The organism is Cognaticolwellia aestuarii, from assembly GCF_002000025.1.
Lineage (GTDB): Bacteria > Pseudomonadota > Gammaproteobacteria > Enterobacterales > Alteromonadaceae > Cognaticolwellia > Cognaticolwellia aestuarii.
The window spans coordinates 288,358-346,028 of sequence record NZ_MUZV01000002.1; the positions used below are offsets into that span (position 1 = coordinate 288,358).

A 57,671-nucleotide genomic window follows, 5' to 3' on the forward strand; every position below is an offset into this window, starting at 1 on the left:
TAACCAACAGCTTGTACTTGATGTACTTGAGCGTTTTCCGGCACTTGTTCCACGTTACCAGCGCCTTGCGAAGGCCTTTGTTAGTAGCCGCGCCGATCATTCAAAACGTCCGAAAGCCGAGCAATTAATGGAGCAGGCGATCAACCAAGCGATTTTGTCGCCGGGCTCAGTTAAAGAATTTCCCACGGTAAACTATGCACCACAAGCCGTATATTTGTGGTTATATCCATCAGCACACGTTGATCCCCAAGTATTACCCGAATTTGATGATAGCGATGAAGCACTTGAAGCCGCTGAACTCAGCAAAGCAAAAAAAAGTGATACCAGTCGCAAAAAAGCTGAACGTGTTGACTCCGGCGACGAAAAAGATGGCATGATGATCTTTCGCCTTGAGACGATGTTTTCGTGGAGCGAATTCTCTAAATTAGATCGAGGCACAGATGATAGTGATGACGATGATGAAGATAATCAACGCATCGCAGAAGACTTAGATAAAATAACCGTCGCCAAGCAACAAAGTCAGAAAAGTGCTCGTATAAAAATTGATATGGATTTACCGTCAGCATCCGAAGATGATTTACCTTTAGGTGATGGTATTAAACTGCCAGAATGGAATTATAAGAAACAATGCCTTGAAGCGGACCGCTGTCTTTTACAACCTATGTTACCTAAAGACAGCATTGCACAAAAATTACCGTTGAAATTACAAAGAACAGCGAAGGTAATACAGGCTCAGTTTGAACAATTGCGCAGTGTACGTTATTGGCTCAAAGGCGAGCAGCAAGGTGAAGAGTTAGATCTAGCGGCCTGGCTTGATTTTCATATAGAGTCAAAAATATCACCGACTAAAGAAAAAGGGCACTATCGCAGTTTTCGAGGTAATAATCGTGATATATCTACGTTATTACTTGCTGACTTATCGATGTCGACTGATGCTTATTTAGATGACAATAGCCGTGTTATTGATGTGGTACAAGACTCAATGTTACTGTTTGGAGAAGCACTTAATAGTGTGGGTGACAGTTTTGCCATGTATGGCTTTTCATCAGTAAAACGAACCAATGTGCGTTTTACGCTGCTAAAAAACTTCAATGAAAAATATGATGACACTATACGTGGTCGTGTTCGCTCTATTCGTCCTGGTTTTTATACCCGAATGGGAGCTGCTATTCGCCAAGCAACAAAGGTGTTAGTTGAACAACGTAGCACACAAAAACTGTTGCTAATATTAACCGACGGTAAGCCTAATGATATTGACCATTATGAAGGCCGGTTTGGCATTGAAGATACTCATCAAGCCATTAAAGAAGCCAATAAACTCGGCATTAAGCCTTTTTGTATAACCATTGACCAAGAAGCGCAAAGCTACTTACCTTATTTGTTTGGTAGCAATGGCTATACGGTGATTTTAAGACCTGATCAGCTGCCGGTACGTTTGCCGCAGCTTTACCATCAACTAACCAGTCAATAATGGCGTAGTTGAATAAGCGTTACATTATAATTTTAGGGGGCATTATGTCTCACGAACAAGTTTCTTGTTTGTTTTGCCAAGTAAAAAATGACAGTAAACTCGAGCATTGTACTAATTGTGGTATGGCGTTAACCAAACATCATCCTGAAGGAAAAGCACGTTTAAGCTTTTTTGTGAAAGCCTTTTGGGGCATTGTTATTTTCTGCGTGTTAATGATGTATTACTTACCGCGATAGCGATGAATAACAACAGATAACCGTTTATTTATCTGTCTGTTAATTCGCTGAGTTTTTATGCGAGATAATTAAGCGTAAAAAACAGCCTTCATCCCAAAAACATCAAGCTCATCTGAATGCAATAGATAAGCTTATAAGCATTACTATGAGGCATTTTCTCGCTTGTTTTCAGCTAATGTTGCCGCTAAATGCTCAGTGGCTTGTTCGGTAAAAATCAGTGACGTAGAGACTTCTTTGAGGTAATCATCTGCTATTTTTTGCTGTGTTAATCTCATGTGTAATTCGCTGATAACTTTTGCTTCATAAATAAAACAGGCAATGGGCATTTTTTTGTGTAGTGCAGGCAATAAAGCCGATTTTTTGACTTTTTCTTGCAGTGCTAACACCTCTAAAATAGAGTTAGGAAAATTCCAATACTTGGCAATAAAGTAAGTCAATTTTTTCGAATTTTTGGCCATCATATTTTTAAACAGCGCTGAGTTTGGCTGGCAATCAGGGTGAACAACCGCAAAAGCATCTATCAGTAATTGATAAATGATCAGATCACCTAAGTTAGCAATTAAACCAATAAAATAAGCTTGGGCAGCATGTGCTTTTAATGAAGACTTCGCCACCAATGTTTTTGCGGTAACACCGGTACATAAACTGTGTTGCCAGATTTTTTGGCCATATTGTCGAAAGTAAATACTCGGGTGTGGTACTAAGCGACTGACAAAGCCGTTGATCACACCTTCTGATAAACCATGAACACCGAGTACCATAAAAGCCGATTTTAAGTCGTTAATTTCTTTACTTTGACGATTGTAATAAGAAGAGTTGGCAAGCTCGATGACCTTAGCGGCAATAGCTGGCTCTTGTTGAATCAGTTTGATTAATTCATTTGCATCAAAATCATCATTATTTAATTGTTCCATTATTTTTGTTAAAGATAATGGCAAGGTGGGTAACGAGTCTAAAATCAACTTTGGACTTTTTAACAAGCTTTCTACTTTTGCCGTAATAAGTACTGACAACTCGTCATTATGAGAAGAGTCTACCGTTGGAGATGGTCCTAACAGGTAGTCATAAAAGTCTTGTTGATATTGTTCTTCAAATGAACGAATTATCGCTTGATTAACTGTTGTCTCGACTGGCTTATAGTCAATGCTTACTTGCTTATGTTCTACTTCTTCTTCAGCATTAGCGGCTTTCCTGCTCTCTTCGAAATAGTATAAGTTGGCGGTACTTTTGGCTGACTTTTTAAAAATTTTACTGAATAATTTTTTGAACATAAATATAAAAATATTCTTAAGTTAAGGTAACGCTCATTAAATTATTGATAATGAGCTCTGTATATTAAATCATCCATGCTATCGCTAAGCTTACCTTATTTTAATTAATCGACAGCATTATTTTTATCGGTATGAGCAGTTTTTAGCCATTATTGTGATCTGGTTAATAAAATACTCTTTCATTTTATGGGTAACAGCGCAATAAAGCTGCATAGCATCAGCTCAGTAACGATTAGCGCTAAAAACGATAAGTTCAACTTTCATTGCTACTTTACTCGCATTTTGTTGTTGGTTTGGTTTAGGTTTTTGTTGTCGGTAATTTTGAGGCGTGTAAAATACCGCCATTATTTATTTCTTCTTCAATTAGTAAACTTATCTATGTTCGAATTAAAATATCAAACCCCTAAAGCATGGGCCGAGGTCGTTCTTAGTGACTTCGATGCCTTTTTAACCGATCATGCGGCTGCAGAGAAAAAAGCCTCAGGTATGGCGATGTCGATGATTTCTCATTACCCAGATCGAAAATCTGTGGTTAAAGCGATGGCTGATTTAGCCATTGAAGAGCTTATTCATTTTAAACAAGTATTAAAGTTAATTTATGCACGTGGTGGACAATTAGGTGCCGATGAAAAAGACCCTTACATTAACCAAATTCGTAAAGTTTTTCGCAATGGTAGTGATGTGTTTTTTATGGACCGATTAATCGTAGCTGGCGTGATTGAAGCTCGCGGTCATGAACGATTTTCTTTAGTGGCACAAGCATTACCCGAAGGCAAAGATAAAGACTTTTATCAAAGTATTGCTAAATCAGAAGAAAAACATAAAAACTTATTTATTGAATTAGCTTACGAGTATTTTGATAAGGCTGAGGTGGATCAGCGTTTAGAAGAAGTATTAGAAATAGAAGCTGATATTTGTATGGCATTACCGTTTAGAGCGGCTTTACATTAATTTGAGTTTTTACCATGAGCCATGCTATGCAACAAGCAAGAGCGACTTGTGCTAAATATTTAGCACATTATGCTGAGCCGGAAACACAATCGTTAGCGCTGTTTCCACAGCATTTGAATTATCAGCATGTACTGGTGATCCCTGCATTTGAAGAAACAGCCGTATTTGTTGAACGTTTTGTGCATTCTATACTTGCACAGCAGAGCTGTTTGTTGATTGTGGTGATTAACCAACCTGATAATAAGCTTGGCCTTGAGCATCAACAGGCACAACTGAACTTGCGTGACGCAATTGTTCAACAAGGCAGGGTAACTTGGCAGCAAGATAATCTAGCGTTAGTTGACTTATCTCATGAAAATCAACAGGTAAAGACTAAATCTGCGGTGTTAATTGTTGATCGTTTTCATCATGCTATCCCTGCTGAACAAGGGGTTGGTTTGGCAAGAAAAATTGGCGCTGACTTAGCGGTTAGTTTGTTTAATACCGGCGCAATTGCTAGCCCTTGGATTCACTCAAGTGACGCCGATGCGTATTTACCCGATAATTACTTTTCGGCGCATACCAAGGATAAAATAGCAAAAAATGCTGTAGCAACGTGCTGTAATTTTTATCATTACAGTGAGCAACAGGCGATTCATCAAGCCAATAAACGCTATGAAAATGCTTTACGTTACTATGTTGCTGGCTTGGTATATGCGCAATCGCCTTATGCCTATTTTACTATTGGTAGCACGTTATCGTTTGATATGTTGGCCTATTGCCAGGCGCGTGGCTTTCCTAAACGAAGTGCCGGTGAAGATTTTTATTTATTGAATAAACTCGCTAAATTAGGCGATGTAGTGTATTTGCCTGAGGTGATCATTAAGCTTGATGCGAGACCTTCACAGCGTGTGCCTTTTGGCACAGGGCCAGCAGTACAAAACATTATTAACCTAACTGAGCAAGGGCAAGAATATGTTTACTATCATCCGCAAGTGTTTATTGAGTTAAAAACCTGTTTACAGGCTTTTTCTACATTATGGCAGCACCGGTTACAGCCCGAACTTTGGTTTACAGGTTTATCTGAGTTAACTCAGCAAGCCCTGAAAAACATTGGTTTACCGACGTTTGTTAGTAAGCAAAAATCCGCCAAAGAAGTGCAATTTAACAAGCAATTAACGGTATGGTTTGATAGTTTTAAAACCTTAAAGTTTATTCATGCCTTACGTGAATTAGGCATAGAGAGCATTGCACTTGAACAAGCAATCGCCGAAGCACCGTTTCGTTAAGTGCATCGACAGCTGAGTTTTTAGCTTAATAAGTCAAGTTTTTACTAAAGGTGATTATTGACGTTGTTAACCACATAAAACAGACAGTCTGAGCGCACAATGTCACTTTGATTTGACGCCATAAAAATTTTTATGCTGGTGGCACAAACCAACTTGTTGTCATCCACTCTAAAGTAATTTTCGATGACATTAACCCCTTGGTCATTGAGCATTTCTAGGTTTTCTAAGCCATTATCATCTAGCCAACCTAGTAATAGTCCTTCACAGCAGCCACCGTAATTGAACTGCTCAATGTTCTTTCTAAGGGTTACACCACTATAGCTTTCATCATGTTCACTAAATGAAAGCTTTCGTTGATCTTTAATTACTAATCGCAAGGGCTTATAAAGAATTTGTACGGCTTTATCTTGTGGTAAAGTGCAGCAACACTCACATTGGGCAAATTGTTTAATACCATTGTATGCAGCTTCGTGTGACTGGTCATCTGCGCTGCCACCACATTCGATTGTTACCACAGGGCAAGAAAAGTCTAATTCCATCATTGCGCCAATGCTAATATCAGACAGAATCAAGGTGTCGCAAAAATAAGAAGCAAGTGATAAAACATTTGGACTGATCAAGGTACTAACAGCAAACGCTGGACCATTACCAGACGTATTATGCAAATCGATAATTGATCTTGGGTTAACTTCTCTTATTGCTGCCTCTATTAACTTTGCCCGCTGAATATAACCGTCAATATATTTGTTTTCGCCATCTTTACTGTTTCTTATTGCCTGTTCGTTAAAACAACGATTCAAGTCAACACCATCCGGTAAGTATCGGTGACTAAATAAATGCTGATGTGTAGCAGCTTCAACCGATGAAATAATAATACGAATGTTTGTTTTAGGTCGAGGTAATGAGTTTTCCGTGGTTAGCCATCGATGTACAGCAATTAACCCTGAAGGTTCATTACCATGCAATAATGTTGATATAACGCGCCATTCATTGGTATTCTCGCCTGTGATATCTATAACGGTAAGGCCAATTAGCGATAGCAAAAACTGTTGGTAGTCGGCATGTAATGTACGACTACATGGGTCAACTAAATAGTTTATTTCGCTAAAATCTATATCCATAACTTACCCCAAAACGCGCGTAATATTCGCGCATATTTATTTACCTTTAGTTGCAAAAGACACTGCAGCATTTAAAAAAGCTATAAGCTAATAGCCAATGTTTATTTCTGAACAGGTGTATTGGATCACACCGTTTTGCTAGCATGACATAAAGTTTTATTGTCGGTCGTTGACTAAGGTCAAATAAGCGCACGTTTTATCCGGGAATTTCCATTCAATTACGCTTTTCTTGATTTCAACTTTGCTTTTAAAACCATAGTGTTTGCTCAATTACTGGCTTTAGTGATCTATCGCACATTTCATCACGTTTTTAGTTTGCTAAAGCTGAACTTAAATGAGATAAATTTTGTTGTTTGCATGCTGTTTTGCCATCATATTAAGGTTATTTTCTTGGTATTGGGGTGAAAATTACTTATGCTGATAGTCTTATACTCTGGCAACTAAGCCGGTAAATTATGACTAAGGCAGTACCTTCTGAGATAGCTGGCTATTACTGTGGAGATATCAATATATGCAAACGGCAGTTGCCAATATTTTGGCTCAAATTGAATCGGTAGTGATTGGTAAGCCACACCAAGTGAAGTTAGCCTTGAGCTGTTTACTTGCTAAAGGTCACATTTTAATTGAAGACTTACCAGGGATGGGGAAAACAACACTGGCAAACACTCTGGCTTTAACCTTAGGTTTGTCATATCAACGTATTCAATTTACCTCTGATTTAATGCCAGCCGATGTTATTGGTATTGCAATTTTTGATGATGTGACGAAGTCATTTCTTTTGCACCCAGGGGCTATATTCAACCAAGTAGTTCTTGCTGATGAAGTAAACCGAGCAAGCCCTAAAACCCAAAGTGCGTTACTAGAAGCCATGGAAGAAGGGCGGGTCAGTGTTGATGGTGTTACACATCAGCTGCCTGAGCCTTTTTTTGTTATTGCCACACAAAATCCTATGTCGCATGCTGGCACATACCCGCTGCCTGAATCACAACTAGACCGTTTTATGATGCGGCTTTCATTAGGTTTTCCTAACATAGACGCAGAACGAAAAATATTACAGGCAACAAGCTCCCACCGTGATACAACTGATATTAAAGCATTTTTAACGGTTGAGCAGTTACGTGAAATACAGCTGCATATCAGTCAGATTACTGTAGCGCCGGCAATTATCGATTATGTTATTGCACTGTGTAGAGTAAGTAGGCAGGCAGAATCACAAGCAAAAGCATTATCACCACGCGCAGGAAAAGCTTTGTTAGCTGCAGCTAAATCATGGGCATTTATGGAAAATCGTGATTATGTTATTCCTGATGATATTCAAGCGGTATTTTCGCCGGTTTGTGAACATAGATTAGCACCACAGCAACATCATATTTTTGATGAAGCTAATGAGTTGTCTCAGCACATACTGTCGCAAGTTGATCCTATCAATCCACTACCTTAGGACAATACAGCTCAGTCGATTTATTAAGTTTTGCATGTGAATAAAAGGAGCACTGTTTGACCAATAAAGCAAAAAAAAGTGCTTTTTCGGCGCTAATAACACCACTGCAAGCGTTTATTAACAAGCGAGTTAACGTGTGGCTATCACGACGTATTCCTCAAGGCGCACTGCAACAAATAAATTATCGTAATATTTTTATTATGCCAACACGTTTTGGTGCTTGTTTTGTTTTATTTATGTTGCTGTTATTTCTACTCGGCACAAATTATCAAAATAATGTCATCATTTTACTCAGCTATTTGCTTGTGAGTTTTTTTATTGTTGTGTTGCACCACAGTTTTTTCAATCTTGCTGGTTTACAATTTCACGCAAGTCATTCATTGCAGGGCTTTGTTGGTTCATCATTGTACTTTCCTCTGGTGGTTAGGAGTAAAAAAAACCGTTTCAGTATCCGCTTTTCTTTTGAACAGTCAGCCAACATAGCAAGCAATAAGAGCCATAACACTGAGCGTGAAAGCAAATTGCTAGGCGTAACCTTTGAGCAACTCGTGGTAGGTGAAAATCAAGTTAGGGTGCCTTATCAAGTAGAAAAACGCGGCCACTATCCGCTTGGCCGAATGTTAATTATCAGTGAGTACGGCTTTGGCTTATTTAAAACCTGGACTCGGCTCGACTTTGCACAACATATTACAGCGTATCCAAAGCCGATTGCGTTTGCTTGGTCTGAGCTAGGTCAACACGCGAGCAGTGAAGCATTAAATGATAATGTCGCGAGTTATCAAGATAGTTTTCAATCTGGTCAAGATGAGTTTCATCAACTGCGTCATTATCAGCTTGGTGAGCCCTTTAGTCGCGTAGCATGGAAACAAGTAGCCCGAGGACAAGGCTGGTTAACCAAGCAATATCAACAAGCGTTATCGGCTAAATTACAGCTTGATCTTGAGCACTTACCTGCCGGCAATATTGAGCAACGCTTAAGTTGGTTAAGTTATGTGATTAAAGACTGTAATGAGCAGCAAATTGCTTTTTCATTGAAGTTGCCAAACCAAAGTATTGAATATCAACATAGTGCACAGCACACCTTAAAATGCTTAGCAGCATTAGCATATTATTAATTTGGATATTGACGCTGTTTGGCTATCAAAAGTTAATAAAAATAGTTACCAGAAAGAGTAAACGAATTAATGAATTTTTGCTAAATGTTGAGTTAGGTCGGTGATGAACGGGAGGGGTATGAGTAACGCTAAAAGTAAAAATAGTAATAAGCACAGTAGTAAGTCGATCATACTAAACAGTAAACTATTTTTTGCTTTATTAGTGTTACAACTTCTTAACCTTTTGACCTTAGTTACCCAGTTTCATTGGTTGTATATACTATTTGCGAGTATCGCTTTAGCAACACAATTTGTTGTGCATGTTAAGGCCATGCGACAAGCCTTGTTAAACGCGTCTATAAATCAAACTTCCTGTTATTATTCTGCGCCATCAATATTGCCCTCTTGGGCTATTTTATTATTAGCGATAGCGGGCAGTGTGGCTATTGCTATAGCTGGGCGCGAGCTAGGGTTATTGCTAAGCATGATTCATTTATTATGTTTTGCATATAGTTTAAAAGTGTTTGAAATAACGAAACGTAAAGATCTATATCAAGTAGTGGTTTTAGGCGTTTTTGTTGCTACGTCATCATTGATTTTTGTGCAATCTATTTACTTTTCATTAGCGGTAATTGTGTTGGTTTTTGCTAATTTTATTATCTTACTGCGCTTTTTTGCGCCGTCTATGTTGCTGTTAACACAAATTAAATTGCTCATTAAGCTGAGTTTATATGCTATTCCTTTTGCCGTTGTACTCTTTGTTGCTTTTCCGAAGTTAAGTCCTTTGTGGCAGGTACCTAAGGCAAAAGCAGCGAAAGTTGGGCTTTCTGATCAGGTTAAAATTGGTGATATCGCGCAGTTAGCTTTGTCAAATGAGCTAGCCTTTCGAGTAAGTTTTGAAAATAGCAGCCCTGCGCATGCGCAATTGTATTGGCGAGCATTAGTGTTAGATGACTTTGATGGTATAACTTGGCAGCAGGCAGCACAAAGTAACAGGCTAAGACAACAGCAGGGTAATAATTTGGCCCACTTAAGCAATGCCAGCAACGTAGAAAATATTGTATTGCGTGGCGAAGGCATCGCATATCAGGTGATTGCGGAGCCTAGCTTTCAGTCGTGGTTATTTGCACTCGACTTTGCAACCAGTGAACAAGCCAATATCGGCCAGCGCAGTGATTTTGCTTTGTTCTATCATGGCATTATTAGCCAGACCATAAGCTATCAAGTTACCAGTTACCCCGAGACAATACTCGCACCTGAGTTAACGCCTAGCATGCGGTCGTTGAATTTGTCTTTAAATAGCCAATCTAACCCCAAGTTAACAGCAAAAGCTCAACAGCTACGACAACGTTATAGTGATGATAGGGCGTTAATTAATCAGCTGTTAACTGATTTTAATCAAAACAACTATTACTACACTTTGCAACCACCTAGTATACAAAACAACAGTTTAGATGAATTTTATTTTCAAACTCGGGCTGGATTTTGTGAACATTATGCTAGTGCCTTTACATACCTTATGCGTGCTGCTGGCATACCATCTCGCATGGTTGTTGGTTATTTAGGGGGAGAATTTAACCCAAATGGCAATTATTTAAGTGTCTATCAGCGCAATGCGCATGCTTGGACAGAAGTATGGTTGCCTGAGCAAGGTTGGCAGCGAGTCGATCCAACAGCTGCTGTTGATCCTGAGCGGGTAGAAAGAGGCTTTTCAAGTGACTTAATGCAGCAATATGCTGACTTATCATCAGGAATGTTTTCCATGCAGCCGTTAAAAACGATGCAGTGGTATAAACAACTTAAAATGCAAATTGAAGCCATTGATTATCAGTGGACTCGCTGGGTAATTGGTTACACAGGGCAAAAGCAATCTCAGCTGATGAAACAATTATTAACGCGCTTAACACAAGGCAAAGTTATGGAATATTTTTTGCTATGCTTGGCTAGTGTTGTCTTGCTAATAATCGCTTATAAAGTATCGGCCGTTAGAGGTAAAAAACATCATGAAATTAAACAGCTATATTTGAAAACATTAGCGTTAATGTCGCAACATAATGTGGTGAAAGAGCACGCGATGACCGGCGAAAAATTTACGGCATTTATTGGTGAAAATCGTCCTGAATTATTAGTAGACTTTGCTGTTATATCGGATTGTTTTCAAAAATATTCTTATCAAAATAGCAGCGATGAGCATAATAAGTCATCATTGAATCATGATTTGAGCATATTAAAATACCACTACCGACGTTTACGTTGGCATTTGTGGTTAGCAAAATTAGGCATAAAGTAATTGATGCTGGTGAGTCTGGCTATGTAAAGATTTATCGGTAAGATAAGCACTTGCTGAGCGTATTGCTGAGCGCATTGCTTAGCGAGTTACTGAGTATTCATTATTTAAAGGCAACCATAACTAAAAGTGGCTTTCTGCTTTGCGCTCAGTTCATATATTCCGCTAACCCGTTATATCCTTCTACCCTGGATAACTGCCGCATACTACATTGATAGTTAACGAGAATAACCATGCGCTTCGATTAAATTTTGCCTGTTGGCTACTCTCGAACTAGATACATGAATGAGAAACCGATATAGGGACATTAATGAGAAATATTTGCATTTATTATGCTAAGTTTATACCTTAGTAGGGTAAATCGTTGGCATAACTATAACGCTATTATGCTAATTCCCATTTTTCTAATTAATTTAGATCATTCAGGAGATTCGATGACCAACAAAGATAAAAATTTATTACAACGTGGTTTAGAGAACATTCAGCCACCACTTTCCAGTTTTATTCGTGCCCAAACCACCTCCAGTTTATTTCTTCTACTATCAACACTCGTCGCCTTGTGGTGGGCAAACTCAATTTATTCAGCAACATATGTTAATTTAGTCCATACGCCAATTGGTATGTTTTTTGGCGATTTTGAATTTAAAGCCTCACTTAAGCACATTATAAATGATGGCTTGATGGTGATATTCTTTTTCTTACTCGGTCTTGAGATCAAACGCGAAGTGCTCGTTGGCGATCTTGCAGAGCCTGAAAATCGTCGTATGCTGATTTTTTGTGCTTTGGGCGGTATGATTTTTCCAGCACTGATTTATTCGTTGTTTAACTACTCTTTAGATTCACAAATCGGCTGGGGCATTCCTATGGCCACCGATACCGCGTTTGCACTGGGTGTGCTTACCATCGTCAGGAAACATATTCCTGCTAGCTTGTTGGCTTTTATTGTTGGCCTCGCCATCGTTGATGATATTGGTGCCATATTAGTTATTGCGATATTTTACACCGAGCAAATATCGCTAGGCTACTTGTCTGGGGCTTTTGCGCTGATTGCCTTTTTAGCTGTGGCAAACTATGCGGGCGTAAGACAACCGCTATTTTATATTATTGTCAGCTTGGTGACATGGTTGCTGATGCTTAATTCGGGGGTGCATGCAACAGTAGCAGGTGTGGCAATTGCTTTAACTGTTCCGGCTAGACCTAAATTAGCCGCAGATAAATTACTCAACAAAGCTAAGTCAAAAATAAACTCGTTGCAGAAAAGTGCTGAAACCGTTGATGTTTTGGCAAATAAGCAAGATCATGAAAAGGTGCTTGAAGTACGTGATGTCGCAGAGCGAGCGAGTACGCCACTACGACGCTGGGAAGATGCTTTAGAATTGCCAGTTTCTTTGTTTATTTTACCATTGTTTGCTTTGATAAATGCCGGTGTGGTGGTCAACTTGAGTTCTTTAACTGACAGTGTTCAAGATCCTGTTGGTTTAGGCATTATTTCAGGTTTGGTACTGGGTAAGTTTATTGGCATCACAAGTGCTTGTTGGTTAAGCCTAAAGTTTAAACTTGGCAGCTTGCCTGAACGTGTTAATTTTCAACATGTGATAGGTGCATCATTGATAACGGGCATTGGTTTTACTATGTCGACTTTTATCGCCACATTAGGCTTTGCAGGACAAGCCGAGCAATTACAATATGCTAAAACAGCTATTTTAATTGCCTCGGTTATTGCTGCGGTACTCGGCACGTTATATTTGAAAATTATTTCGTCTAAATAAAACCTAAACTATTAGGCTAAGCACTAAAGTGGCCAACACCTCATGTATCGAGCTACGTCTTTACTTGAGGTGTTTATTGAGCATGATAAGACTACAAACCACCCACAGTGATTAAAATACTGTAATCAAAACAAAATTTAGCCGTGAAACTCAACAGACTCTAGTGTTCTTGTGCTTGATGTGGTTAAATTTAACCATAAGAAAAATGGCTAAAAAGGTGCGCATTTGTTCTATCTTTATCCTGCTAATAAAATGGAAAATTTATTAGTTCTGCTTGATAAAATTCAGCAGCTTTCCCCACTTCCTGTTTTCGCTCAAGATACTGTTATCGTACAAAATGCTGGTATGCAACATTGGTTGAATATGTCGCTTGCTGAGCAACGCGGTATCAGTATGAATATGCGCTATGCGCTGCCATCACAGTTTTTATGGAATTTAATTCGAAACTTAGCCAGCGATGAAGATGTCCCTGAGCAATCGCCTTATTCGCGTGAAGTTCTCGCTTGGCGAATTGACACCTTACTGGCCTCAAGTGAAGTTACCAGTGACGAGTGCTTTCAAGTCGCAACTCAATATTGGCAAGCCAATAGCGCTGACAACGACGGCGAAAATAGCAGTTACAGTGATGCTGAGCAGTTAAAGCGTTATCAATTAGCTTGTCAGTTAGCTGATTTATATGAACAATATTTAATATTCCGTCCTGAGTGGATCCACGATTGGCATCAAGGTGTATTTAACGCTTTTGACCAAGCTGACAATACAAGTTCAGCAGGTTTAACAAGCGCTTCGAGCTCAAATATGAGTGGGCAGAGCCTTGAAAGTAATGCGGTTTGGCAAGGTAAATTGTGGTATTTACTGGTGCGTGAACAACCCTATGATCCTCGTGAGTTAGTTGCGTTAGCAATAAAGAATTTAAGCAATACTGAAAAACTAAAAGCGCAAATATTGCCACAACGTTTATCGTTTTTCGGTATTAATGCCATGGCACCGCTTTGGCTTGAATTTATCAATGCGCTTAGCCAGCAAATTGATGTGCACTTTTTTCATTTAAATCCCTGTTACGCTTATTGGGGGGACGTGGTGACAGAAAAAAATGCCATTGAAGCTTGGCTTAAAGGCACCGACTTTTCTCACCAAGAAAGTGCTGATTTAGCCGATGTAAACCTGCAAGTTGGCAACCCGTTGTTAGCTAACTTAGGCCAGCAAGGGCGTGAGTTTATGGCGCTGTTGTACCAATACAGTACCATTAATATTGACGTCTTTGAGTCAGCCGTTGCTGACATGGCCGACTTAGCCACTGAGCAAGTAAACAATGAGAAAGCAAACAGTGAGCAAGCAAGCAGTGAGCAAGCCCAACCAAGTCTTGATGAACGCAAGCAAGCGAGTGTTTTAGCCTGTGTGCAAGAAGATATTTTATCGCTCTTGGATGCCCGTCACCGTACGCCCAATATGTATCAAGAGGCGCCAAAAGTAGACGGCTCAGTTTTGATCACCAGTGCCCATAGTGCGCTGCGTGAAGTACAAGGTTTACACGATTGGTTATTACACCAATTTAATCAAGATAAAAGCTTAACGCCAAAAGATGTACTCGTGATGTGTCCGCAAGTAGAGCAATACGCACCCTACGTTAATGCCGTGTTTACTCGAGGTTGGCAAGATATTGCTGATGAAGTGCCGCCATTGCCATGCTCAATTGCCGATCGTATTAGTAAAGACGCTGAGCCCTTAGTGGCAGCATTCTCACAATTATTAACCTTGCCTGATAGTCGCTTTCAAGTGTCAAGTTTAATTGCCTTATTGCGTTTGCCTGCTATGCAAGCTCGCTTTGCTATTAACCTTGATGATATTGAAAAAATTACGCATTGGCTTGAATTATCAGCAGTACATTGGGGCCTAGATAAGGCCCATAAACAACAAGTTTTATCTCAAAGCTCAGCCACAACGTTTGATGACGCCACTGACAGTTTTACTTGGCAGCAAGGGTTAAGTCGCTTGATGCGTGGTTTTGCTTTTGCCGATCACAATGTTATTTATCAAAACCAACTGCTGCTACCAACAATTGAAGGTAGCGACAGTGAATTGCTTGGTAAGTTAATGTTAATTATTGAGCAACTACAACTGACCGCTGCCAAAATGTCCAAAGCACGCAGTGCGACGCAATGGCAGCAATTTTTGTTTGAGCTTTTAACGCAACTGTTTGATGACGAAAATGATAATGGTTTGGCTATTGTCCGCTCGGCTATCGAATCTTTAGTGGAATATTGTCAGCACGCGGGCTACCACACTGATATTAGTTTAGCGGTTATTCGCGATTTTCTTAATAATCACTTTAGTCAGCCCGATCCAGGTCGCCAATTTATGATTGGCCAAGTGACATTTTGCTCTATGCTGCCTATGCGTAGTATTCCGTTTAAAATTATTGCGGTTTTAGGCTTAAATGATGGTGAATTTCCGCGTCAACGCCAACCGCTGAGTTTTGATTTAATGACCACAACTCCGGCGCAACTTGGCGATAGATCACGCCGTGGCGATGATCGGTACTTATTTTTAGAGGCGATAATTTCAGCTCGCCAAGCTTTATATTTAAGTTTTCAAGGTAAAAACATTAAGAATAATAAAGATCGTCAGCCTTCGTTAGTATTGAAAGAGTTGATGGAGTACCTGGCGCGAGGCTATGGCTGGCATTTGCTTGGGTTAAACAGTGACAGTGAAGTTAATACATTAAGCCAAGTTAGGCAGTTGCCGATGCAAGCGTTTAGTGAACAAAACTATTTAGGGCAATTTGCCAGCTTTGATGCCAACTGGCTAAATTTACGCCGAGAAAATCCAGCACCAGCGACAGCAATAAAGCCTGATGATACAGACATAAATGAGCAGACTGGCCTAGATAAACCATTTGATGCAGAAACTAGTGAAGTGATTCGTGAAGCGCACTTGGTCGCTAGTGAACTTATTCGTTTTTATCAACATCCAGGGCGTTATTATGCGCAAAAGGCACTTTATTTGTATTTAGATAATACCAACACCTTGATCAATGATGTCGAACCTTTTGTCCCTAATCATCTTGATAGTTACCTGCTCAGACAAGACTTGCTTAGTTATTATTTAGCACCAACACAAAGTAAGCAAAGTTGTCAGGAGTTATTGCTCAGTGCCAAACTTTCGGGCAGTTTGCCGGATCTACCCAGTACCGATGAGCTAATAAAAGGCTGGCAACAAGACAGCGAAAACTTTAGTCAGTTTATTATTACTGAGCTGGCGCAAGGTGAAGACTTAATACTGACTCCGATCGATTGCAGTGTTACGCTGAATTTAGCGCACTTTCTCAGCAATAATCTTGCTGGCAGCTCAGAAAATACCTCATCAACAGCGCTGGGGGTATTCTCAGCAGACGAGTTGGCTATATTAACCGCCGTGTTGCCTCAACGCTTAACGTTAAGTACTAAACTAACCTTAGTGGCTAACAAAGCGGTGTTTTATCGCAGTAGCAGTGCCAAAGCTAAAGATTTATTTACCTTATATTTGCATCAATTGATTATTCAAGTCGCGCAAACTGATGCGGCAACTCATGAGTTATTTGCTGCTATCACGGCAACGCATGGTTATTACTTTGACACTAAAAGTCAGAAACCGAGTCAATTTTATTTTAGTGAACTTGTTGATGCAAAAACACAATTGTTATGCTTAGTGGCGAGTTACTTTTTAGGCCAACATCAGCCGTTGTTACTTAACGGAGATCTTGCTGAAAAAGTACGAAAGAGTAAAGTGTTTGAGCAAGCACAGTTTGAACAGTTTTGGACTGACAGTAATAGCTTTCAAGCCTTTGGTGATGAGCCTTACATACAGTATTTTTGGCGAAAATGCCCCGACTTTGACGACATATCGCCGCGATTACTCGCATTGTATCAACCTATGTTCGATGCTTTGCAGACCGTTAAAGTAACGGCCAAGTCGGGAGCATTGTCATGAGTACAGCCATGAGCACAGCCATGAAAAATTTAAATGCTAATACCATTGCATTGCAAGGCAAACATTTAATTGAAGCCAGTGCCGGTACCGGTAAAACACACAACATTACCCGTATATTTCTTCGGCTGTTATTAGAGCGCGAATTACCGATAGAACAAATTTTGGTGATGACCTTTACCAAAGACGCCACTGAAGAAATTCGCGGTCGTATTGATGATTTTATTCGAGAAAGTTTGCACAGTTGGGACAGTTTAGTGGTTGAAGACGACTACTTTAAAACCTTAAGTAACAATCTGTTAGGTAAAGGTATCGGCGCGAGTGAAGTAAAAGCCAGATTAACCCAGGCCTTACTTTATATCGATGAAGCCGCCATTTTTACCATTCATGGCTTTTGTAAGCGTGTGTTAAATCAATACGCCTTTGCCAGCGGTATCAGCTTTAATGCGCTGATGGAAACAGACACCCAAGACATTACGTTAGAAGCCTGCCAAGATTGGTATCGTGTGTTAGCCTTAACCAATGAAAATAATAATCAAGACTTTCGGTTAGTGGCTGAGTTTTGGTCTGAGCCGAATAGCTTTATTAACCAATTCTCCAAGGCTTTAACGACAGAAAATGCCCTGCATGTGCAAGATCCTGAAAATATTAGCGTTGAATTTAAAGGTTTAGTTGAACAAGCGATTGCCAGTTTACAGGCAAATAATACCTTGTTAACTGAAGCACTGATCGAGGTTAAAAAGGGCACTGAACGAGAAAAACGTCAACAAGAATTAGCCCAATTATTGACTTGGCTAGCTGCACTTTCGGCTGATGTTGAAGGTCAACACGGTAAGATGCCCGACGCATTTATTGATGGTCGCCGCTTTGGTCGCTCTAAACTGAAAGCTGAATTAGTTGAAGCTTTTGCTAGCGTTAATCAAGTTAAAAAACAGCATCCGGAGTTGGCAAAGCAACTGAACCGCGCCAAAGCCTTGTTAGTTGTCAGAGCAGGTATTTATCATATTAGGGCAGAAATCACCCGTAAAAAACTACAAGCCAATGTCATGGGCTTTGATGACTTGATCAGTACTTTACATCACTGCTTAGCGAATGAACCTAATCAAGAATTAGCCAATAGTATTTTTTCACAATTTCCCGTGGCGTTAATTGATGAATTTCAAGATACCGACCCACAACAATTCTCTATTTTAAAAGCAATTTATTATCATCAAGCCAACGCTGCGCTTTATATGATTGGCGATCCTAAACAAGCGATTTATGGCTTTCGTGGTGGTGACATATTTGCCTACCTGTCAGCACGTAACGACTGTGATTATCAATGGCTGATGGATACTAATTGGCGCTCAAGTGCTGCTATGGTAACCGGATATAATCGCTTGTTTTATGGTAACGACTTATCGGCTGATGCAGTTGATGTGTTTGGCTATCAAATTCCTTATTTACCGGTGAAAGCCTCGCCTAATGCCCATGAAAAGCTGTTTGCAGATAGCGAGTTTAATGCGCTGCAATTTATTCATTTTAATGTTGAACAAGAAGGCAGTAGTAAAGACGGTAAAGCCAAAGCGGTAAAGCAAAGTTACCGCGGGAATATGGCCAGCTGGTGTGCCAATGAAATAGTTCGATTGTTGGCGAGCCAAAATGCCAATATTGGCAGTGGTGATATTGCGCTATTAGTACGCGATGGCACTGAAGCTGCGGCAATAAAACAGGCATTAAATGAATGCGGTTTAGCCAGCGTGTTTATGAGTAACCGGGCAAACTTATTGCAAAGTGATGAAACCAAACATTTATTACAAGTGCTGCAAGGCATACTGTTTCTTGAAAATGATCGCTTATATACCGCGGCATTAGCTAGCCCGTTAATGGGCTTTGATCGTGAAAAATTATTACAATTACAGCATGATGAACCGCAGTGGCAAAAATTAAAAATTAGTTTTGAGAAACTGCGTAATGAATGGCAATTCAAAGGCTTTATCAGTATGGCGTTGCAGTTAATGCATCAACATTTTCATATTGATGTCGGCGATAATGCTGATAGTTATGGTGCCAACAATAATGCCGATCGCATGTTAACTAACCTGTTACATTTGTTTGAATTACTTCAAGGGGCAAGCCAACGTCATCGTCAGCCACAAGAGTTGCTATTTTGGTTTGAACAACAAAGCCAAATTGATAACCCTGAAGTTGAAGCCGAACTACGCTTAGAAAGTGATGAAAACCTGATCCGTATTATCACTCAACATGGCTCGAAAGGCATGGAATATCCAGTGGTTTTTGTGCCTTTTGCTACCCGCCATAAAGATCCGCTTAAATTTGGTAACCGTAATGTCAGTTTTATCGAATATCATGATGAAAATGGCGTGTTACAGCATAGCTTAGATGGCAGCGTAGCAGCGCGAGCGACGATGGCTGAAGAAGCCTATGCAGAAGCTATTCGTTTACTTTATGTGGCGGTAACTCGTGCGGAGAAACGTTGTTATATTCTCAGCACGGGCTTTGAACATTTTGAAAAATCGCCTTTAGGCAAAACCTTAAAATGGACTGCTGATAGTGATATAGCGACAAGTTTACAACAATTGGTACAAGACAATCCGAGTGAAATAGCACTTACCGTGTTAGATAATTATTTGTCTGATGAATCGACTGACAATCAGTTAGATCATCAGTTAGCTAATCAGCACGAAAATAAGGTTAGCTCCGACCTTGCCAGCACGGAGAAGCCGCAGCCAGCGGTGGCGCGTTTTAACGGTAAAATTGAACGTGATTGGTGGCTAAGCTCATTTTCTGCCTTAAGTAAAAACTTACGTCACAATGGTGTTTCTGCGCCGGATAGAGATAATCAAGATGGTGTATTGGCAGCTGGAGATAACGAACTAGAATCTAGCCTTAACCCACATTTAAATCCGCTTAACAACAATAACAGTCAAGAATTGCGTTTTACCTTAACCAAAGGTGCACAAACCGGTAATTTATTACATGACATTTTAGAGCAAACAGATTTTTCAGCCCCTGATTGGCAAAAAAGTTGCCATTGGCCACTGGTTAAATACGGTGTTATCGATGCAACTGCAGATACCGTTAAACAAGTGAATGATGATGCGAAAGGTGTTAGTGCATTAAGCTCACAAGAACATAGTGAAGCACGATTGATACAATGGTTAGAAGCCATATTACATACGCCTTTAACTGACAGTCGTGATTTGTCACTAGCACAACTTAAGCCGTCAGATACCTTACGTGAAACTGAATTCTATTACCCGATGCGTTCAGCCAGTAGTAGTCAATTAACCAAACTGCTGACCGAACATAGAAATACCCGTAAAGACAATGCCCTTAATAGCGTCAGCTCAAGTCGGCATGGGCATAGAGTCCATTTACCTTCTTATCAGCAGTTAAAAGGTATGATGCATGGTTTCATCGATTTAATTTTTCATGCCGACGGTAAATATTATGTTTGTGATTACAAGTCTAGCCATTTGGGGGATCAGTACAGTGATTACAATGATTCAGCTATGCGACATAATATTGAGAAAAGTCACTACGATTTACAATATCTTATTTACGCCTTGGCATTACATCGACATTTAAAATATGCCTTAGCCGATTACGATCCTAAGCAACATTTTGGTGGTATTTATTATCTTTATTTACGTGGTATGAGTGATCAAGCTGAGCATCATGGTTGTGGGGTTTATTATCGTCAAATAACCTTGGCAGAATTAGAACAGTTAGATGATATTTTTGCCGGAGAAAGTGCCCATGCCTGAACTTGCCAATAAGCTCAATCACTCAACAATGGAAATTTATAGTTCATTTAATCAAGCAGCAAGTCATCTAGTGGGTTTAATGGCCGTTGACTATTTTTTTGCTAAAGAAATCAGCCAAAGTATAGCCTTTACGGCGCCAAGTACTTCAGCCAGCGCATGTTTTAGTGAAAAGCTACAAGCTGATCAACAACAATGGTTTCATTTACTTATCGCCTTAAGTGCGAGTTTAAGAGAGGGACATAGCTGCTTGCCGTTGGTGGAAGTCGCAGGTAAACGACTTTTTAGTGACGGCACAAATTTAGACCACAGTGGCAGCATTAATACTCATATAAGCCAAGCGACTAAAGAGCATGTTACTGGATTTTTATTTAGTGATATTCAGTCGCTAAGGGCATTATTAGCACAATTGCCGTTAATAGAAAGCGAGCAACAGCCCATAGTACTCAGCCACGGGCGGCTTTATTTACGCCGTTACTATCAATTTGAGCAAGAATTAAAACAAGTTGTCGCCGCGCGTAGAATGATATCTTCTCAGGTTACTGCTGATAACGCCCATAATGGCAAAATTGATGCTGAGCAGGTAAAAAATATTATCGCGGCATTATTTCCCGAGTTGGCAACTCAGCAAGAAGCGGGTAATAGTGAAATTGATTGGCAAGCCGTGGCGGTAGCCAATGCCATGAATAAAGATTTTGCTATTATTGCCGGGGGCCCAGGCACAGGTAAAACCTATACTGTGACAAAATTACTTGCGGCTTTAGTGATGCTTGCGGGTGTTCATGTCAATAGAGAGGTAAGTGAAGAAAGCACGCTACCGCGCATAGCGTTAGTTGCACCAACCGGCAAGGCAGCACAGCGTTTATCTGAGTCGATCACCGATGCAGTCAAAGGCTTTCGCGGTAAAATTGACGATAAGGTGTTAGACCTTATTCCTGAGCAGGCGCAAACCCTTCATCGATTGTTGGGGGTTATTCCTGAACAGGTTAACTTTCGTCATCATCAAGAAAACTTACTGGCCATTGATACTTTACTGATTGATGAAGTTTCCATGGTTGATTTACCCATGATGACGCGTATCTTTCGTGCCTTGCCTGCAAGCACAAAAGTGATTTTACTCGGTGATGCTGATCAATTGCCTTCGGTTGCTGTTGGCAGTGTTTTAGCCGATTTTGCGCCACGACCTCATCCAGGCTATAGCCCTGATAATTATCACTATCTCGCACAAGTCACCGGTTACCAAACCCTGACTCAAGATAATAAATCGATTAACGACAATGGCCAATACAGTAACGCTGACTGCGTAACTTTTTTAATGAAAAGTCGCCGCTTTGATGGTGAAGGGGCTATTGGGCGCATGGCTAATTATGTTATTAAAGGCCAACACCAAGCAAGCTGGCAATTATTGCAGCAGAGCGAGACGGCAGGTGATGAGAAGCAACTAAGCTTGTTATCGGGTGATATTGACACTTGGTTAACACCACTTGTTGAGCAATATTACTTACCGTTAAGCCAATGCGACAATATTGAAGAGGCTTTTGCTTTATTGGCAAAATTTCGAATTTTATCGTCAACTCGAAAAGGGCCACAAGGGGTTGAATATCTGAACACGCGGGTGATTGATATTTTGCGTGATAAAGATGCGATTGCAACTAATCGTTTTGACTCCAATTATGTTTTATATCCGAGTCAACCTATCATGATCAGCGAAAATGACTACCGTTTAGGGGTTTTTAATGGTGATATTGGCTTATTGTGGCGTAATAGCCAAGGACACTTAATGGCAGTTTTTGAGAACGCCAATGGCGATTATGACTGGATATTACCTTCACGATTACCGAAGTTTGACACTGTTTATGCCATGACCATCCATAAAACCCAAGGCAGCGAATTCAATCATGTTGCTATGGTATTGCCTGAGCAAAAAGACAATAAGTTATTGTCGCGAGAATTACTATATACTGGCATCACGCGAGCAAAGCTGCAATTGAGTATCGCGAGTAACCAACAAGTTTGGCAAACTGGTGTTAGTCAGCAAGTAAAACGCCATTCTGGCTTAGCAACAGATGCTATTTAAGTGCATAAAATCACCACTATTGATAACCTTTAAGAAGTAAATGAAGACATGAAGTTAAAAGACATTGAAAAATCTGTATATCGCAAACATCTAAATATTATCATTGTAAGCTTTATCACAAGTTTACTTATTCTGGCTTTGGCCTACGGACAAGGCTTGATCATGCTATTTGCTGACAGCACGTTCAATAGCCCAGAGCCATCAGTATTAGTTGCGGGCGAAGTTTCGGGTACAGTGACTGAAGAAGCGGCAAATGGCGCAACGACAGCAGAGAGTAATTTTCGCTACAATTTTCTTGGCGTATTATTGGCATTACTAACTTGTGTATTTGCTTTACATCGATTACGAACCAGTACATTTTTTAGTGAAGTGTATTATGTTTGGCAAGTAAAGCAGCAACAAAATTTAATCTATCGTAAACTGAAAAAAATCAAAGCAGCAGCTGATAATGAAGATGTTAATGCCTTGATAATTTTGCAATTTTATTATGCTAGTTTAAATCAAATATACTTACTTGATGATAATACACTAACAATTTCTAAACTAAATAAAGATATCAGCGAATTAAATACTCGCATAGAAAATAAAAATTTAACTATATCAACCGATCAGTTTGATAAATCAATGCTGTCTGATTACTAAAACACCACTACAAGGAAATACACTATGATAGGTTACGTAACGTTAGGCACAAATGATTTAGCGCGTGCAGTGGCATTTTATGACGAGTTGTTTGCCACTATAGGGGCAGGGCGTTTTTTAGAAACTGAACAGTTTATAGCTTGGTCAAGAGACCCAGAGCAACCGGGTTTAGCTGTTACTAAACCTTTTAATGGGCAGCCTGCTAGTGTTGGTAATGGTGTTATGGTTGCCATTCAACTTAACTCTACAGCAGAGGTGGATGCTTTCTATCAAAAAGCACTTGAGTTAGGGGCAACATGTGAAGGCCCCGCAGGCCCTCGCGCCGAAATGGCAGGTTTTTATGCAGGCTACTTTCGAGATTTAGATGGTAATAAGCTTAACGGCTTTTATTTAGACATGCCCGCGTAAAGTTATTCGATTATTAAGTGTTGGCCTGAGCTTTAACGTTTAAGGGCTAATACTTACAGGGCCTAATACTTAAAGGACCTGATACATAAGTTTTGTTATTAATGGTAAAAAGGATCACTCTCTGCCAATGAAAAAATTGAAAAATGAAGCCGAACTGTTAAAAAAAGCCATTGTTATTGGTGAAGGCTACGCTAAAAATAGAGGTTACAAAGGTTTTTCAGCCACTAATGCTGCGAAAGAAAAAATTGAAAGCTTATATCGTTTGTTGGTAAATGATAAACTTATTCAACCGTTACCAAAAGATGGTGAAGATTTAGCAAGTATGAAGCACAAATTAGCTTTATGGATTGCCAAACAGTTACCAGCTGATCATCCATTACTTAAATAGCCTGAGCGAAATAACCCTTACTGGCTCGTGTGTTAATTCAATCAGCTTACTAAGCTGATTGAATTTTATAATCAGGCATTCATATTAAAATTAATCATCAAAATAAGTAAACCCGCACTATGAATCGTAAAAAGAAAATCAATCAAGTTTTAAAAGCTAAAGTTAAGAAAATGAATGCTAAGCAGCAAAAAAGTAATAAGCCTAAGTATATATCTAAGGCAGAACGAGCGGCTATGGCGGCAAAAGAAGCGCAAGCGGTTCACTCATCTGATGATGAAAGTGCAAAGCCGACAGAGTAAAAGTACTTTCTGTATTAAGTCAATAAACTCACTAAGCCATTCAAGTTATCCAAGCTATTCAAGCTAAGCAAAGCAAACAAAATATGAATGATTTACCGTAGGACAATTTATGCCAAACCATACAACATCAGTAAAAAAAGTCGTTATTTTTGGTAATTCAGCCTCGGGTAAGTCTAGTTTAGCAAAAAAGCTAGCAAAGCAAGAGCAGCTTGCGCATTTGGATTTAGACACCTTAGCTTGGTTACCTGCTGCTTCAGCTACATCGCTACCGCAACGTCAACAACTTGATGTTTCAATGACAGAAATTAAGACTTTTATTGAGCAACATAACGCTTGGGTGATAGAAGGTTGCTACAGTGATTTATTAGCACCGATATTGACAAATTGTAGCGAAATTATATTTCTTAATTTACCGATTGAGTCTTGTATCGATAATGCGAAAAATCGACCGTGGGAAGCTCATAAGTATGAGAGTAAGGCAGCACAAGATGCTAACTTGGCGATGTTAATTGACTGGATTGCACAATACGATCAACGTACTGATAGTTTCTCTAAAGCCGCGCATCAAGAGCTTTATGACAGCTTTAGTGGCAATAAACAGCAGTTCTTCAGCAATCAAAATGCTAGTCGTTAATTGATATCAGTTAATTGATAGCGGTTGATTCCGCAATAGGTAAGCTATTGGTAAATCAATCGAGTAAGATAAAGTTATCAAGTGACCGCTAGCAAATCCCCCCTAGAAAGCCCCTAGTTAACCTGAACTGCTGGCTAAGCTGCACTTGCTCAATCCCGCTTTTAAGCCATTATCTGCGTTAAAACGTCGATTAATAGCGCGTTATTGATCAACGTTTTGCCTCGGAAATGGCACAAAATGAAGCATTGATGGTGTCTATTAGTGAGGTTGTTCACTTTGCTATCGCATTTACTTTGCCACCTAAGCTTTCGATTCACCTGCATATCAAGCACTCATTATCCAGAGTTCAGGTTAGCTAGGTAAACTCAGCAGAGAAAATTGCTAGCGAATCTATCAAATAGCTATGTACGGTAGTGTGATGGCACATAGCTTATTGCATGATAAATTCATTGCTACTGCAATGTGCTGACCGGTTGGGCGATGGTCATGATACTTTGACCTTTTTTTATTGCCGGTCCCTTTAGCCCATAAAGCGCAAAGCCATCGCTAGGGGCTATAACATTACCTAAGGTTTGACCAAAGTAATCTTTTAGTACGCCAAGCACATCACCTTTTTTTATATATTGTCCGCCTAGACCTTTTGGAAACCATAACCCTGAGTGCGTAACAGGCACCGATCGGGTGCCTTCAAAGTAATCGACATTTTCACGACTAGGCGCGGCGATGCTTTTTGTAACACCTAATATGCTCAGGCTATTATTAAGCCCTGTGTACATGGCATTAATGTGTTGTGTCGCTGTCGAACCATTTTCACCTATTTCAACTAATATAGTAGGGATTTTTTCTGCTACTCCTTGTCTGTTGAGCGAACGCTTTGTATCGATTTGTTGTTGGGTATTCATCTTGTATCTTACAATGTTTGGAAAATTAAACCCTTTTGCTACAGATAAAGCTAAAGGATAATTACTCGCTAATGGCCCGCCATAAACACCAACAAAAGCTGATAGCCACTCGCCACCATCGCCACTGTGTAGATCAATTAAAAAATCGGCTTTTGCTACCACATTTTTTGAAATAGCCCAGGCGATGCGTTCAGTTTGGCTACCATGTTTTTTACCTGGGAAGCTGCGATTAAGGTTTTTGCGATCATAGGGGTTTACGTAAATAGAGCGTTCCTCAAAGGCCGGAACATGCGCAACCCTAACAATAATAACACTGCCGCTCATTTGTCTAGGATTAAGCGCAGCAATCCATTTGTTAACCGCGATGATCGACGTGTATTCGTATCCGTGAACGCCCGCAACAACCGCTAAAACAGGCCCTGGCTTGGCGCCATGCACTACAGTTACCGGAATAAAACTTGCGGGGTCGTTCGCTCCTTGGGCTATTTCTAAAGTGATATTTTTCAGAGTACCAGGCGAAATAACCGTATTTGAAAAGTTTAATAGTTCATCATGTTTTGCAAAATCCTCTGCGAAACTTGTATGAGCGGATAACAAGCACATAGTAATAAACCAGCGCTTTATAAACGTAGCAACATAGCTTACCTTTACATAAAACAATTCTCATTCTCACTTTTATTTAGATTAAGTTTACTTATTATTTGTTATGTTATAACATTTTAAATAAGTAATAAACGTTAACCTCCTGATAATTTTTGATACCCGTTCAAAAACAGTAGTTTCTTCAACATATGAATAGAGAAGTAAATGCAAAAAGATATGATTGTTGCGTCATCACTGTGTGTACGCTTTGCCCAACAAACTGTGTTAGATAAAGTTAATTTTAACGTCGGACAAGGTGAGGTATTTGCACTTTTAGGCGGTAATGGTGCAGGAAAATCAACTACCTTGAAAACATTTCTAGGTACCATTGCGCCGCTATCAGGCACTGCTACGGTTATGGGGATGTCGGTATCAAAAGACATTGACTCAATTCGCCAAAAAGTGGCTTATTTACCTGAGTCAGTAATGCTATACGGGCATTTAACTGGCATTGAAAATATAAAGTACTTTTTATCACTTGCTGATATTGAAAAATCCGCGCCTGATATCGAACAAGCCTTAATGCGTGTAGCACTACAAAAAAGTGCTTGGTGCAGACCTATGTCGAACTACTCAAAAGGCATGCGTCAAAAAACTGCAATTGCCTTAGCCTTGCTTCGCGAAGCGCCGGTTTTGTTTCTGGATGAGCCCACCTCAGGCCTAGACCCTAATGCTATTGACGAGTTTAACCGCTTAATTGCAACGTTAGCCGCAGATGGAGCAACTGTGTTTATGGTAACGCATGATGTGTACGGGGCCTGCCAAGTAGCACACCGAATTGGCTTGCTCGATAATGGCAAAATTGTTGGCATGTTTGAGCGTAAAGACCAGGCACATATTGATACTGAAGAAGTACACGCTGCCTTTTCTGCGAGAAGCCAGCAATGAGTGTTATTCAACAAGTCACCCGAGACGAGTGGCGCTTTTGGCATCGAACCAAGCTTGCCGCCACCATTATTATTATAGGTACCTTATTAACCCTTGTTTCTGGCGTTGTTAACACCCTTGAAATGCAGCATGCAAGTCATGAGCGTGAACATTTACAGCAAAGTGCACAAGCACAGTTTTTAGAGCAGCCAGACCGCCATCCGCATCGCATGGTGCATTATGGTCATTATGTTTTTCGTACACCTTCAGCACTTAGTATTATTGAACCTGGCGTAGACGCCTTCACCGGCACGTCAATCTTTCTTGAAGGTCATAAACAAAATACTGCGATGTTTGCTGATCAACGCCAAGCATCCGGCATGACAAGGTTTAGTAGTTTAACGCCTAGTTTTTTACTACAAGTACTTGTGCCGTTGTTTATTATTTTAATTGGTTACGCCAGCGTTACGCGAGAAAAAGAAGCCGGCACCCTGAATATCATGATCACTCAAGGGATTAATGTATGGCATTTATTGCTAGGTAAATATTTTGCCCTAGTCAGTAGTGGGCTTTTGATGCTACTACCGCTAATTGTTGCGGCTGTTTGGGCTAGCATAAATGGTGAGTCAGCACTGATCACGAGCAGTTTTGTTGCTGGATATATTCTGTATATTTTAGTTTGGTGCGGCATTGTATTAGCGGTTTCAGCGGTAAACCAAAAAAACAGTGCTAGCTTTGCCATTCTGGTGAGCTTATGGATTGTCTTATGTATTTTACTGCCTCGAATTGGTAGTTCTAGTGCTGCGGCGATCGCCCCGTCACCAAGTAAACTAGAAGCCGACTTTGCCGTAAAAGCTGAGCTGCGTAAGCTTGGCGACGGACACGATGCTAGCGACCCGGCATTTGAGCAACTAAAGAAAAACTTACTAACAAAATATAATGTTGATAAGGTGGAAGACTTACCGATTAATTTCCGTGGAACTGTCGCGCAATATTCAGAAAACAAACTCACTGAAATACTGAACCAATTTGCAGAAAAACGTATGCAAGAAGAGCTTGAACAGGCTTATATTGCTCGACAATTTGGTTGGTTAACCCCGACAACCGCTATTCGTTCTTTCTCAATGTTAATTGCCGGTACAAGTTTAGAAACTCATCATAGATTTTTGCGTGAAGCTGAAAAGTTACGCTTCGACTTTGTGCAATCACTTAACAAAGTACATCAAGACAACCTCAGTTATGAAGCTGACGCTAATCGTAATAAGAATGCTGATGCAACGAAAGCCGCACGCGTTGATGCTGCTAATTGGCAAGTATTGTCTGAGTTTTCATTTAAGCCCGATACAGCACAAACAAGATTGTTGCGAAGCGCCATATACGCGCTTCAGTTACTTTTTTGGTGTGGTTTGATTGTGCTTTTATTAAGATTTGCCGTTAGGAGAATTAGCTGATGTCAGTATTTTCAAATATTAACAGAGAAGCGCGTTTTCTCGTTAAACAGCGTTACTTTTTCGCGCTATTAACTATCGTATTGTTGCTATCTGTATTTTCAGTTTGGTCTGGGATTAGCGAAACCAATACGCAATTAAGCACTATTGAAAGACTGCAACAAAAAGATGCCATAGATAGAGCTAATGTACTGGCGAAACAATCAGATTATGGTAGTGCCGCTTATTACAGTTTTCATTTAACGTATTCAGCGCCTTCAGCAATGGCTTTTGCAGCGATGGGACAACGCGATATCTACCCTTGGAAGCATCGAATTCGCATGCTGGCTTTAGAAGGGCAAATTTACGAAACCGATTCCGATAACCCAGAGTTGTCGTTTTTGGGGCGCTTTGACTTTGCTTTTTTGATCAGTGTGCTATTGCCGCTGTTCGTTATTTTACTGTTGCATGACCTTCGCTCTGCAGAGCGTGAAGCTGGTCGTTATGATTTACTTATTGCGACTGCGAGCAAGCAACAACGTCTTTGGCTTTCAAGAGCTAGCGTATTATGCGCGGCCTTAGCAATTGCTTTACTCTTACCATTTGTTATCGGCGCGATAATTATGCAGGCACCGCTTGTGTCTACCCTGCAGGTTATTGCGGTTACACTCGGCCATATTCTATTTTGGATGCTACTAACGCTTTGGTTTACGGCCAGTAAGGTCGCTGTTAAGCAGAGCTCAGCCCAAATTGCCTCAGTGTTACTCGCGGTTTGGCTTGGCGTAGCCGTATTGGTGCCGGTTGTAAGCGATATCGCTATTGATGAAATGGTGCAAAGCCCCAATGGTGGTGAAATCGTATTAACACAACGTGAAGGGGTTAATGATGCTTGGGATTTACCGTTTGCTGACACCTGGGCTCCTTTTATTGCAACCCATCCGCAATGGAAAAACAACACTGAAATGAGTTCACAATTTGAATGGAAGTGGTATTACGCCTTTCAACAAGTTGGCGACCAAAAAGCGGCAGCGCTGTCAACAGCATATCGCGATGCAACTTTGGAAAAAAACAATTTAGCTCAGCGTTTTGCCTATATTTCTCCCCCGATGTTGGCGCAAAAGCTTTTATCGTCGATAGCAGAAACAGATACATTGGCTGCCATGAAATACGAGCAAAAAGTGCGAGATTATCATCAGGCCTTGCGTCTATTTTACTACCCATTACTGTTTGGCGCTGCTGAACTCAATGAAGCACAAAATAATAAAACAAAGGTGAAAAAAGTAGCGTTTGATGCCAAGGCATTGTCAAAATTACCGAGCTTTTCAACTTTTAAAAATACTATACATACCGCTAAGGAAAACATTTAGCATGAAACACGTTGTTAACAAAAATCGCCTGAAACCATTAAGTCTTTTTATATCAACTGCCTTAGCATTACCGGCGGTAGTTCACGCCGCTGACAATGCCTCAGCAGTTCAAGATAACCTTGAAGTTATTGAAGTACACGCATTACGCCAGGCTTATCGTGGCAATGTACCAGCGAAAGATCTTCCTCAAGCTATCGCAACGTTATCGTTTGAAACCTTAGCGCTTAACGGTATTACCGACCTACAAGACTCTTTAGAACTTGTTAGTGGCGTAGCCCGACAAAACGATTTTGGCGGACTTTGGGATATGTTTGCTATTCGCGGCTTTGCCGGTGATGAAAACCTGCCTTCAGCATACTTAATCAATGGTTTTAGTGCAGGCCGTGGCTTTAGCGGTAATCGCGATATATCAAACGTTGAGCGTATCGAGGTTTTAAAAGGCCCAAGTTCCGCGCTGTATGGCCGTGGTGAACCCGGTGGTACGGTTAATATTACCACCAAAAAGCCACAATTTGAGCAAGAAGGTTATTTCAAGTTAACGGCTGGTAGCTTTGATACTTATCGTGCTGAGGCTGATTATACCAACGCTTTATCAGATGATTTAGCATTTCGTATTAATGGTGCCTATGAAGATGCCCAGAGTTATCGCGATACGGTTGAAAAGAAAAAAACCATTTTGACACCGTCATTTTTATATAAGGTTAACGATGACACATTGATCAGTTACGAGCTTGAATATCTAGACCAAGAAGCAGATATGGATCGTGGCGTAGTATTTGTTGAAGGTAAAAAGTTCTCAGATTCAAATTTTTATGGTGAGCCAGCAGATGGGCCCGTTGAAATAGAAGCTACCGGCCATCAACTTCAACTTCAACATGAACTTTCAAACGACTGGTTATTAACTGCAGGCCTAAGCTATCGTGCATCTTCTTTTGAAGGCAGTGTGTCAGAGCCACGTTGGTACGATGCACAAAGTGATACGGTTGTGCGTCAACGCCGTTACCGAGAATTTGACGCAGAAGATCTATCAGCTAGATTTGAGTTAAGTGGTTCAACCGAGTTATTTGGCTTACAACACAACTTGCTTATTGGCGCTGATGCTTATCAATATGAATTAGACCGTCTTATTTTACGTTATCGCCATAGCGGCGCTGATGGTGACGGTGCTGACGCTTTTGCCATCGATTACGACAACCCAGTTTATCGCAATAACTTACCTGAAATGGGGCCTAATACTTCAGATCTAGAAGAGCAAAGTGGTCAAGGAATATATTTTCAAGATCAAATCGACTTAACGACTAACTTAAAAGCCATGTTTGGTATGCGTTACGACAGTTTTGATCAAGACATTACCTACCGTTTAGACAACGACCGTAAAACCAGTACGTCTAAGTCATACTTTAATCCACGTTTTGGTTTGGTTTATGCGCTTTCTGATGAAGCCCGTATTTATACTAGCTACTCAGAAGGTGCACGTCCAAACTCAGGTACAAATGCTAATGGCAACGGTCATGATCCTGAAGAAAGTAAATCTTATGAAGTTGGTTTGAAATGGGATTTTGCAGAACAAGGTTTTAAAGGTACGGCGGCAATATTTAGCACTGAAAAAACTAACATTCTTGCCAGTAGCCCGAACGGTGATGGCACAACTGAAGCGTTAGGTGAAGCAGAAAGTACAGGACTTGAGTTTGATGTTTCTTATGCCTTGACTGCCGATACTGTATTATCAATGTCATACGCTTATATTGATGCGAAAAACGCCAAAGAGATAAAACTGTGGGATTATTATGTGATAGAAGACGGTGCACGCTTAGGTAATGTACCTGAGCACAGCGGTAGCTTAATGCTACGCCAGTTTACTGAGTTTGCAGGCTATCAAGGTAGCGCAGGCGTTGTTGTACAATATGTTGGTACTCAACTTGGTGACTTTTTGGAGCAAGACTTTGAATTGCCAAACTATACTTTAGTTAATTTATTTGCCAACGTAGCACTGACTGATGAATTAGACTTAAATGTAAATATTGATAACTTACTTAATGAAGAATACTACGCTAACTCTTATTTTGAAGCGTGGACTATGCCTGGTGCACCACGTTCAATTAAAGCCAGTGTTAAATACTCTTTTTAAGTTAAGCTTGATTAGCCTAAGCTTTATTTGTATGGCGATTTTTATGAGCACTTAATATACCAGCACTTGATATAAACGCTTGATATCAAGTGCTCTAAAAATAACGTACATAAGTCAATGGCGGGATAAGGCAATAGCTGGCACGAAACACAGCTAACACTGTCATCATGGTTGCTATGGATATAAAACTACCATTTTATATGATGTGAGCAAAGGCGAGAAAAAGTACTTCCTCGCCTTTTTTATTCCAGCATGATGAGGTTTTTTGTGGTGATGATGCGGTGTTCATATGTTAAATCTCAAGCGACTTTCTTTTGATAAACCACCAATTGCCATATTGGCACTATTTTATCTGCAGTATTGGTGATTTGTAGCGCTTGCGTATTTTTCTTTCATGTCATCAACAACTAACAATACTCGTTTAACGTGTAACTTTAAGCTTAATGTAGCAATGGCTGCCAAGGTCTGTTATAAACTTGACAACTTAAAGCGATATGTTGCTTCTTACAATATAAAAGTATTTACAGTGATTACATTATTATAAACCACTCAAGGATGACGTTTGATTTGAAGCATTTATCTTTCCTAACATTGTATATCGTTTGTTTATGTATACTCCCCACCAGTAACGCCACTTTGGGTCTGGCTGTAGATGAAAGCGACGCATGGAAATATCTCTACTTACTTTGCTTCTGCGGATTGATACTTATCCCCATTTTAGCGGTATTTTTTGTCTTAAAAAGTAGGCATATGGCATTAGAATACCAAGAAAGATTGCAGAAAAAACTGAATATATCGCTAATTATTCTTGTTGTCTTGATGCTCTTAGCGGAGCTATCTTTGATGCCAAGCACGAATATTAGAGTCGATCTGTTATTGGTTATCCCTGCTTTGGTGTTACATGGCATTACTTTTTTCATGTTCACATTTAATATTAAAAGCATCAGTAAAGCTGATGATAAAACGTCGAGAAAATAGCTGTGATCTCTTGCGAGTCTGTATGTACAGATTTAGTCATTGTTAGGTTTACTATAGGGTTTGTTGAATAACATGTTTTCAAAATTTTTAGCGATGGATACTACGTACCCGACTCAATTACGGGATTTTCCCGAGTGGCATAAAGGCATTAAACATTATGGCTTTTGGGCTATTGAAGTATCATCGAAGGCCTGTCACGATGAAATAGATAAGCATAAGGCATATTTTGCTGATAAATTACATGCTAACTATTCACGTCAGCCTCACGTTACTTTGGCTGCATCAGGCTTAATGTCTGATATGCATTTCAATCAATCCTTAATCAGCAAACAAGTTAAGCAACTAAAAGAAAATGCTATTAAAGCATTTTCATTACAGTTGTCACATTGCAACAGCTTTTCAGTTTGTCCTTACCTGTCGGTGCTTGACCCACAAAATAACTTAAATGCTATCCGAGAGTGCTTGAGTAAAACTGCTGAAAAAAATAACCCTGAAAACTATACCCCACATGTAACACTTGGTTTTTATGATAAAGCGTATGCAACAACAGATATAGTTAACAAAATGTCTAATTTTGATTCTAAAGATATCGAATTTATGGTCAAAGAAATAGTTTTCGCGCAATATGAAACTAAAGATGTTCAAGGACCTTATCAAGTGTTACATCGTATTAAATTAGCTGATGTTAACGCTTAAATATTACTAAAGGCTCTACAATACACTTTAATATCAACGCTTAATATTATCAAAGCTATACTAAAATGAACAAATCGCTTATTTACTTTCTAGCAACAAATTAAAGGTTTTAACATCACAGCTATTGAGTGCGTCACAACCTTTAATAATAAACTTTAAACTCGATCGATGTTCATCTAAAAAAACTGCACTGCCTACAAAGTTATGGTCGATCGAACAAGACAAGGTATTGTCGTCAATAATGCATTGAACTTCGCCGGTAGCGTTAGGGCAGAGTGAGAATGAGTCACTGCCACATCTAAGTTCGACTATTTTATTGTCGTCAGAGTGTTCTTCACCATTAGTAGATAAATATAAATCTATTTTGTACGTAGCAGAGCTTGGAGATACCCATTGCACTTCAAAGCTAGTACCTTCTTTAATGCTGACTTGCTCTTGGTCATAATAGTCTTTCGCATCAAACCTAACGTTATGTAAAACAAATTTTTCGGGGTCAACGGGTAACGGGTTGGTTTCTGCCTCAGTTTTACTGCTACTGCTACCACCTCCGCAGGCGCTTAAAAGTAAAAAACTGAGGGGAATTAGAATTCGTTTCATAAATGTCCTTATTATTAAATCAACTGTATTTCGATAAAATCATAGGGTTACTGAATAAAATAACCAACAGGTAACCATTGCCCGCTACTTTTACTTAGCGTTAAAGTTTCGGTAGAGGATTTTTTATTTTGAAACTGAGTTTGAAATTGAATAACCAGGTATTCACCGTCAGGAACACCAGGAAGAGATGAATATTCTTTAGAACTTAACTCTTTTCGAGAAATAACCTTACCTAGTGGCGTGCGAATACTCTTGAGGGCATTGTGCCATTTATTTTGTGATAGTTGCGTTTGAAAAAAAGCGTCGGCACTTTGCCAGCTTTCATTATACTTTCCAGTATCAACAATATTAAGCCATTGCTGCGCAGCACTTGTACCTAATGTGGGATTTACCCAGACAAACGCTGGGCTACACAGTGCTAATATTAATATGAACTTTTTCATGCTAATTCCTTTTATACCGATATAGTTATCGTAGATTCCAAGTTAGTTAACAGTCTATCATGTAGACGCAGCATTAATATCAACGACTTTGCATTTTAATAACTTATCATAAAGTACTGTCAATCCAAATGGTTAATGTCATGTAAAAACGTGAAAATAGCCTAATAAATTAAGCGCAGTTAACGACTTATTCTATAGAGCGAGTGCAGTTCGACAGGTTTGCTGGAGGTAAAATCTTGTCGGCTAACTCAACGGCTAGACAGTCAATAAAGTATGAGTTTGCATTTGGCGCTAAAACCTATAACTGAAGGGCAGTGTTACAGTTGATAATTACAGCTTACAGGTCATAAATTGACTATTGGCGTCTAACTGATAATCGCCGAATGGTCCGCAGTATTCAAAGCCAAACTTAGTATAAAGTTGCCTTGCGGGTTGGAAAAAATCCATAGAACCTGTTTCTAAACTTATTTTTTGATAATTTCGTTGTTTCGCTATTGTTAAAATATGTGTCATTAATGTAGAGGCAACGCCAAGTTGGCGTGCATTTGAAGCGGTGCGCATTGATTTAAGCTCTGCGTGGGTGGCATCAAGCTCTCGTAATGCCACACAGCCCAATAATGTAGCGTTATTCCAACAGCTATAAAATGTTATTGAGGAGTCTTTTAAGGCGTTAATATCAAGTGCATGAACGCTTTTAGCCGGTGATGTGGCATACATATCAGCTAAATATTCTGCTAATAATGAGATCACTTCACCGCCAGTTAAATCATCAATTTTTATTTCCATCTTGCTTTAAGCTGCCTTGATATTTATCGCCATTGTTAATGTGCTCAACTTACCACTTTTTACGTGGTAAAAAAGCTTTTTGTTGCTCAGCATCGTGGGTTTGATTATAAACCTTACGTTGCATGTTTTTACCCATCATGACTCTGATTTGATAGTAAGACTCACGAAATAGAGCCCAGCCCTTACTACCTTGCCAGCTTTTATTATAAAGCCTTTTATTAGCAGCAACGGCGTCAGGAGATTGTACAAGCAAAGACTCAGCAAAGGCTTGTGCATCGGCCAATGGCGTTTCAGTGACTTGTGTCACTAAATTTAGTGCTAGTGCTTGCTGTCCGGTAAACATTTCAGCTGTCATCGCCAGTTTTTTTGCTTGGTCTATTGCGATCAAATCACGTAAGGCAACTGTGCCGCCCATGTCAGGTATTAAGCCCCATTTTCCTTCTAATATAGACAGTGAACTATCAGGTGTGGCAAACCTAAAATCAGCACCTAAGGCTATTTGTAAACCGCCACCCCAGCAGCGACCATGAATGGCACAAATCACCGGCGCCGGAATATCTTGCCAACCGGTAGAGACCACTTGTGCTAAATTAGCTCGCCATGGTAACGCTTTAAATAGGAGTTTTACCATACTCATGGGTGATTTCATTATTGACTTAACATCTAAACCAGAGCAAAAGTCGTCGCCATTACCGGAAACAATCACTGCGCGAATAGTTCTATTTTTACGCAATTGTTTTATCGTGCTGCGAATGGCAATGAACATCGCCATATCTAGGGCATTAAGTTTGTCAGCACGATTAAGTTTAACGTGTGCTATGTGGTTAGTGATCTCTACAATTACTCGTTGCTCAGTCATGGGCGTCCTTGGCTTTTCGCTAATTTGGCGACAAATATAATAATGGTATGACCAGTACCATAGCGAAAGCATTTATTAATGTCTATATGGCGGAGAGGTGAATACTTGTAAATGACACTGATTTATCGCACATTATCAGCATATATTTTTACACTACAACAATTTATGGCGAGCTTTTATGAAAAATAAACCGTGGTTAACGACAGTTTTAGCTTTAGCGAGTATGCAATTATTTATGGTTAATAACGTACAAGCTCAGCAGGCTTATGCTATTGCCATTCATGGTGGGGCCGGCACGATAGATAAAAGCAAAATGAGCAAAGAAAATCGTGTAGCGTATGAAACTAAGCTTAAGCAAGCGCGCGATACAGGTTACCAACTGTTGGCTGCCGGTGAATCTAGTCAAGCGGCAGTGATAGCTGCGATTCAAATACTGGAAGACTCGCCATTGTTTAATGCCGGTAAAGGGGCTGTTTATACCTTTGATGGCGAGCATGAGCTTGATGCGTCTATTATGAATGGCAAAACCTTAAATGCCGGCGCTGTTTCAGGTGTCAAAACAGTAAAAAGCCCAATAGCATTGGCTGAAGAGGTGATGGAGAACTCTGTTCATGTCATGCTCAGTGGTGAAGGTGCAGAAGTATTTGCCAAGCAACAAGGTTTAGCTTTGGTTAATAACCATTACTTTGATACCGATGCCAGATACCAATCTTTATTAAAAGCTAAGCAGCAGTTAGCCGAAAAAGAAAAGCAATTAAAAGACTTTCAAGCCGCCCATCAAACCCTAAATAATGAATATAAATACGGCACAGTGGGTGCGGTAGCGCTTGATAAATCAGGTACACTAACGGCAGGTACCAGTACCGGCGGTATGACCGCGAAACGTTTTGGTCGTGTTGGTGATGCACCTATTATTGGCGCAGGCACTTATGCGAATAACGATAGTTGTGCAGTTTCAGCTACTGGCCATGGTGAGTATTTTATTCGTTATCATGTTGCCGCAGACATTTGTGCGCGTATGCAATATCAAGGGATCAGCCTTGAAAAAGCGGCAGACGTGGTGATTAACGATGTTTTAGTTGAGGCCGGTGGCTCGGGTGGTATTATCGCTATCGATACCGCAGGCAATATTACTATGCCATTTAATAGCACAGGCATGTATCGTGCGAGTAAATCGTCAACAGGCGAAGAATTTGTCGGGATATTTAAAGATGATTAAACATATGAAAACTTCAAAAAATAACATGATGACAAAAAAGCGTATGGTTAAAAAAAATAGAATGGGTACAAAAGCGTTAGCAAAATTTATCACGGCACCGAAAGCGAAATTTTGTTTGGGTTTACTGGCATTAACGGCTCTTGCTGGTTGTTCAGATGAGGTTGGCAAAGTTAGTTTAGGCTTATTTACCACCAAAGACGTCGTGATAACCGCGAAACAAGATCCGCTCGTTGCAGGGGTTACTTGTCATATTAGTCATGTTGAGGCTGATTTAGACTTTTCTGACCCGTCAGATATGAGCATAGCTTGTCGACAAACCGGTGAAATAACAGCAGAGGCTTTAGCGAGAATAGATCGCTCGAAAAACGGCGAAGTCGTCTTTAAAGAGTCTAAAAGTATTTTGTTTAAAAGCTTAAAGGTAAGACGTATTTATGATGCTGAACATAAAACGTTAATTTACCTGTCTTATTCTACAAAAGAATCGTCAGGTAGCCATCATCACTCCCTATCAACCGTACCTTTGTATAACACTAAGGCTTGGCAGTGGGCATTGGCGCAAAATATTAAGCATTAATTTGCTAAACACTCTGCTGAATGTTGTTTATTGAATTTTCTTTGTTCGTGATTCAGCTAAATTTATTGATTTTAAAGTAGTAGAAACTATGTTGGCAAAACTGTTTAGTCCGAAAGAAATTATTGACCAAAATACTCAACGTTGGATATTGGATACTTTTGCTTGGGCAATCGAAAATTTTGATATAAATGTCTTAAAAAATGATGCACGTTTGATCTTACCTACCAATGACTTTTACCCCGGCACAGTGTCGAGTATTGATGAAATGGCGCAAGCGATGTTTGTTAAGACAAAAAACTACGCCGGTATGCAAAAGTGGCCAATTGAACTGGTATCGAGCGCACCGACTTCAGTCACCACCATTAATGATTTGGCGCTAGGAACTTCATTGCGAGGTGAGCAGGCTGAGGTATCATTGAGCCCCGAAAGTTCACCGCTAATGTTAGGTTTTACACCTCAACAAGTAAATCAGCCTCAAGACTTTATTGCTGCGATCACGCAAGCACTCGCGGGCATTTTAGTGACCTCAAACAAGGTATTGCCTCCCGGTGGTCAAGAATACCTACCTCAAGCGATAGATCTTGTGGCCTGCTTTATGGGCTTTGGTGTTATTTTTGCTAATACGGCCTATCAATTTCGAGGTGGTTGTGGCACTTGTAATAATGCCAGTTTAAACCGTCAAGCGGCATTAACAGAACCCGAAACCTTATATGCTTTAGCACTTTTTTGTGTACTAAAAAAACAACCCATGAAAAGTATCAAAGGGCACTTAAAATCACATTTAAGAAAAGATTTCGCCAGTGCTTACAAAAGTATTGAGCAATCACTTTCATCAAGCACACAACCGGCATTGTTAGCCATGGTAAGTTAACGAATAGTTAAAACAAAAAAGTGAAGAATATTTTTCTAAACGGATGATTTATTTGCAAATGCGTCTACAGTTAATGGTATGCATGCAAATTAAATTATTTGTAACTTGGTTATTTTAATTTTTAGGAAATTTCTATGGAATCATTACTAGTCAAAGAATATATGGATCATTATCCAGTGACTTTTACACCAGAGATGGTGATAGAAGAAGCGGCGATGCGGTTTTTGAAAACCAAACAAATTGGCGGACCTGTTATTGACAAGAATAATAAGCTTATTGGCTTTTTATCCGAAAGTGATGTCTTAGCTAAAATGATTGAAACGATTTATTATAACGAACATATTTCTGATGTTGCTGACTTGATGAGTAAAGATGTATTAACCGTAAAGCCTTACGATAGTGTCATTGAGTTAGGCCAACAAATGCTGAAAAATAAACCTAAAATATACCCCGTGGTGGATGATGGTGAAAACCTCGTTGGCATAATATCTCGCATGGATGTTTTACGTGCAATCGACCTGCATTTACGTTCAGGTTATAAAACTTAAGCGCTGTTGAAGTTCGAATTTTTTTATCGACAGCGATTGGATATTGATACAAGGCAGAGCGTTGGTCAGGTAGCTATTCAAGATAAAAAACAATAAGACTTTATGCTCCAGCAAAACTACCTGACCCCACATCTATGTGGGGTAATGCATTAAATACCCCCGCAATTATTATCCTAAGTTGTATTGGCGAGTTTATCACTCGTTGATTTATCTACCACTGGCTAAATTATTCATGATATTTTTTAAATGTAATATAAGCAAAAGTGCAATCTAACTTAAGCTGGGCTGGCGTGATGATAATGACAGAATAAATCAGAGCAAAAGCTGGCTTACAACACGGATACGTATTCATTTGCTATTGTTTACCTGTTAAACTGCATTTTTGCTATCTGTTTTGAGTCTTGTTTTGTCCACTGTTATCTCTGCACATTCTGCTAATGAAAAAAATAATGCATCATCTCCTGAAAAAATAACCGTGAAGTCACTTTTCGATGCTTTACATCAGGTTAAATTATCCGATAAAGCGCGTATTCGAAAACGCTTATTAGGGGTGAAAAAAATAACGCATGTAGATAAACAGCAAAAAGCGTTACAACAAATAGCCGTGTCTATTGAACAGTCAATAGCTAATAAACAAGTACGTATTGCTAATTTACCTCGGGTGAGCTACCCCGAAGGTTTACCTGTTTCTCAAAACGTTGATGTGATCGCTAAAGCTATTGCTGAAAATCAAGTGGTGATTATTGCCGGTGAAACGGGCTCGGGTAAAACCACACAAATTCCGAAAATATGTTTAGAGCTTGGCAGAGGCATTGATGGCATTATTGGTCACACGCAGCCACGACGTATTGCTGCGCGAACAGTGGCGAACCGTATAGCAGATGAACTTGATACTAAATTAGGTAACGCTGTTGGCTATAAAGTTCGTTTTAATGATCAAGTCAGTGAGCATAGCTATATTAAGCTAATGACTGATGGTATTTTGCTGGCTGAAATGCAAAAAGACCGACTGTTGCGTCAATACGATACCTTGATTATTGATGAAGCCCACGAACGTAGTCTAAATATTGACTTTATTTTAGGGTACTTGCGACAAATATTACCCAAACGCCCCGATTTAAAAATTATTATTACCTCGGCAACGATTGATCCTGAAAAATTTGCCAAACATTTTGCCAGTGAAAAGGGTGAATTAGCGCCAATTATTGAAGTGTCTGGACGAACATTCCCAGTAGAAATGCGTTATCGTCCGTTGAATGAAATGAGTGATGATAACAGTGGTGATGCTGATATTATTTCTGGCATTCTTAATGCTGTTGATGAGCTGAGTTCTGATGGCCGAGGTACCACGAGTGATGGCGACATATTGGTTTTTCTTAATGGTGAACGAGAAATTCGAGATACTGCCCGCGCACTAGAAAAAGCCAACTTACGTCATACCAATATTTTACCTCTGTATTCACGTTTAACGGTTGCTGAGCAAAATTTAATTTTTAAACCGCATAGTGGTCGTAATATTGTGTTGGCAACCAACGTTGCTGAAACCAGTTTAACCGTACCTGGCATTAAATATGTTATTGACCCGGGTACTGCGAGAATTTCTCGCTACAGTTACCGCACTAAAGTTCAGCGTTTACCTATTGAACCTATTTCACAAGCGAGTGCCAATCAACGTGCGGGCCGTTGTGGTCGTGTTTCATCAGGTGTTTGTATTCGTTTGTATTCTGAAGATGACTACTTAAATCGCCCTGAATTTACCGACCCTGAAATATTGCGCACCAACTTAGCCACCGTTATATTGCAAATGCTGGCGTTAGATTTAGGTGAAATTTCAGCTTTTCCTTTTGTTCAGCCGCCAGATAATCGCAATATTAATGACGGTGTTCGCTTGTTGGAAGAGTTGGCGGCAATTGATGCTAGCGCCAGTCGCGTTAAATTAACGTCGGTTGGTCGTTCGTTATCGAAATTTCCAATCGATCCACGTTTAGCGAAGATGATATTAACGGCGGCAGACTTAGGTTGTATTGAACAAATTTTTATTATTGTTAGTGCATTAAGTATCCAAGACCCGCGTGAACGACCACATGAAAAACAACAAGCTGCCGATGAAAAACATGGTCGTTTCAAAAACAAGCAATCTGACTTTGTTGGATTATTGAAGCTGTGGAACTATGTTGAAGCGCAACAAAAGCAGTTAACAAATAATCAATTTCGTCGTTTGTGTCAGAAAGAGTTTTTGTCTTATGTACGCATTCGTGAATGGCAAGATATTTACAGTCAGTTAACGCACTCGCTTCGTGAATTGAAAATTCCGATGAGCCGTATTGAGATAGATTTATCTGAAGAAGCGGAAAAAAATCCAGTAAATGCCAATGTAGATATTGTTCACCAAGCAATATTGTCAGGATTATTAAGTCACTTAGGCCAACAAGATGAAAACCGAGAATACAAAGGTGCAAGAGGCAGTAAGTTCTTTATTTTCCCCGGCTCTGCATTAGCTAAAAAATCACCAAAGTGGTTGATGGCAGCTGAATTAGTTGAAACCAGTCGTTTGTTTGCTCGTATGGCCGCGAAAATTGATCCCTTATGGCTTGAGCCCCTAGCGGAGCATTTAGTTAAACGTAGCTACAGTGAACCGCACTGGGAGAAGAAGCAGGGCGCTGTGATGGCGTTTGAGCAAGTAACGTTATACGGCTTGATTATTGTCGGCAAACGTAAAGTTAATTTCAATAAAATTGAGCCAGATACATGCCGTGATATTTTTATTCGTGAAGCGTTAGTTAATGGCGATAGCACGATAAAAGAAGCGTTCTTAAAAGCTAATCGTCAACTGGTTGATGAAGTTGAAGCCTTAGAGCAAAAAGCTCGTCGTAAAGATTTCTTAATTGAAGAACAACAACTTGTTGATTTTTACACTGAAAAATTACCTGAAAGCGTGATTTGTCAACGTAGCTTTTTGGCATGGTGGAAAAAGCAAAAACAAACTGATGCCAAATTATTAAACTTTACTAAAGCCTTTTTATTAAAAGAAACTGCCGTTAAGCTTTCAGCTAACGAATACCCTGAAACTTGGCAGCAGGGCAGTTTAACTTTGCCGTTAAGTTATCATTTTAGTCCGGGCGATGAAGATGACGGTATCAGTGTTTTAATTCCTGTGGGCATATTAAACCAAATAGAAAATAAAGGTTTTGATTGGTTAATTCCCGCGTTAAGACTTGAGTTGATCACGGCATTAATTAGAGGATTACCTAAGTCATTAAGACGTAACTTTGTCCCTGCACCTAATTATGCACAAGCTTGCTTGTCGGCAATTTCGAATGCCGATACAAGCTTAACGGCTGCGCTTGAAAAACAATTATTAAGAATGACGGGTGTGCGTTTACCTGAAGATGCATGGCAAGGCATTGAGTTAGTGCCACATTTAGCGATGAATTTTAAAATTGTTAATGAAAACGGTAAATTGCTTAAGCAAGGTCGAAACCTAGATGTATTAAAAGATAGTTTACAAGGTCGAGTGCAAGCCTCAATTAAAAAGGTTGCAGATAAAGGTATCGAACGTAGTGATATTGCTAGCTGGGACTTTAAAGATTTACCGAAAAGTTACGAGAAGAAAGTCGCTAATATCACCATAAAAGCTTTCCCTGCTTTAGTTGACAAGAATAAGTCGGTCGCGATTGAGTTATTTGAGCATGAAAGCTTAGCGAAACAAGCAATGTTGGACGGTGTCAGTCGTTTAATTTTATTAAGCATACCGTCACCAGTAAAATACCTACAACAGAAGCTGCCTAATAAATCGAAATTGGGTTTGTATTTCAATCCATTTGGTTCAATTAATGATTTGCTTGATGATTGTATTGTTGCTGGTTGTCAGTTTTTAGTAAATCAATACGGTGAGTTGCCACGCGCGCAGCAAGAATTTGAAGCGTGTAAAGAGCATGTACGTGCTGAAATTGCCGACTGTGTATTGAGTGCAGCGATAAAAGTTGAGCGGGTGTTGAGTTTAGCCCATGATGTGCGCAAGAAAATGAAAGGTAAAATGTCGCTTAATGTTGTGCAGTCGCATGGTGATATAAAAGCGCAATTAGAAGCTTTGGTTTTTAAAGGTTTTGTCACCAAAGCCGGATATCAGCGCTTAGATGATATTGCGCGTTACCTAACGGCTATGGAGCGTCGATTAGAAAAACTGCAAATAGATCCCAACCAAGATAGATTAAAAATGTTGGAAGTTGAGAAAGTACAAAAGGCTCTAGACAGTGTGGTTGCTCAACAGCCAAAAGGTCAGCCTCTGCGACAAGAATTGGTACAAGGTTATTGGATGATTGAAGAGTTACGCGTGTCGCTTTTTGCGCAAAACTTAAAAACCCCTTTTCCTATTTCAGCAAAACGGATATTGAACTACCTCAAAGAATACAGTTAAATTTAGTACAATGATTTGACAGTGATGGTTGTGGTGAGTATAAATAATAGCAATATTAATTATAGATACACCTTGGAGTAGTAATGGTTAACTACGATGACAAACGTAATTTTTATCGCATGATGGTAAACAGTGAAGTAACCGTGACCATTATTGATGACGAAGCTAATAGCAAAATTTTAGCAACATGTCGTGACTTGAGTGCCACGGGTATTGCCATTGAAATGGAGCACCCATTAGAAATGAACACCGCGGTACATGTTAGTGTGCAATCAGCTAACAGTGCGGTTCAACCACTTGATGTTAAAGGTAAAGTGGTGAGAGTAACGGAAGAGAGTGCTAACTGCTTTTTAATTGGTGTTAATATCTCTGAAATTGATTAATGATTCACTGACTCATCAATTTCAGCACAAACGTAGCTAGGTTAATTAGCTAGCTACGATGTGTTTTCGCTTACTAAGCTACTCGACTTGGCACACTAGCCCTTTAAGATAGTAACCTTCAGGGTAATTAGACGAAACAGGGTGATCCGCAGCTTGGTGAAGCCTATCAACAAAGTAAACATTTCTATTGGCATCTAATGCCGCATCAGCAACCACTTTTTGAAATAAGCTTGATTCCATTAAACCTGAGCATGAGAACGTTAATAATGTGCCGTTAGGTTTAAGTAGTTGCATTGCCAGCATGTTGATATCTTTGTAACCGCGACAAGCACCCGTTAATTGTGCTTTTGATTCAACAAATTTAGGAGGATCGAGGATAATCATATCAAAAGTACGCTTTTCTTCACGGTACTGGCGTAATAATTTGAAAACATCAGCTTTCACGAATGAAATATTCTTATCGCCCAGTTGATTAAGCTCAGCGTTGTGTTTTGCCAGTGCTAATGCAGATTCTGATACATCGACATTAATGACTTCTTTAGCGCCATTTGCTGCACAGTGGAGGGCAAATGTACCTGTATATGAAAAACAATTTAATACGGTTTTATCTTTGGCATACTTGCCAGCAGCGAGGCGAGAGTCACGTTGGTCTAAGTAGAAGCCTGTTTTATGTCCTTGAGCAATATCAACATGAATTTTAATACCGTGCTCTTCGATAATACACTCTGTTGACTCTTGTGGCTCAGTTAACCAGCCTGTAACGGGTTCTAAACCTTCTTTTTTACGCACATCAACATCAGAGCGCTCATAGATATGACAGCCAGGGTAAAGTGACTTTAAACACTCTACTAAGGTATAACGATGAAAATCAGCGCCGGCGCTGAGCAACTGACAAACAATGAAATTATCGTATTTATCAATTGTGATCCCTGGCAGCCCATCTGATTCGCCGGCAATAAGGCGATAGCCGGTCAATCCACCAGCTTGAATAAACCAATCACGTCTTTTTTGTGCGCTTAACAATTTATTACGAAAAAAATTGCTGTCAATTTCTTCATTAATATCAAAACTCCAGACCCGAATTCTAATTTGAGACTCTGGAGAGTATGCACCTTTAGCCAGCCAATTCCCTTTATTATCATAGACATCAACTGTGTCACCAAGTAGGGCGTTACCTTTGATTTTATTGATGGCTTGTGAAAAAATCCACGGATGTTTTCGGCGTAATGATTTCTCACGCGCAACTTTTAAATAAATTCTTGCTGACATATGGCTATACTTATAATTAACAATAATTGCGCGAGTGTAGTCAATGCGTGGCATAGGTGCAATGCTCTATTTTAACTATTTTTGATTTCACTCATTTGTTAAAAATGAAAAGTAAAAATAATAACAGCGATCAGTTAATAATAAGGTAAGAATTATGAATGTAAGTTACATGGCGCATGTAAGTGGCAAAGTTCAAGGGGTTTATTTTCGAGCTTCTAGTCAACAAATTGCTATTGATCATGGTTTGAGTGGTTACGCACGTAACTTAACCGATGGTAGCGTTGAAATATTAATGTGTGGCGAAGAACAAAGTGTCGATAAAATGTTAGCGTGGCTAGCACATGGGCCACCGCAAGCAGAAGTTAACGCTATTGAGTCAAAGCAAGTACCTTGGCAAGAACATCATTTTTTTGCCATTAGTTAGTTTCGGCTGTTCTTTTTTATTAAATTTTTACTTAGCAAGCTTATTTCAGCGCTTACATGCTTTATTTCAGCGGCGATCGCTGGCTAGTGCCTGGTCAATACTCTTGATTTAATCGGCTACACACTTAAATGTTATCACCGAGGCGCTGTTAATTCATTAGCTAAAAAGTTATAGTAATAAATTGAATCAATAATAATACAAATCAATTGGTTATCGTATTTATAAACCAAAACAAGATGGCCTGTAAGCTACCAAAAAGGAAATACATTGCGTTATATTGCTATTAATGATCTACAACAATTGAGTTTTAGTGAAACCGAAAAGCCCGCTATCGCTGCTGACGAGTGTTTGATCAAAGTTAACGCTATTGGCATAAATCGCGCCGATATTCTGCAAAAGCAAGGTCAATATCCACCTCCACCAGGTGAGTCAACCATATTGGGCATTGAGGCTTGTGGTGATATTGCTGCGCTTGGGGGCGAGCAAGAAAACTGGCATGTTGGTGATCAGGTTTTTGCTATTGTGCCCGGTGGCGCTTATGCCGAGTATGTAAAAGTTAAAACCGAACATTTGATCAAGTTACCTGAAGATTTAGATTATGTTGAAGGTGCAGCAATAGCTGAAGCTTATTTAACGGCTTATCAATGCTTATTTAGCATTGCTGATTTACAGCCGAATAGCCAAGTGCTGATACATGCAGGTGCCAGCGGTGTCGGTACTGCAGCTATTCAATTGGCAAAGTCTCTTGGTTGTCATGTCAGTGTTACTGTGGGCAATGATGATAAAGCCGCAATGTGTAAAACGTTAGGTGCTGATGAAACAATAAATTACCAACGCACTGATTTTGTTGCTTGGAGCAAACAGCAAAAGCGTAGCTATGATGTTATTTTAGATGTGGTAGCCGGTGAATACGTTAGTAGAAATATCGATGTTTGTGCGCTAGATGGACATATCGTGATTATTTCATTACTGGGTGGGCGCTTTGCTGAAAAAATTGACGTCGGTAAAATGCTCGCTAAACGGGTAAATATTCATGCGACAACATTACGTAGCCGAACTGATGACTATAAAACACAGTTAATTAAAGCATTTACACAAAACTTTTATTCATGCCTTGTGCAAGAGAAATTGAAGCCGGTTATTTATCAGCAATTTGCTTGGCAAGAGGTGGAACGCGCACACCAAGTCATGTTAGATAACCAGAATGTCGGTAAAATAATTTTAACGGTTGATCACGAATAATGATTTGTACTCGTTTTATGATGATGTCTTGCTAACCAAGTATTGAATAACAAACCGTAATCATATTGGTCTGTCCATTCGCCACCTATAAGGTAGTGTTGCTTGAAAAATGCTTCTCGAATAAAGCCTAATTTTTCCATAATACGAAAAGAGGCAATATTTCTAGGATCACATCTCGCCATCAGTTTAAAGAACCCGAGCTCTTGAAATAAGTAATCGACAAGTAAATTTGCAGCCTCAGTGCCTATGCCTTGTCCTGCAACTTCTCCACTTAAGCGATAACCTAACTCTGCTCGTTGGTTCTGCCAATCTTCAATACGAAAAGCTATTTCGCCAACTAATGAGTGATCACTTTGTAAACAGATAGCTAAACCGTTCCAGTGGCCAACAGAAAAATGCCAAGGTTGAGATAATTGCTCAACAATTTCCATGGTTTTAGCATCACTTTCTGCAGGGCGAATATAACGACAGTTTTCAGGATCTTGGCGGTAAGCTTTTATCGCCGGAAAGTCGGATGTTTCTATTGCTCTAAGGTAAATGTATTTAGCTGATAAATTCGGTGCTACTTGTTGAGCATTTAATGCTATTTTCATAGTCATGTGTTTCTTTTTTATTGTCGTTAGTATTATTTTTTACATGATATGATTGAGTTGTAAATGATTTTTTGATTAACCACTCAGTTCATTCACTAGGCAGCGTTGATATTCAGCGTTGGTTATTCGCGTTAAAATATAGATGAAGTTGTGGGTATATTACCAATTATTTTTATATTAGTGCTTTGGCTAAAGGTTTAGTTAATTAAGATCATGATACTTAATTATTTTCTCGACATTAACACCAAAAGTAATAACACCTAGCGACGAAATCTCTTTAGGGACACTAAAGCTAACTTGGCTTTGAAATATTTGGGTTGATTCATCGTAGTTAATATCACTTATATATATCGAGCCAGGCCCGCCAGGGTAGGTATTTAAAAATTTAGCTTCATCTCCTTGGTATAAGTCGGTGGTTATTTTACTCAAGCCAATAGTATAACCGTCGCTATCAATTGCGATAATTTCGGTAATTGCCGTTGATGAACTATTTTGTAAATTAATTAAAAACTGACTTAACGCCGATTTATAAACAAAGTTATAAAGTGTCCCTTCTCGCTTTTTAGCTTCGCTCTGCCACTGAACGTCTATTCCATCAAGCTCTACAGCGGTAAATACCTCTTTTAACTCAGTAATAGAAGGGGCTGAGGTTAAGTAGTTATATAGTTTTGATAAGTATGGTGTTAAGTACTTTTTTAAAACTTGCTTTTCATTTAGCGACAACTTTAACGATAAGGGATTACAAACTGGAATTTTTTCGTCAAATTTGTCGATAAGTTTTGGATTATTTACCATTGCTTGATCAGAAAAAATAAGGTGATGTGATTCAAATTTGATAAAGCGCCAGTAATGTTCAACCGATTCTATTTTGCGATGAAATTGAAAATCTCTATAAGCTTCGTTGTCATCAATAATGATGGCGTCGACTTTTCCCGTAATGAACATTTTTAATAATTGTGCCCGAGTTGTGATTAAGGTACCAATTGTTAAATTTGTTTCTAAAAGCCATTCATGTGCAGGACTTCCGTTTACCACGGCAATGGTTTTATTACTTAGCACATCAAGTGTATTTCTTTCTTCTAAAGGGAAGTTAGTGAGCCAGTACCATTTTTCAATTGAGATTGGTGAAGAGTGTTTTCGGTTAGTTTTATCATTAGCGTGAACAGGAAATACGCCATCAATATTGTTTTTACTTAATTCGCGCAATGCTCTTTTTAAAGGGTAAAAACTTAGCGTTGTTTTTTGGTTTAATTTGTGGAATATGCATTGAACAGTGCTAACCGTTGTGCCTTTAATTATATTACTATCAACGTATTGATAAGGAGGTGAGTTGTATGTAGCAAAAACAAGTTCATCTTGCTCTGAAGCTATTATTGAGTATGAAATCAGCATCATCACCAAGAAGATTGAACTTTTCATGTAGTTAACACCTCGCCATTATTTTACTTTAAACCGACCTACGCCACCTTCAATATTTTTTGCTAATTTTTGTATCTGATTAGATTCATTGTACGTATCTGTAGAGATTTCTTTTGTTGTTATTATTTGTTCATTCAAGGCGTGTAAATTTCGATTGATGTCCTCAGTAACAGCCGTTTGTTCCTCTGTGGCCGTGGCTGTTTGAATTGACATATCATTTACTGTTGTAATGCTGTTTAGAATTTTCTCTAGTGATGCTTCAGTTTCTTTGGAAAAGTCGACAGTATTAGTTACTTTCTCAAATCCATCACTGATATGGCTAACAACATTATCTACACCCGATTGGAGAGATTCGATCATAGTTTGAATACTGTCTGTGGATTCTTGGGTTTTTTGTGCTAAATTTCGAACTTCGTCAGCTACAACAGCAAAGCCACGACCAGATTCACCAGCTCGAGCTGCTTCAATTGCCGCATTGAGGGCAAGTAAGTTTGTTTGCTCTGCAATTCCTCTTATTACATCTAACACCCCTGAAATATTATGAGAGTCTTCTGATAATTTTTTTGTTCCTGTTGAAGCATTTTCAATGGTGATGTATAACTGCTCGATTTGTTTAACTGAAGCGCCAATTTTGTTAACACCTTCTGCAGAGAAAACCATCGCTTCTTTAGTTTCATCAGCGGTCTTTAAGGCAATATTGGCGAGCTCTTTCGTTGACATACTCATTTCGTGAACTGCGCTAACAATCATGTCTGATGCATTGTTTTGTTGATCAGCTACATCTTGGCCTTTCTTCGCAGATTCTTTTAAGCTTGTGCTACTTGTCGCTAAAGTAAGTACGTCATTTCTTACGTCTGAAATTAGGCCTCGTAAGCTTTCAATAAATAGATTGAAAGCTGTGCCAAGATCGCCTATTTCATCTTGTTGCTTGATGACTACCTTATTAGTTAAATCGCCACCCCCTGATGTAATGTCATTAATGCCGTTTTTAATCTCACTTAACCTTAAAAGTAAAAGTCGTTGACTATAAAAGGCTGAAGCTGTGGTAATAAAAATGATAATGGCAGCAATGATTAAAGTCACAATTTTGAAATAGCGATTTGACTCTTCAATGTCACTTTGAAGTAAGCTCGCTTTGATAAACGCGCCTTCACCTGCTTTATCGTAAAGCTTCCTTAAATTAGAGAATGATGTTTTTGAGCTACTATTCATCAACAGTTTAGCGGTACTATCGTCGCCGATGCTTTTAGCATCAATGACTTTTTCAACCTCTTCAAACCAAACTTTATAAAGTGTATCAAAATTGTTTAATGAGGCTAAAATATCAGGGTAGTCCTTCATTAACCCCCTGTAGTTGTTAAATCTGTCTTTAGCTTGCTGTGCGTTCTCGCGGAAATCATCGATAAAATTTTGCTCAATTGAGGGGGCATTTACCATCTGAATTTCCGCGACACGTGCTTGATATAGATCACGGTCAGCATTCAATACGGAGTTAATTGCTGGCATATACTGATTAGGAAAAAAATTTGCGTTACGCTCAAGTTTATCTGTCAGCATATAGTTAGCATAAGTAATTGCTATTAATGAAAAAAGTGCAATTGCTAAAGGAATTGAGTATTTTATTTTGATACTTAAATTATCGAACATTTCAATTATCACCTAAAAAGAAAATAAAGAATCGGGATCTGATTAATAAGAATAGGCTCTGATTTATTAAGGTCGGAGAACGAATAATAGTAAATACTAGAAGAAATGGCTTATAGGTCAAGTTTTTATCAATTTCCTTTTAGATAATATTAAGTATTATCCCCTACATATTGAAAGCGTTTAAATACTTTGCCACCTCTTTCAATGGTTTCGTCAAACATGGCTAAAGGCCTAACCCAAATGGCTCTTTCACCGTATTCTGGTTGGTAAACTACCATAGTTTCTTCGGTTTCACTGTGGGTAGCAATATGCAGAACTTGGTAAAAATTGCCTTTAAAGTGCTGGTAACGTCCGATTTTTAACATGAATTATCTCGTTGTCGTTGTATTGTCGTTATTGTTGTTAGTTGTGTCATCGTTATTTTATACTGTTATAAATAACTGAGCTCAGTCATTTTGCTCAGTCATTGAGTTTTTCTTGCCATTGTTGTGAGGCATCGTCATCACTATTTTTAGCATCTAACCAAACGCTCCCTTCACTCGTTAACTCTTTTTTCCAAAAGGGGGCTTGGGTTTTTAAGAAGTCGATAAGAAACTCACAGGCGGCAAATGCCGCTTTACGATGCGGGCTAGTCACGCCAATAAAAACAATTTGTTCGCCAAGTGTTAAGTCACCAAAGCGGTGAATAATGGTGACTTTGTTTAATGGCCAGTGCTCACGTGCTTTTTTTTCAATATCGTTAAGTACTTTTTCGGTCATACCGGGGTAATGCTCTAAGGATAAACCTTGCACATCAATACCTTCATTAAAGTCTCTAACCTTACCGACAAAAGTGACAACGGCACCATCTTGATTATCATTTGCTAAATAACGGTATTCATCAGCAACAACAAAATCACTTTGTTGTACTTTAATCATGTTAACCTCCCGTTACAGGAGGGAAAAATGCGACTTCATCGCCATCATTTATCTGTTGTGTCCAATCAGTAACCTCCTGATTAACAGCAACAAGTAAATTGTCTGCGCTCATAACTTTTGCCCACAAGGTGTCAGTTTCAGCTAATTGTTGTCGAATGGTATCTGTGGTCATATTGTCGCTTAGTTGTATCTGTAAACTATCTGTTGATAACTGTTCACGTAAGCGAGCAAAAAATAATACTTTTATCATTGCTAACTCCTTTATTTGGTTTCAACATCGTGTAAGTAGCTACCCGATTTTCCGCCATGTTTTTCACAGAGGTGAATATTAGTGATAATCATGTCTTTTTGTACGGCTTTGCACATGTCATAAATAGTTAAAGCGGCGGTTGAGGCTGCGGTCAATGCCTCCATCTCTACGCCGGTTTTACCTGAAAGCTTGCAAAGCGCGGTGATCTCGACACGGTTTTGCTCAGGTTGTGCCACTATATCGACTTCTATTTTAGTTAGCATGAGTGGATGGCAAAGCGGGATAAGCTCACTGGTTTTTTTAGCCGCCATAATCCCTGCAATTCTTGCGGTAGCAAATACATCACCTTTGTGGTGCTTACCTTGAACAATCATCGCTAATGTTGTTGATGACATTTCAATATAGGCTCTGGCAATTGCGGTGCGCTCGGTGATATTTTTTTCAGTAACATCAACCATATGAGCATTACCGTCGGCATTAATGTGAGTAAAGTTTTCGCTCATCAAAAAATAATCTCTAAGTTCTTAGCTATTCAGCTTTTTGTAAAGTTTGGCCTTATATTACCTTATCTTAAGCTGTGTTTTGCCTTTTATATAGATAAATTTGTAATTTGTATGCGATGTTTATAGATGATGCTTACCGTTATTGTATTTTCGGGTAGAGTTAAGAAAAGTAATTTTAATCTTATCGGCTTAGCTCAAGGAGAAGTGCATTTACGGCCAGTTCAATTAATTGATATTGCTTACTTGAAAAATGTATTCGGTTTGTATTGATAGTGATGCATTTGTGACTGCGTATAATGTTTGAGATTAGCAATCATCAAATGAGTCTGAGTGAAGTTTTTGTCTTGTAAGATACGAAAGTGGACATTTCAATATTTCGTTTTTATGATGATCTGATCAAGTCATGACGCACACTTTTCTTTTACATTTTCGAACTCAATCGGCGACATATCATTTAGTGTCGTATGCAGTCGGTCAGCATTGTAATATTTGATATATTTTTCAACATCTATTTGCATGCTATTTCTTGTTAAGTGGTAGACATGTAACAGCCATTTATTTTTTAAACTGGTAAAAACGCACCGAATTAATTAACGCTTCGCAATGAGGAGTATTCTGCTCTTGCAACGTATAAAATACCCATTTACCTTTTTTTTGGTGATTTAGTAATCCTGCTTTGTAGAGCATTTTTAAATTACGAGAAACGTTGTATTGAGTGTCACCAATAATATCCATCGCTTCTGCTACAGCTATACACTCATCAACATGTAGAAATAACCAAAACAACCATTAAAGTGGTTGGTAAGTCGATTGTATCTTTAACACTTCAAAGCAAACGTTAGCGAGTTTACTCTACTCACTCAAATGACAGCTTTTAAAAAAGGCTTATTGCTCATCAATACAGCATTCATCTTGCAGAAATGCAATGACAGAAAGTAGTTTTTCATATTCTACTACACAATAAAGTACCCGTCCTTCACGGCGTTGTTTAATTAAACCGGCAGAAGCCAAGCTTGAAATATGGTGGGATAATGTTGAACCTGGAATTTGTAATTCTTCCTGCACTATACCCACAGCTATTCCTTGTTCGCCTGATTTTACTAAGCGTTTAAAAATGGCTAATCGTGTGTGGCCTAATTCTTTAAACGCTTTGGCAATAATTTCTATATCCACGCTGCTTTCTCTTAATAGATCAAATTTATATATAATTCGGTATTACTGGAAATATGTTGACATGAAAAGCTGCAACCATGTAATTCGACAAAACGAGAAATACGGAACTGATGGATTGTTAAAATGATTATTAAACAGAAAATGGTATTTGATACTTTAAATATGTTTGCTTTTTTAGCGGTAGAGCTAACTGTATTATTTTTGCTTATTAGTTACATTGTTGGAGTGCTGCAGCAGTATATTCCGCCAAGTAAAATACAAAATATACTGAGTAGCAAGAACGGTAAAGGCTATATTATTGCTGGGTTTCTTGGGGCAATTACCCCTTTTTTCTCTTGCTCAACTATACCTTTTTGAAAGGGTTACTTAGGGCGAAAGCCGGTTTTGGCACTATGATGGTATTTTTATTTGCTAGCCCGTTACTTAATCCGATCATTATTGGCTTATTCGCCGTAACCTTTGGCTTAAAAGTAACGATATTCTATTTTACTGTTGCTATGAGTGTTTCAATTATTGCCGGTTATTTATTAGAAAAATTAGGCTTTGAAAAATACATTAAACCTAAAGCCTACATTGCTCCTGAAAAAAGAGCTGTTCAAGCGGATGTGCTAGCAATAGCAAACCGGTGAGTCAATGGACTAAAATTTGGCTGAGTACATGGTCAGATTTTAAAAGTGTTTTACCGTATTTAATCGGCGGTATCGCATTAGGCTCAGTGATTTACGGATTTATGCCAACAGAGTTTATAGCTAAAGTAGCGAGCGAAAATACCCCCTTTGCTGTGCCAATTGCAGCAGTGATCGGTATCCCTTTATATATTAGGGCTGAAACAGTCATCCCTTTAAGTGCAGCTTTGGCGGCAAAAGGTATGGGCCTTGGGGCTGATATGGCGTTAATAATAGGCAGTGCAGGGGCTAGTTTAACCGAAGTGATATTATTAAAATCGATATTCAAAAACCAAATGATCATCGCATTTCTAACAATAATATTATCCATGGCCATCGGAGCGGGTTACTTGTATTGCTATATTTTCTAATAATTAATAATAGTTAAGGTATGATCACTACAAAGTTTCTGACAAAAAAATCAGAAACTTTGTGGTTTTATCAGGTTAGTTTAAAACCATAGGGTAGCCTGAGTTAATTCTAACGGTGCCCTGAAGTCGCTCTCTACCCGATTGTTCGCATGCAAGATCAAAATCTAGTGCTAGTTTGGTCAAATTCATATCACTGTCAAATGCTATTTCATAGATTTCAAAATCACTGAAACTAATGTTACAGCCACGATGTTGACCACCAAAAGACAAGCCAGCCACATCTTCATTCTGAAACGGGTATCGGGTAGCACCTTCATATCTACCAATTGTTAAGTTAGTCCCTGTTGGTGCCTCTACTTTTAAGTCCCAACTATCAAGCCCCTGATAATTTACAGATATGAAGGAGCGAGTTTTTTCTGCTTCTTCATATGGTTTAGTCGATAAAGTAAATTCGCCATCTTTATCATTAAGTGGCCATGATTCTCCCTCCGCGACATAACTTTCCTGGGACCCTATAATCAGCATGTAAGAAGCATTAATATCAAGGTATCTAAGTGGCTTTTCTGTAATGGCCCGATTTCCAAGATCATTGGTAATAGTAAGTTGTAAATTAATATCTTGGTTTACGTCTGAGCCTATTTGAATTTCTGTTTCAACCGCATTTTCTGTGTCAAAAATCACGTTAAGATTATCAGTAGTCTGCCACAAGTAACTAAATTCTGTACCTTTCTTAAATGCACTTTGTCTGGCAGACAAAACTGGTGTACTCAACTCACTAAAATACCCTTGTGAAAGAGAAATCACAGGCACAATATTGTTCGATATGAGAACGTTTTTGGACAAACCAAAGGCGCGTTTACTTGCGCCTGTTTGGCTGGTAATAGCGGGTAAGCTGATACTGTATTCACTAGCTGCCTGTAAAAGTTCATTGGGTGTTCCCGTTATTTTTGAACCACTAAACACAGTCGCCCCTGATGTCTGATGAAACCCATTCGTCATATTTGCAAAATGCATTTGACCTTCTATCGAACTTATTGGCTGAGATAATATAAAGGTAAAAGAATCCATTACTTCAAAGTCATCTTTTGGTGAGTTTATGCCTAGCAGACGGAGATCTTGTTCTTGATAATTTTTAATGTAAATTTCGTCAAGAGCAGATAACTGATAAGTTGCATTGCCATTATAATGTTCTGCGTTAAGGATTATCGCCTCTTGCCCATTATCAACAAGTTGAAATACCTGTCCATGCATATATGAATCGGTAGTATTAATTAACAAAACATCGTCAATATTTTCTGTATTCGTAATTATTATCTCCCCTGAAGTTGGGAAAGCACCAAAAGGAGCATTTAGAGGTGATAGGTATGCTACTGAATAAAAAGCAGAGGTTGATTTTTGCTCAATATTACCCGACAGTTGTAATTGAATTTGAGCTGTCTCGTAGTTTTCAATTTTCTCAGTAGCCACATCCGTTATATGTAATGGCTGCTTATCTGCAGAATCGAAATCTAATTCAGTGCTATTTAAACGTGTTATGGTTTGTATGTCAGTGCGTGATCTGGCACCAGCAAGCTTTCCACTAGCAATTATCTCTTCAACTTGATAAAAGCTGCCAACATTAATAGCTAAATCAGTAAGTGTTACTTCAATTTCATCTGGTTGTCCTGTTTCTGAAACTTGACCGATATTAATGTCCAGTTGGCCATTTACCATCGCATCCATCGACTTTAAAAAACAAGATTGAAAGTCGACATGTATTTCATCACCACTGGAAACAATAAGATCAGTGTTATTATCATAAAAACTAACCTGATAATTACCTTCTGCTCCACAGCCTAGAGTTTGATTTTCAGGAGAGTCAGCTATTTTTTCAGCTAAATCAAAGCTAGTATCCGCTAGATTAATCATTTGATTTTGTACTAGCAACACGTTGTTAGCGACAACTCTTTGATTATGGTTTAAATGATATTGATAGTTAATATCAATATCTTGCTCAAAAGTAATTTCTTCGCCTTGGTAAAAGGCATTTACTTCTACAGTTATGACTGTATTTTCTGTTACTTCCTTTGGAGTATAAGAACACTCATTATTTGAAGGTCTAAACCACGTCAATCGATCGTAAGACCATTGGCAAAAGTACTCTGCTTCAGGCTTGTTAGAAATAACGGAAACATCAATGGGTTGCCACGAATATACAGAGTCAGGCCCCGAAATAGTTAAGGTAAATAGTTCTTCTGTAGTCTCTTCTTTTTTCTCACTACCACCGCCACAGGCAGAGAGAAAACTTACAACAGCTAAGCTAGCGAAAAGCTTTGATAATAGGGGATTTAATCGCATGTCTACTCCATTAGTATTTTTTTATTTGTTATAAATCTGCATAGCTGAATTTAACTGGGTGCTACT

The 57,671-nt window shown here is 39.2% G+C and carries 49 protein-coding genes and 2 pseudogenes (1 of these 51 running past the window's edge); 31 read left to right on the forward strand and 20 right to left on the reverse strand.

Annotated elements, in window-relative coordinates:
* On the forward strand, positions 1–1,471 hold the 3' portion of the coding sequence (locus B0169_RS04535) for a nitric oxide reductase activation protein NorD (protein WP_077284766.1). The gene continues 371 nt to the left of window position 1, outside the view; the window shows 1,471 of its 1,842 coding nt (coding positions 372–1,842); its start codon lies beyond the left edge, outside the window; the stop codon is at positions 1,469–1,471.
* 44 nt (positions 1,472–1,515) lie between these two features.
* Positions 1,516–1,707, forward strand: a complete 192-nt coding sequence (locus B0169_RS04540) for a hypothetical protein (RefSeq protein WP_077284767.1) — start codon at positions 1,516–1,518, stop codon at positions 1,705–1,707.
* Between the two features lie 143 nt (positions 1,708–1,850).
* Here the strand turns inward: B0169_RS04540 and B0169_RS04545 are convergent, their stop codons facing one another.
* Positions 1,851–2,978: an HDOD domain-containing protein gene (locus B0169_RS04545; protein ID WP_077284768.1), complete on the reverse strand. Its 1,128-nt coding sequence runs from the start codon at positions 2,976–2,978 to the stop codon at positions 1,851–1,853.
* 222 nt (positions 2,979–3,200) lie between these two features.
* Positions 3,201–3,323, reverse strand: coding sequence for a hypothetical protein (locus B0169_RS19605; RefSeq protein ID WP_268875701.1), 123 nt, complete (start codon positions 3,321–3,323; stop codon positions 3,201–3,203).
* 33 nt (positions 3,324–3,356) lie between these two features.
* Between B0169_RS19605 and B0169_RS04550 the strand changes: the two genes are divergently transcribed.
* Both B0169_RS04550 and B0169_RS04555 read left to right on the forward strand, forming a co-directional pair.
* Entirely contained in the window at positions 3,357–3,929 is a 573-nt protein-coding gene (locus B0169_RS04550; RefSeq protein ID WP_077284769.1) for a MiaE family protein, read from the forward strand.
* Positions 3,930–3,943: 14 nt separating this feature from the next.
* Positions 3,944–5,197, forward strand: a complete 1,254-nt coding sequence (locus tag B0169_RS04555; protein WP_077284770.1) for a hypothetical protein — start codon at positions 3,944–3,946, stop codon at positions 5,195–5,197.
* A gap of 44 nt (positions 5,198–5,241) precedes the next feature.
* On the opposite strand, the gene B0169_RS04560 is transcribed toward B0169_RS04555, so the two are convergent.
* On the reverse strand, positions 5,242–6,318 hold the full coding sequence (locus tag B0169_RS04560) for a M14 family metallopeptidase (protein ID WP_077284771.1): 1,077 nt from the start codon (positions 6,316–6,318) through the stop codon (positions 5,242–5,244).
* A 511-nt stretch (positions 6,319–6,829) separates the two neighbouring features.
* On the opposite strand from B0169_RS04560, the gene B0169_RS04565 reads away from it, so the two are divergent.
* The 12 genes from B0169_RS04565 (at position 6,830) to B0169_RS04620 (ending at position 25,090) form a co-directional block, all read left to right on the forward strand.
* Positions 6,830–7,759 (forward strand): AAA family ATPase, encoded by a 930-nt coding sequence (locus tag B0169_RS04565; protein ID WP_077284772.1) that lies wholly within the window; start codon positions 6,830–6,832, stop codon positions 7,757–7,759.
* A 56-nt stretch (positions 7,760–7,815) separates the two neighbouring features.
* On the forward strand, positions 7,816–8,874 hold the full coding sequence (locus B0169_RS04570) for a DUF58 domain-containing protein (protein ID WP_077284773.1): 1,059 nt from the start codon (positions 7,816–7,818) through the stop codon (positions 8,872–8,874).
* A gap of 118 nt (positions 8,875–8,992) precedes the next feature.
* Positions 8,993–11,143: a transglutaminase TgpA family protein gene (locus B0169_RS04575; RefSeq protein ID WP_158077051.1), complete on the forward strand. Its 2,151-nt coding sequence runs from the start codon at positions 8,993–8,995 to the stop codon at positions 11,141–11,143.
* A gap of 431 nt (positions 11,144–11,574) precedes the next feature.
* The gene (gene nhaA, locus B0169_RS04580; protein ID WP_077284775.1) at positions 11,575–12,909 is read left to right on the forward strand and encodes a Na+/H+ antiporter NhaA; all 1,335 of its coding nucleotides are present in this window, start codon (positions 11,575–11,577) and stop codon (positions 12,907–12,909) included.
* Between the two features lie 225 nt (positions 12,910–13,134).
* Positions 13,135–16,878, forward strand: a complete 3,744-nt coding sequence (gene recC, locus B0169_RS04585; RefSeq protein ID WP_077284776.1) for an exodeoxyribonuclease V subunit gamma — start codon at positions 13,135–13,137, stop codon at positions 16,876–16,878.
* A complete protein-coding gene (gene recB / locus B0169_RS04590) occupies positions 16,875–20,645 on the forward strand; it encodes an exodeoxyribonuclease V subunit beta (RefSeq protein ID WP_077284777.1) in 3,771 nt (1,256 codons plus the stop codon). The genes recC and recB overlap by 4 nt, the downstream gene beginning before the upstream one ends.
* A complete protein-coding gene (gene recD, locus B0169_RS04595; protein ID WP_235838469.1) occupies positions 20,611–22,719 on the forward strand; it encodes an exodeoxyribonuclease V subunit alpha in 2,109 nt (702 codons plus the stop codon). The genes recB and recD overlap by 35 nt, the downstream gene beginning before the upstream one ends.
* Positions 22,720–22,767: 48 nt before the next feature.
* Positions 22,768–23,361: a DUF3087 family protein gene (locus tag B0169_RS04600; protein WP_077284778.1), complete on the forward strand. Its 594-nt coding sequence runs from the start codon at positions 22,768–22,770 to the stop codon at positions 23,359–23,361.
* A 24-nt stretch (positions 23,362–23,385) separates the two neighbouring features.
* Positions 23,386–23,769 (forward strand): VOC family protein, encoded by a 384-nt coding sequence (locus B0169_RS04605; protein WP_077284779.1) that lies wholly within the window; start codon positions 23,386–23,388, stop codon positions 23,767–23,769.
* A 127-nt stretch (positions 23,770–23,896) separates the two neighbouring features.
* Positions 23,897–24,157: a DUF5062 family protein gene (locus tag B0169_RS04610; protein ID WP_077284780.1), complete on the forward strand. Its 261-nt coding sequence runs from the start codon at positions 23,897–23,899 to the stop codon at positions 24,155–24,157.
* Positions 24,158–24,276: 119 nt separating this feature from the next.
* Positions 24,277–24,456 carry a DUF2986 domain-containing protein gene (locus tag B0169_RS04615; protein WP_077284781.1) on the forward strand — a complete coding sequence of 60 codons (180 nt, stop codon included), beginning with the start codon at positions 24,277–24,279 and terminating at the stop codon, positions 24,454–24,456.
* Between the two features lie 109 nt (positions 24,457–24,565).
* Positions 24,566–25,090, forward strand: a complete 525-nt coding sequence (locus B0169_RS04620; protein ID WP_077284782.1) for a P-loop NTPase family protein — start codon at positions 24,566–24,568, stop codon at positions 25,088–25,090.
* A gap of 452 nt (positions 25,091–25,542) precedes the next feature.
* Here the strand turns inward: B0169_RS04620 and B0169_RS04625 are convergent, their stop codons facing one another.
* The gene (locus B0169_RS04625) at positions 25,543–26,595 is read right to left on the reverse strand and encodes a M14 family metallopeptidase (protein WP_077284783.1); all 1,053 of its coding nucleotides are present in this window, start codon (positions 26,593–26,595) and stop codon (positions 25,543–25,545) included.
* Positions 26,596–26,799: 204 nt separating this feature from the next.
* Between B0169_RS04625 and B0169_RS04630 the strand changes: the two genes are divergently transcribed.
* The 6 genes from B0169_RS04630 (at position 26,800) to B0169_RS04655 (ending at position 34,097) form a co-directional block, all read left to right on the forward strand.
* Positions 26,800–27,522 (forward strand): ABC transporter ATP-binding protein, encoded by a 723-nt coding sequence (locus B0169_RS04630; RefSeq protein WP_077284784.1) that lies wholly within the window; start codon positions 26,800–26,802, stop codon positions 27,520–27,522.
* Entirely contained in the window at positions 27,519–28,952 is a 1,434-nt protein-coding gene (locus tag B0169_RS04635) for an ABC transporter permease (RefSeq protein ID WP_077284785.1), read from the forward strand. The genes B0169_RS04630 and B0169_RS04635 overlap by 4 nt, the downstream gene beginning before the upstream one ends.
* The gene (locus B0169_RS04640; protein ID WP_077284786.1) at positions 28,952–30,295 is read left to right on the forward strand and encodes a DUF3526 domain-containing protein; all 1,344 of its coding nucleotides are present in this window, start codon (positions 28,952–28,954) and stop codon (positions 30,293–30,295) included. The genes B0169_RS04635 and B0169_RS04640 overlap by 1 nt, the downstream gene beginning before the upstream one ends.
* Before the next feature lies 1 nt (position 30,296).
* Complete coding sequence (locus tag B0169_RS04645; protein ID WP_077284787.1) at positions 30,297–32,423, forward strand: TonB-dependent siderophore receptor; 2,127 nt, start codon at positions 30,297–30,299, stop codon at positions 32,421–32,423.
* A gap of 750 nt (positions 32,424–33,173) precedes the next feature.
* A complete protein-coding gene (locus B0169_RS19105) occupies positions 33,174–33,401 on the forward strand; it encodes a hypothetical protein (protein WP_143323469.1) in 228 nt (75 codons plus the stop codon).
* A gap of 72 nt (positions 33,402–33,473) precedes the next feature.
* Entirely contained in the window at positions 33,474–34,097 is a 624-nt protein-coding gene (locus tag B0169_RS04655) for a 2'-5' RNA ligase family protein (protein ID WP_077284789.1), read from the forward strand.
* Positions 34,098–34,175: 78 nt separating this feature from the next.
* Here the strand turns inward: B0169_RS04655 and B0169_RS04660 are convergent, their stop codons facing one another.
* The 4 genes from B0169_RS04660 to B0169_RS04675 form a co-directional block, all read right to left on the reverse strand.
* Positions 34,176–34,694, reverse strand: a complete 519-nt coding sequence (locus B0169_RS04660) for a hypothetical protein (RefSeq protein ID WP_077284790.1) — start codon at positions 34,692–34,694, stop codon at positions 34,176–34,178.
* A 47-nt stretch (positions 34,695–34,741) separates the two neighbouring features.
* On the reverse strand, positions 34,742–35,137 hold the full coding sequence (locus B0169_RS04665) for a DUF4019 domain-containing protein (RefSeq protein ID WP_077284791.1): 396 nt from the start codon (positions 35,135–35,137) through the stop codon (positions 34,742–34,744).
* A 330-nt stretch (positions 35,138–35,467) separates the two neighbouring features.
* A complete protein-coding gene (locus tag B0169_RS04670; protein WP_077284792.1) occupies positions 35,468–35,923 on the reverse strand; it encodes a GNAT family N-acetyltransferase in 456 nt (151 codons plus the stop codon).
* A gap of 49 nt (positions 35,924–35,972) precedes the next feature.
* On the reverse strand, positions 35,973–36,782 hold the full coding sequence (locus B0169_RS04675; protein WP_077284793.1) for a crotonase/enoyl-CoA hydratase family protein: 810 nt from the start codon (positions 36,780–36,782) through the stop codon (positions 35,973–35,975).
* 178 nt (positions 36,783–36,960) lie between these two features.
* Here B0169_RS04675 and B0169_RS04680 point away from each other — a divergent pair, with 178 nt between their 5' ends.
* The 6 genes from B0169_RS04680 to B0169_RS04705 all read left to right on the forward strand — a co-directional run bounded on the left by B0169_RS04680 (position 36,961) and on the right by B0169_RS04705 (position 44,794).
* Positions 36,961–38,001, forward strand: coding sequence for an isoaspartyl peptidase/L-asparaginase family protein (locus B0169_RS04680; RefSeq protein WP_077284794.1), 1,041 nt, complete (start codon positions 36,961–36,963; stop codon positions 37,999–38,001).
* Between the two features lie 4 nt (positions 38,002–38,005).
* Positions 38,006–38,575 carry a CreA family protein gene (locus B0169_RS04685; protein WP_412842111.1) on the forward strand — a complete coding sequence of 190 codons (570 nt, stop codon included), beginning with the start codon at positions 38,006–38,008 and terminating at the stop codon, positions 38,573–38,575.
* An 88-nt stretch (positions 38,576–38,663) separates the two neighbouring features.
* On the forward strand, positions 38,664–39,446 hold the full coding sequence (locus B0169_RS04690; protein WP_077284795.1) for a hypothetical protein: 783 nt from the start codon (positions 38,664–38,666) through the stop codon (positions 39,444–39,446).
* A gap of 134 nt (positions 39,447–39,580) precedes the next feature.
* A complete protein-coding gene (locus B0169_RS04695; protein WP_077284796.1) occupies positions 39,581–39,994 on the forward strand; it encodes a CBS domain-containing protein in 414 nt (137 codons plus the stop codon).
* A gap of 469 nt (positions 39,995–40,463) precedes the next feature.
* Positions 40,464–44,411: an ATP-dependent RNA helicase HrpA gene (hrpA, locus tag B0169_RS04700; protein WP_077284892.1), complete on the forward strand. Its 3,948-nt coding sequence runs from the start codon at positions 40,464–40,466 to the stop codon at positions 44,409–44,411.
* Between the two features lie 83 nt (positions 44,412–44,494).
* A complete protein-coding gene (locus B0169_RS04705) occupies positions 44,495–44,794 on the forward strand; it encodes a PilZ domain-containing protein (RefSeq protein ID WP_077284797.1) in 300 nt (99 codons plus the stop codon).
* A gap of 78 nt (positions 44,795–44,872) precedes the next feature.
* Here the strand turns inward: B0169_RS04705 and B0169_RS04710 are convergent, their stop codons facing one another.
* A complete protein-coding gene (locus tag B0169_RS04710) occupies positions 44,873–46,063 on the reverse strand; it encodes a class I SAM-dependent methyltransferase (RefSeq protein ID WP_077284893.1) in 1,191 nt (396 codons plus the stop codon).
* 154 nt (positions 46,064–46,217) lie between these two features.
* Between B0169_RS04710 and B0169_RS04715 the strand changes: the two genes are divergently transcribed.
* Complete coding sequence (locus tag B0169_RS04715; RefSeq protein WP_077284798.1) at positions 46,218–46,487, forward strand: acylphosphatase; 270 nt, start codon at positions 46,218–46,220, stop codon at positions 46,485–46,487.
* A gap of 267 nt (positions 46,488–46,754) precedes the next feature.
* Entirely contained in the window at positions 46,755–47,729 is a 975-nt protein-coding gene (locus tag B0169_RS04720) for an NAD(P)H-quinone oxidoreductase (RefSeq protein ID WP_077284799.1), read from the forward strand.
* Here B0169_RS04720 and B0169_RS04725 read toward each other — a convergent pair.
* The 10 genes and pseudogenes from B0169_RS04725 to B0169_RS04770 form a co-directional block, all read right to left on the reverse strand.
* A complete protein-coding gene (locus B0169_RS04725) occupies positions 47,720–48,328 on the reverse strand; it encodes a GNAT family N-acetyltransferase (protein ID WP_077284800.1) in 609 nt (202 codons plus the stop codon). The two genes, B0169_RS04720 and B0169_RS04725, sit on opposite strands and share 10 nt — an antisense overlap.
* Positions 48,329–48,523: 195 nt before the next feature.
* A complete protein-coding gene (locus B0169_RS04730; RefSeq protein WP_077284801.1) occupies positions 48,524–49,741 on the reverse strand; it encodes a substrate-binding periplasmic protein in 1,218 nt (405 codons plus the stop codon).
* 18 nt (positions 49,742–49,759) lie between these two features.
* On the reverse strand, positions 49,760–51,388 hold the full coding sequence (locus tag B0169_RS04735; RefSeq protein ID WP_077284802.1) for a methyl-accepting chemotaxis protein: 1,629 nt from the start codon (positions 51,386–51,388) through the stop codon (positions 49,760–49,762).
* A gap of 149 nt (positions 51,389–51,537) precedes the next feature.
* Complete coding sequence (locus B0169_RS04740; RefSeq protein WP_077284803.1) at positions 51,538–51,753, reverse strand: DUF1653 domain-containing protein; 216 nt, start codon at positions 51,751–51,753, stop codon at positions 51,538–51,540.
* A 94-nt stretch (positions 51,754–51,847) separates the two neighbouring features.
* Positions 51,848–52,306, reverse strand: coding sequence for a molybdopterin synthase catalytic subunit MoaE (moaE, locus tag B0169_RS04745; RefSeq protein WP_077284804.1), 459 nt, complete (start codon positions 52,304–52,306; stop codon positions 51,848–51,850).
* Between the two features lies 1 nt (position 52,307).
* A complete protein-coding gene (moaD, locus tag B0169_RS04750) occupies positions 52,308–52,556 on the reverse strand; it encodes a molybdopterin converting factor subunit 1 (RefSeq protein WP_077284805.1) in 249 nt (82 codons plus the stop codon).
* 11 nt (positions 52,557–52,567) lie between these two features.
* Complete coding sequence (gene moaC, locus B0169_RS04755; protein ID WP_077284806.1) at positions 52,568–53,059, reverse strand: cyclic pyranopterin monophosphate synthase MoaC; 492 nt, start codon at positions 53,057–53,059, stop codon at positions 52,568–52,570.
* Between the two features lie 401 nt (positions 53,060–53,460).
* A pseudogene (locus B0169_RS19725) lies at positions 53,461–53,634 on the reverse strand (IS3 family transposase); the annotation flags it as partial.
* On the reverse strand, positions 53,615–53,845 hold the full coding sequence (locus tag B0169_RS04765; RefSeq protein WP_328589006.1) for a helix-turn-helix domain-containing protein: 231 nt from the start codon (positions 53,843–53,845) through the stop codon (positions 53,615–53,617). The pseudogene B0169_RS19725 and the gene B0169_RS04765, both read right to left, overlap by 20 nt.
* Positions 53,846–53,944: 99 nt before the next feature.
* Positions 53,945–54,232 (reverse strand): ArsR/SmtB family transcription factor, encoded by a 288-nt coding sequence (locus tag B0169_RS04770; RefSeq protein WP_077284808.1) that lies wholly within the window; start codon positions 54,230–54,232, stop codon positions 53,945–53,947.
* A 123-nt stretch (positions 54,233–54,355) separates the two neighbouring features.
* On the opposite strand from B0169_RS04770, the pseudogene B0169_RS04775 reads away from it, so the two are divergent.
* Positions 54,356–55,268: pseudogene (locus B0169_RS04775) on the forward strand (permease).
* 75 nt (positions 55,269–55,343) lie between these two features.
* Here B0169_RS04775 and B0169_RS04780 read toward each other — a convergent pair.
* Positions 55,344–57,605 carry a hypothetical protein gene (locus tag B0169_RS04780; RefSeq protein WP_077284809.1) on the reverse strand — a complete coding sequence of 754 codons (2,262 nt, stop codon included), beginning with the start codon at positions 57,603–57,605 and terminating at the stop codon, positions 55,344–55,346.
* Positions 57,606–57,671: the final 66 nt, after the last annotated feature.

What these genes read in the sequence shown, in the direction of transcription:
- B0169_RS04610 (WP_077284780.1), top strand. Translation starts at nt 23,897, where the DNA reads ATGAAAAAATTGAAAAATGAAGCCGAACTGTTAAAAAAAGCCATTGTT.
- B0169_RS04565 (WP_077284772.1), top strand. Translation starts at nt 6,830, where the DNA reads ATGCAAACGGCAGTTGCCAATATTTTGGCTCAAATTGAATCGGTAGTG.
- B0169_RS04695 (WP_077284796.1), top strand. Translation starts at nt 39,581, where the DNA reads ATGGAATCATTACTAGTCAAAGAATATATGGATCATTATCCAGTGACT.
- B0169_RS19105 (WP_143323469.1), top strand. Translation starts at nt 33,174, where the DNA reads ATGGCATTAGAATACCAAGAAAGATTGCAGAAAAAACTGAATATATCG.
- B0169_RS04730 (WP_077284801.1), bottom strand. Translation starts at nt 49,741, where the DNA reads ATGAAAAGTTCAATCTTCTTGGTGATGATGCTGATTTCATACTCAATA.
- B0169_RS04680 (WP_077284794.1), top strand. Translation starts at nt 36,961, where the DNA reads ATGAAAAATAAACCGTGGTTAACGACAGTTTTAGCTTTAGCGAGTATG.
- B0169_RS04690 (WP_077284795.1), top strand. Translation starts at nt 38,664, where the DNA reads ATGTTGGCAAAACTGTTTAGTCCGAAAGAAATTATTGACCAAAATACT.
- B0169_RS04620 (WP_077284782.1), top strand. Translation starts at nt 24,566, where the DNA reads ATGCCAAACCATACAACATCAGTAAAAAAAGTCGTTATTTTTGGTAAT.
- B0169_RS04575 (WP_158077051.1), top strand. Translation starts at nt 8,993, where the DNA reads ATGAGTAACGCTAAAAGTAAAAATAGTAATAAGCACAGTAGTAAGTCG.
- B0169_RS04660 (WP_077284790.1), bottom strand. Translation starts at nt 34,694, where the DNA reads ATGAAACGAATTCTAATTCCCCTCAGTTTTTTACTTTTAAGCGCCTGC.
- nhaA (WP_077284775.1), top strand. Translation starts at nt 11,575, where the DNA reads ATGACCAACAAAGATAAAAATTTATTACAACGTGGTTTAGAGAACATT.
- B0169_RS04670 (WP_077284792.1), bottom strand. Translation starts at nt 35,923, where the DNA reads ATGGAAATAAAAATTGATGATTTAACTGGCGGTGAAGTGATCTCATTA.
- moaD (WP_077284805.1), bottom strand. Translation starts at nt 52,556, where the DNA reads ATGATAAAAGTATTATTTTTTGCTCGCTTACGTGAACAGTTATCAACA.
- moaC (WP_077284806.1), bottom strand. Translation starts at nt 53,059, where the DNA reads ATGAGCGAAAACTTTACTCACATTAATGCCGACGGTAATGCTCATATG.
- B0169_RS19605 (WP_268875701.1), bottom strand. Translation starts at nt 3,323, where the DNA reads ATGGCGGTATTTTACACGCCTCAAAATTACCGACAACAAAAACCTAAA.
- B0169_RS04725 (WP_077284800.1), bottom strand. Translation starts at nt 48,328, where the DNA reads ATGACTATGAAAATAGCATTAAATGCTCAACAAGTAGCACCGAATTTA.
- B0169_RS04545 (WP_077284768.1), bottom strand. Translation starts at nt 2,978, where the DNA reads ATGTTCAAAAAATTATTCAGTAAAATTTTTAAAAAGTCAGCCAAAAGT.
- B0169_RS04635 (WP_077284785.1), top strand. Translation starts at nt 27,519, where the DNA reads ATGAGTGTTATTCAACAAGTCACCCGAGACGAGTGGCGCTTTTGGCAT.
- B0169_RS04605 (WP_077284779.1), top strand. Translation starts at nt 23,386, where the DNA reads ATGATAGGTTACGTAACGTTAGGCACAAATGATTTAGCGCGTGCAGTG.
- B0169_RS04710 (WP_077284893.1), bottom strand. Translation starts at nt 46,063, where the DNA reads ATGTCAGCAAGAATTTATTTAAAAGTTGCGCGTGAGAAATCATTACGC.
- B0169_RS04615 (WP_077284781.1), top strand. Translation starts at nt 24,277, where the DNA reads ATGAATCGTAAAAAGAAAATCAATCAAGTTTTAAAAGCTAAAGTTAAG.
- B0169_RS04735 (WP_077284802.1), bottom strand. Translation starts at nt 51,388, where the DNA reads ATGTTCGATAATTTAAGTATCAAAATAAAATACTCAATTCCTTTAGCA.
- B0169_RS04685 (WP_412842111.1), top strand. Translation starts at nt 38,006, where the DNA reads ATGAAAACTTCAAAAAATAACATGATGACAAAAAAGCGTATGGTTAAA.
- B0169_RS04560 (WP_077284771.1), bottom strand. Translation starts at nt 6,318, where the DNA reads ATGGATATAGATTTTAGCGAAATAAACTATTTAGTTGACCCATGTAGT.
- B0169_RS04640 (WP_077284786.1), top strand. Translation starts at nt 28,952, where the DNA reads ATGTCAGTATTTTCAAATATTAACAGAGAAGCGCGTTTTCTCGTTAAA.
- B0169_RS04630 (WP_077284784.1), top strand. Translation starts at nt 26,800, where the DNA reads ATGCAAAAAGATATGATTGTTGCGTCATCACTGTGTGTACGCTTTGCC.
- B0169_RS04625 (WP_077284783.1), bottom strand. Translation starts at nt 26,595, where the DNA reads ATGTGCTTGTTATCCGCTCATACAAGTTTCGCAGAGGATTTTGCAAAA.
- B0169_RS04675 (WP_077284793.1), bottom strand. Translation starts at nt 36,782, where the DNA reads ATGACTGAGCAACGAGTAATTGTAGAGATCACTAACCACATAGCACAC.
- recD (WP_235838469.1), top strand. Translation starts at nt 20,611, where the DNA reads ATGATATTTTTGCCGGAGAAAGTGCCCATGCCTGAACTTGCCAATAAG.
- B0169_RS04645 (WP_077284787.1), top strand. Translation starts at nt 30,297, where the DNA reads ATGAAACACGTTGTTAACAAAAATCGCCTGAAACCATTAAGTCTTTTT.
- B0169_RS04655 (WP_077284789.1), top strand. Translation starts at nt 33,474, where the DNA reads ATGTTTTCAAAATTTTTAGCGATGGATACTACGTACCCGACTCAATTA.
- B0169_RS04715 (WP_077284798.1), top strand. Translation starts at nt 46,218, where the DNA reads ATGAATGTAAGTTACATGGCGCATGTAAGTGGCAAAGTTCAAGGGGTT.
- moaE (WP_077284804.1), bottom strand. Translation starts at nt 52,306, where the DNA reads ATGATTAAAGTACAACAAAGTGATTTTGTTGTTGCTGATGAATACCGT.
- B0169_RS04740 (WP_077284803.1), bottom strand. Translation starts at nt 51,753, where the DNA reads ATGTTAAAAATCGGACGTTACCAGCACTTTAAAGGCAATTTTTACCAA.
- B0169_RS04550 (WP_077284769.1), top strand. Translation starts at nt 3,357, where the DNA reads ATGTTCGAATTAAAATATCAAACCCCTAAAGCATGGGCCGAGGTCGTT.
- B0169_RS04780 (WP_077284809.1), bottom strand. Translation starts at nt 57,605, where the DNA reads ATGCGATTAAATCCCCTATTATCAAAGCTTTTCGCTAGCTTAGCTGTT.
- B0169_RS04600 (WP_077284778.1), top strand. Translation starts at nt 22,768, where the DNA reads ATGAAGTTAAAAGACATTGAAAAATCTGTATATCGCAAACATCTAAAT.
- B0169_RS04555 (WP_077284770.1), top strand. Translation starts at nt 3,944, where the DNA reads ATGAGCCATGCTATGCAACAAGCAAGAGCGACTTGTGCTAAATATTTA.
- recB (WP_077284777.1), top strand. Translation starts at nt 16,875, where the DNA reads ATGAGTACAGCCATGAGCACAGCCATGAAAAATTTAAATGCTAATACC.
- B0169_RS04665 (WP_077284791.1), bottom strand. Translation starts at nt 35,137, where the DNA reads ATGAAAAAGTTCATATTAATATTAGCACTGTGTAGCCCAGCGTTTGTC.
- B0169_RS04540 (WP_077284767.1), top strand. Translation starts at nt 1,516, where the DNA reads ATGTCTCACGAACAAGTTTCTTGTTTGTTTTGCCAAGTAAAAAATGAC.
- B0169_RS04705 (WP_077284797.1), top strand. Translation starts at nt 44,495, where the DNA reads ATGGTTAACTACGATGACAAACGTAATTTTTATCGCATGATGGTAAAC.